Here is a 57,671-nt window from a genome sequence, read left to right as displayed (position 1 = left end):
GGTGGCAGCAGAGCCGGCGGTATGAACGTCGCGCGAGGCGGTCTGCCCAGTTCCGACGGCCAGAGCGGTGCCCGTCAGGTGGAACCGGGGACCGGCCTTGCGGCCAGGTCGAGCAGGTGCAGACGGGGACATGAACTTTCGAGCCCATGGAACCGGTGCCGGACCGGCGGACGTCGGGGACAGCCCTTTCTGGCCCATGGAATCCGCTTAAGCCCTTTCGGGCTCGTCGAAGTTGTTTCGGGCTGCGGAACCCGATACGTAGATCCAAATCCGTCGCGACATGTCGAATAGACGTGGTTCCGCGGCCGCCGGTGAGGCGTTCGGTGGATGCGTCGATGATCCGGACGAGTGCCTTTTCCTGGTGACGGTAGGTGTCGGTCCGATTGCGGCGCCGCCGGGCTCGATCTACCGTTCAAATGCCCCGAGAATCCGACAAATGCCTGCCGGGCTGGGTGCTCGCCCGTGGTCTTATGCCCGTGGCCGATCACCCGTGACCTCATGTCCGAGGCCTTTTCTGTGTTGGATTTTCATCACATTCATCCCGCGGAGGATTCATGTCCGTAATGACCGGTACTCAGCCCCTGCAACAGCAGCAGTTCGGCCAGCAGATGGGTGGCCAGCAGCAGATCGCGCAGGCGGTTCAGCAGGCAGTCCAGCAGGCCTGTCAGCAGGCTGCGCAGCAGGTCGCGCAGCGAGTACAGCAGACGTTCCAGCAGATCCAGCAGATCCAGCAGCAGCTCCAGCAGCAGCCCGGCCTCGCCCAGCAGGCGCACCCCTACCTGGCGGTCGCGTTGCACCGGTCGCTGCACAGCGGCATCCGGCAGGCCGTTGAGCAGTCCGTGCAGCAGGCGCTGCCGACGGCGATCGTGTCGCTGCTCCAGCAGTCCCAGCAGGGCATCGGTCAGCAGTGGGGCGGCCAGCAGGGCATGGGCCAGCAGGGCATGGGCCAGCAGTGGGGCGGCGGGTTCGGCCAGCAGCAGCCGTACCAGCAGCAGCCGTACCAGCAGTACCAGCAGCCCGGCTTCGGCTTCGGCCAGATGACGCAGCAGCCGTTCGGCATCGGCTGACGCCTGGGCGGCAGCGTGCGGTGTGCCCGGAGACGTCCGGGCACACCGCATCACCGTGGGAGCGCGGGCCACGTGGGAGCACGCGTGCCCATCACCGCGGGAGCACGACGGGCCTCCCGCTGACGAGGCGGACCAGGAGCGCAGGGCTCGCCGAATCAGGGGCGCAGGGCTCGCCGGACCAGGAGCGCAGGGCAGCGCAGGGCTCGCCGGATCAGGAGCACAGGGAACGACAGAGGCGTGGTGAAGGTGGACGTGATGGTCAAGAACAGGCCTGAGAACGAAAGCGACAAGGAGCCCGGGGGCGCGGGGGCGGCCGGACCGGGGCGCGCCGGCAAGGAGGAGGAGCCCGGCAGGAAGGGCGCCAGGTCGCCGGTGTCGGTGCGACCGCGCCGTGAGCGGTACCTGGTGACGCCGCTGCCCCAGTACATGCTCCCGCCGGCGGTGGCCGAGCTCAGCATGGACGCGGTCTGCGACCGGCTGGAGCGGATGCCCGAGGTCAGAGTCGTGCGCAGGCTCCAGCCGTCGGCGAAACTCGAGGCGGTCGGGCTGCGCCCCAACTGCCCCGAGATCGCCGTGGTCGAGGCGGCCGAGGACCAGGTGCCGGCGATGCGGTCGGTGCACGTCCACGTCGAGCCGGACCTGCAGCTGGGCGGAACCGGCCCGGCCCCCACGGCGACCGCGGGCGTGCTGCCGCTCAGCGACCCCGGGATGGTCGTGCCGCTGGAGCACGCGGTGGAGATCTCCCTACGCGTCTGCGGACCGGACGGCGAACCGCTGGCCGGGGCCGGCGTGTTCCTGATCGGATCGTCGTGGCCCGTCCAGGGCTTCACCGGCGACGACGGAACGGCCACCATCACACTCGCGACGGAGACCCCGCAGTCCATCCAGGCCCTGTACGTCCGTCCCGCCGGCGGCTACGTGGACCGCTGGATCAACCGCCCGGACCTGTCGGTCACCGAGGAGAACCTGGTCACCCTCACACCGCTGACGAAGGTGTACCCGGGGCTCGACGAACGGCAGCAGTACGGCTGGGGCCAGCAGGCCATGCGCCTCGACCGGCTGCCGCCCACCTTCCGCGCCTTCGGCATCAAGATCGCGGTCATCGGCTCGGGCATCGCCACGGACCACATCGATCTCAAGGACCGGGTGCGCTCCGGGGCGGACGTCGTCGGCGGTACGGATCGCGGCTGGGCCCACGACACGGTCGGCACCGGCACCCATGCGGCGGGCATCATCGCGGCGGCGGACTCCGGCACAGGCGTCATCGGCATCGCCGTCGACGCCCAGATCGAGGCCTGCCGGGTGCTGCCGGGCGGCTGTTTCAGCGACCTGATCGCGGCGCTCGACCACTGCATCGAGAACGAGGTCGACATCGCCCACATCGGCGTGGCGACCCCGTACCCGTCGGCATTGGTCTCGCGGAAACTCGCCGACGCCCACGCCGCCGGCATCGCGTGCATCGCCCCCGCGGGCGACACGGCCGGCCCGGTCGCCTTCCCCGGCTCGCTGCCCACCGTCTTCACCGTCGGCGCGCTGGGCGCCTTCGGCTCCTACCCGCCCGACACCTCACAGGCCACCCACGCGGGCCCGCCCCTGACCCCCGAAGGCCTGTTCGGCGCGCGATTCAGCTGCGTAGGACCGGAGGTCGACGTGGCCGCCCCCGGTGTGGCGGTCCTGTCGTGCTCACCGCACGGCGGATACGCGGCCCTGGACGGCACCAGCACCGCCTCCGCCCACGTCGCCGGGCTCGCCGCCCTCGTACTCGCCCACCACGAGGACTTCCGCGGAGACCTGCCGCCGCGCGGACCCGTCCGGGTGCAGCACCTCTTCGACATCATCGCGTCGAGCTGCCGCCCCCTGGCCGCCCCCGGCACCCTCGAGGGCGCCCGCACCGGCCGCGGCATCCCCGACGCATTGGTCGCCCTCGGCCTGACCCCCGGAGTACAGCTCGCCCCGACCCTGTCCGCGTACACGACGTCCATGGCCGGTTACGGGCCTGCCACCATGGCGGGTTACGGGCCGGCGCCGTTCTGACGCACACTCAACTGGTTGAGGTATAAGCCCTGATACAGACCGAACAAAGACATACGAGCGGTGCCCCTCCCCGGAGAACCCTGGGAGGGGTACCGCTCGCCGTCGTGCCGTCGTGCCGCCCGCGACGCGCCTCACCCGCTGAATTCGAAACTTTCGGGGCAAGCGACCCCTTGCTGTTCAGCGCATCGGATTGTTTGGCTTTCCTGGGCCGGTGGCGGCTTGGGCGGCGGCTGCGGCTGCGGCCGGACAACGCGGCGGAATTTCTGCCCGTACGAAAGGACCGGACGTGGGGGACACGCTCCGTCTGCTGCGTGTGCTGTGGTCGGCCGGACGAGGGATCGCGGTCGTCATCGCCGCGATCCGGCTGGCGGAACGGCTGATTCCGGCGGCCACCGCCATGGTGCTGGCCCTGCTGGTGAGCCGGGTGACGGCGCTCGGCGGCACCGGCGAGATGGGTGCCGCGCTGCTACCCCTGACGGGCTTCGGCGTGGTGCTGCTCGTGGGCCACGCCGCGGAGGCTGTGACCGAGCCCCTGGCGTATCTGGTGCAGCAGCGCATCGACGGGGCGCACCGCGCGGCGGTGACCCGCCTGGCGGCGAGCAGCCCGACCATCGATCTGCTGGAGCAGCCCGAGGCACAGCGGCTGATCCGGCAGGCCAAGGCCGACCCCGACGAGTTCTCGCAGCGCACCCCGGGGCAGGCCGCCCTGGCCCAGCTCGACCAGCTGGCGGACGCCGTGGGAGTGGCCGCCGCCTGCGTGGTGATCGCTCAGTTCGCCTGGTGGCTGGTGCCGTTGCTGCTGATTCCCGCGCTCCTCAACGCCCGGCTGCGCTACCGGGGCCGGATGGAGTTCATCCGGCTCTGGCGGTCCCAACTCGATGTGATGGTACGGGTCGAGCGCTGGGAGGAGACCCTGGCCTCGCCGGGCGTGGGCAAGGACCTGCGGGTCTTCGGCCTCGCCGACTGGGCGGTGCGCAGGCTCGACGGGCAGCACGTGGCCCGCACCGCGCCCCAGTTCGCCGTGTGGAAGCGCAATCTGCGCGGCCAGTCGCGGTCCCTTCTGCTGGTCGTACCACCCCTGCTGATCGCGTTCACGGCAGTGGCGGCGCTCACCGTGCACGGGCACGGCTCGGTCGCGACGGCGACCGCGGCGCTGACGGCGGGAGCCTCGCTGTTCATGATGATCGACCTGGGTTACACCGGCCTGAGCCGGCTGGCGGGGCTGGAGTCCCTCAAGGCGTACGACGAGTTGGCCGAGCTCCTCACCAAGGACACCCGGCGTCCGCTCCCCGGGGCGGCCCTCGACCGTACCGACGCGGGCTCGTCAAGTCTGGTCCGCTTCGAGGATGTCGGCTTCACCTACCCGGGCACGACACGTGCCGTACTCGACGGACTGAACCTGGAGATCCGCCCCGGTGAACTGCTCGCGATCGTCGGGCTCAACGGCGCCGGCAAGTCCACCCTGATCAAACTGCTCGCCGGCCTCTACGAGCCGACCAGCGGGCGCATCCTCGTCCGTGGCAACCAGGAGATGGGCAACCAGGAGATGTCCGAGCTCGGGGTGCAGGCATGGCGGGAGCGGATCTCCGTCGTCTTCCAGGACTTCGTCAAGTACGAGCTCTCGGCCGCCGACAACGTCACCCTCGGCCGCCCCGGCGTCGCACCGGACAAGGCGGTGCTGGAGGCGGCGGCCCGGGACGCCGGTCTCGGGCCGGTCCTCGACCGCCTCCCCGACGGCTGGGACACGCCGCTGGCACGCTCGCGCACCGGCGGCGTGGACCTCTCCGGCGGCCAGTGGCAGCAGGTCGTACTGACCCGGGCGCTGTACGCCCTGCGCACCGGCGCGGAACTCCTCGTACTCGACGAACCCACCGCCCACCTGGACGTCCGCACCGAGTTCGAGGTGTTCCAGCGGCTCGCCGAACAGCGAGCCGAGGCAGGAGTCGTACTCATCTCGCACCGCCTGTCGACGGTGCGCCAGGCCGACCGGATCGTGCTGCTCGACGGAGGCCGCATCACCGAGTCGGGCACCCACGAGGAGCTGATCGCTCAGGGCGGCGGTTACGCGAAGCTGTTCGCGATCCAGGCGGAACGCTTCCAGCAGGGCTACCAGGACGCGATCGAGGAGGGGGAACTGCTGTGAGGCGCTACCTGGCCCTGTGGGCCGAGATGCTGAGGATCTGCTGGCGGCGCGCCCCGGGCGCCACGGCCGCGCTCTTCGGTCTCTGCGCCCTGAGCATCGCGGCCGCCGCCGGGATCGCCCTGTCGCTGCGGGCGGTGATCGACGGCAGCGTCCACGGAGCGCTGGGCACGGCCGTAGTGGGGGCCTGCGGAGTGGCTGTCTCCCACGGTGCGACCGCGGTGTTCCAGGCGACGATCGTGGACCTGTACCTGCTCCTTGCGGACGAGACCGACCTGGAGCTGCGTCCGCGGATCTACGGCTGGATCGCCGGAATCGAGGGGCTCGACCACCTGGAGCGCACCGACTTCCTGGACCGGCTGGAGGGAGCACGCAACAACACCTGGCGGCTCTGCACCAGCCTGTGGGACGTGGTCCTGGCCGTCCAGGCGGCACTGAAACTGGGCGCGACCCTCCTGGTCCTGGGCACCGTGAGCCCCTGGCTGCTGTTCCTGCTGCCGTTCGCCGCGCTCCCGCTGTGGTTCGACCACCGCGGCAAGCAGGCGGTCGTGGACACCGAGACGGCCACCGCCGAGGTGTTCCGCCTGCAGCGCCACCTCTTCCAGCTCGGCACCCGCGCCGACAGCGGCAAGGACATCCGCGTGGCGGGCGCCGGCGAGGAGATCGCCCGCAGGCAGGCCGCCGCCTGGGACGAGGCGGCGCACCTGCGCTACCGGGCGCGCGTACGCGCCGCCTGGTGGAAGTTCGGCGGCTGGGCGGTGTTCGCCTGCGGGTTCGCCGGAGGGCTCGCCCTCGTCGTGTACGGGGCAGCGCACGGCAACGCCACGGCGGGCGACGTCGTGATGGCCGTCACCGTCGCCTCCGGCCTGCGGCAGACCGTGCAGGCGGTGGTCGGATCCACAGCCAACACGCTCGGTACGCGGACGGCCATCGAGTCGTACTTCTGGCTACGCGACTACGCCGCCGCCGAGACGGCCCGCACGACGGGCGCCGCCCTCGCCCCCGCCCGGCTGGACAAGGGCATCGCCTTCGACCACGTCTCCTACCGCTACCCCGGCACAGACCGCCTCGCCCTCGACGACGTGAGCATCCACATCCCGGCGGGAACAGTGGTGGCCGTCGTCGGCGAGTACGGATCGGGAAAGACCACCCTGGTGAAGCTGCTCGCCAAGTTCTACCGACCGGACACGGGCCGCATCACCCTCGACGGCGTGGACCTCGCCGACCTGGACACCGCGCACTGGCGCTCCCGCATCAGCGCCGCGTTCCAGGACTTCGGACGCCTGGAGACCACCTTCGCCGAGGGCGTCGGCCTCGGCGACCTGCCGCACCTGACGGACCGCGAACGCATCACGCGCGCGATACGGGACGCCGACGCCTCGACTCTCGTGGAACGGCTGCCCCAGGGCCTCGACACCCAACTCGGCCGCGAACTCGGCGGCGTCGACCTCTCCGAGGGCCAGTGGCAGCGCGTCGCCCTCGCCCGTTCGGTGATGCGCGACGACCCGCTGCTCTTCGTACTCGACGAGCCCACCGCATCCCTCGACGCCCCCAGCGAACACGCCATCTTCGAGCGCCAGATGTCCCGCGCACGCCGCCTCGCCGACCACACGGGAGCCATCACCGTGATCGTCTCCCACCGCTTCTCCACGGTGACGGGCGCAGACCTGATCCTGGTCCTCGACGGGGGCCGGCTTGTCGAGTCCGGCACCCACGCCGAGCTGAGCGCGGTCGACGGGGGCCGGTACGCGGACCTGTACGGGATCCAGGAGGCGGCGTACAACGACTGACTGCAGGGGGTCAGCCCTCGGCCTTCGCTACACCGACCGGGCAGAAGACGCCTGTCCCGGCAAGCCTGGGCTACAGCGCGTCGAACGGCGGCACGATACGGACAATGATGATCAGCGGATCACGCGGTGCCACCAGGAAGTAGAACCAGCCGCCGGCGGCGTCCATGCGGCGCAGACCGCCCGGTCGGGGGCCGTTGCCGAGGTCGCTGACGTCGATGCCCGTACTGGCAAGGTCGACGAGCTGGCCGGCCAGACGTTCCACTTCCGCCACCACGTGAGCGGGTATGCCGCCCGCCACGTGGTCGTGGTCGGGGTCGTACTCCCAGTGCCAGTCCGTGCTCACCGGGCCGGGAGGCCAATGGCCGCGTGGGCTTCGTCCAGGATCCGTCCGATCTCAGAGGCGGCCTGTCGTGCCCGGGTGGCGTCGCCCGATTCGGCGGTGTCTTCCCAGCGGCGGAGGTCTGCTGCCAGGTCGGGCTGCCGCTGGATGTGGACGTAGACGGCCCACTGGGCGATGAACCGCTGGAGCGGTGCCAGATCGGAGCCCTGCCGGGACTGGTCGGCCGCCTGGTCCAGCTCCCGGGTGAAGGCCGGCAGCGCGGCAGGCGCGATCTGGCTGATGGCCTGCCGCAGTGCGGCAACCGTGGCGGGGGGCTGGGGGATGAGCGGTTGCCCAGAGGCGGAGGTGGTCATGGCTGCTCCCATGGGCGCGATTCTGATCCCACGCGTCAGCGTATCGGGCACGGGTGCCCTCCCACCGCCCGAACGAGTGAGGGAGAAGCGATACAGCTACCCGCCTGGACCAGCCTGAGGACGAGCCTCGGCAGCCGGCTCTGCGGGCGAGCGGCAACCGCTCGCAAACGCACTCTGCGCGCGTCTGCTCCGAAGCCACCCGGTGACGTCAGCCTTCGGCCTTCGCCACGCCGATGGGGCAGGACACACCCGTCCCACCGATCCCGCAGTACCCCGCCGGGTTCTTGTCGAGGTACTGCTGGTGCGTCCCCTCTCTTGCTCATCGTTCAATGAAGCGGGGGTCTGGCCAGGCGGTGATCGGCTCGTCGGAGACTGAGTAGATCTCCAGAAGCGAGAGGTAGCCGTCCTCGGTGCAGATCATGACGCCGGCCGAGTGTGGGGCGTCGTACCAGGCGTCCACGGTCGGATTGTCATGCTGTGGCGCAGGATCTGCTGCCGTACGGTCCACTTCCAGATCCACCGTCACGCAGCCGCAGCCACACCTGCCCACCACCCGCGTGTGTGGAATCTGGGCCAGCAGGGCGCTGCTCACCGGATCCGAGCCAGCCAGCAGCGCCCGCAGTGTCGCCGTGGCTTCCAACGACAGTGGTTCAGCCATCTGCCTTGGCCACGCCGATCGGGCAAGAGACACCGGTCCCGCCCAGCCCGCAGTACCCGTTCGGGTTTTTGGTGTCCGAGAGGTACTGCTGGTGGTAAGCCTCTGCCGCGTAGAACGGACGGCCCTCCGACGGCAGGAGCTCCGTGGTGATCGTGCCGTGGCCTGAGGCCGTCAGGACCTTCTGGTACGCGTCGCGGGAGGCTTCCGCGGCCGCGGCCTGGGCCGGGGTGTGGGTGTAGATCGCGGAGCGGTACTGGGTGCCGACGTCGTTGCCCTGGCGGAAGCCCTGTGTGGGGTTGTGGGACTCCCAGAAGACCTTGAGCAGCTGCTCGTACGAGACCTTCTCGGGGTCGAAGACGACGCGGACCGCCTCCGTGTGGCCCGTCAGGCCCGAGCAGACCTCCTCGTACGTGGGGTTCTCGGTGTAGCCGCCCTGGTAGCCGACCAGGGTCGTCCAGACGCCGTCGGTCTGCCAGAACTTGCGCTCGGCTCCCCAGAAGCAGCCCAGGCCGAAGTCGGCGACCGCCAGGCCCTCGGGGTACGGGCCGAGCAGCGGGTTGCCGAGGACCGTGTGGCGCTCGGGAACCGTGAACGCCGGCTCCGGGCGGCCGCGCAGCGCCTGCTCTGGGGTGGGGAGTACGGGCGTACGGCCGAAAAGCATGGCTTCCTCCTGGCAGGCGGGGGCGGGGGTACCGCCCCACGACGTGCGGCGGTACCCCCTTCAACGTGCGGACCGGGTGTCAGATTCCGCCGCGCGCCTTCAGCACCTGCACCGCGCTGTAGTCGCGGGCCCGGACGTAGGACTCGATCATGTCGTCCCGGTCGCCCGCGTACGACCAGGGCTCCGTGTCGATGTAGCCGTCCACCAGGCGGAACTGCTCGACCGCCGCCTCGTAGCGGTCCTGCCAGAACAGCAGACTGGCCAGGATGTGGCGGACCCCGGGGATCCGCCAGTCGTCGGGATTCGCGGCGGCCGCCGCAGCGACGTCGACCAGGGCGGCGTCGACCGCCGCGACGATCTCCGGGCGCTTGTAGTACTCGTCCTCGTCGAGGTCGTCGTGGGCGATTTCGTACTCGAAGTACGCGTACAGCGGGAGCACGCTCAGCAACTGGCCGGGGGTGCCCTTCGCGGCCGCGGTGCGGGCGAAGGACTCTGCCAGCTCGTGCGATCCGCGCCATTTGGCGCACCAGTACTGGAGCGCGGCGGTGTGCGCGGCCAGGTGGTACGGGTCGCGCTTGACGATCTCGTTCCAGATCTCCTCGAACGCGGCGCGCGGATAGCCGAGGCCCATGGCCAGTGGCAGCTCCACGATGAACGGGCAGGGGTCGTCGCCCGCCATCGCCTGGGCCTGCGCACAGGCCTCGCGCGCCTGGTCCAGGACTCGGTGGAAGCCCGCGAACTGCTCCTGGGTCGTGTGCTTGGCCTGCGCGCTGCCGCGGATCTCCCAGGCGAGGTCGATGAGGGACTCGGCGTGGACGAGGGCCGCGCCGGGATCCTGCGGGTACGCCGTGCGCCAGGCCAGCAGCCAGGAGTCGTCCTTGACGGCCTCCTGCGCCAGCAGACTGGAGCGGCGGTCGCGCTCCTGCCAGTCGCGTCCGGCCTCGGCCAGGTACTGGGCGCCCACCTGCCAGTTCCCGGCCCGTACGGCGTCGAGGACGGCCGTGGTGTGCGGCTCGGGGGCGCGGTAACGCTCCGTGTCGAGCTGTTCGGCGGGCAGGAAGCCCAGTTGGGCGGCGGCCTTCGCAAGGTCTCCGTTGCGGACACGTCCGCCGCCGGAGGCCTTCCGTCTGCGGTACCAGAAGTAGACGCCGACGAGGATCCCGATGACAGGGAGGATGCGGTCCATGGGGGACTTCCTTGAGCAGTGAGTGCCAGTGGGTGTGAGCGAGTGCCGGTGACTGCGGTCCTACCGGTGAGGCCGGGTGCGCGTACGTCAGCCCGCGGGCGTCAGCAGCCGGCGCAGTTCCCGCGTGTCCGGTACGTCTGCCACTGCGGCGTCCAGCGCGGACTTCAGCCACTCTTCGTAGCCGTCCGGCAGGCGCAGCTTCGCCGAGTCGGTCCAGGACAGCTCCCAGTGGGCCCAGCCGAGCCGGACCAGTTCCACGGCGACCAGGCGGGAGAGACGGGCGCGCAGCTGGGGGCGTACGAACTCGCGGGCGGCGCGGCCCGTGGCGGCCCCCGCCTCCTCCGACTTGGGAAGCCGGTCTGCCACCTGCCACAGCCGGCCGGCCTCGACGGCGGCGAGGAAGGACGCCAGTGAGCCGTCGCCGCCGTGCACGTCGGCGATCGCCCGGCGCAGCGGTTCGGCGTCCTGGTCGGCGTGCCAGAGCATCGACTCGTGGACGAGCCACGGCCAGTCGGCCGCGCGGCGCAGTTGCCGGGCCTCGGGGGTGAGGGTGGCGTGCTCCAGCTCGACGAAGGCGCGGGCGGGGTCGCTGAGCAGGGCGAGGGCGGGACGGGCGCCGGCCAGGGTGCGTCCGTCGTGGGGGAGTTGCTCGATGCGGGCGACCCGCTCGGCGATGGGCGGGTGGGAGTCGTACGGGGACAGTTCCTCGTCCGGTGTGGAGCGGCGCATCTCGTCGAGCTCGGCGGCTCGTCCGGCGAGGAGGTGGCGCAGGCCGCCGAAGACCTCGCCGGGCGGCGGCAGCAGTCCGGCACCGGTGCCGAGGGTCGCGTACGACCGCATGTAGAAGTCGTGGGCGGCGTCGAGGACGGGGATCTCGCGGAGCGCCGACGCGGTGGCGTTGCGTCCCACGATGCGCGCGGCGGCCAGGTCGGCAGCGAGTTCCTGCTGCCGGCCCACGCCCTGGGAGGCGCGCAGATAGAAGATGCCGTACCAGAGGAAGGGCTTGGCTGCGAGGCGGTAACTCAGGCCCGCCACCCCGGTGCCGACCTCGGCCGCCTCCTTGCCGCGCGCGACGCGCTTGGCGTTCTTCTTCTCCTGCCTGGCCTGTTCCTTGGCGATCTTCTTGCGGGATCGCTCGTGCAGGGCGGCGACCGTGCGCATCACCTGGTGGCGGCCGCGCAGGGTGATCGCCGAGAGCCGGGTGTCGTGGTGTGTGTAGTGCCCGAACTCATGGGCCAGGACAGCCTGCAGCTGCGGTTCGCTCAGTCCCGTCATCAGGGGGAGGCCGATGTACATGCGGCGTCGGCCCGCCTTCAGGCCGAGGAACGTCGCGTCCTCGGACACGGCCGCGTTCACATCACCGGTGAGGAGAATCTCGTCGGGCGCGCGGGTGCCCGTCTGCTCGGCCAGGGCGCGTACGGCGGCCCAGAGCGCGGGCTCCTGCTGCTCGGTGACGGGCAGGCCGGCCAGTGGTTCGGCCTTCGGCGTGCGGAGGGCGAACATTCCCTGCACGATGGGGATCGCCAGGAGCGCGCTGAGGATCCAGATCTTCACGTAGGCGCTGCCGACGCTGGTCTGCGCGGCGGCCCAGTCGGCGGCGACGAGGGCGCCGAGCATGACGAAGCCGAGCAGATAGAAGCCGGCGAGCAGGACGAGGGCGCGCACTGCGCGCAGGGTTGCGCCCATCGGGCAGTTCTCCCCACGGAATGGGACATGGCAAATTGACGTGGGGGGAACCGGAGTATGCCCTACCGCCGGGCGGTGCCGCAAAGGTGTTCGGGTCCTACGTGCATCCAACGAGCCCGTCGCCGGCTCAGCGCAGCAGCGTCGCCGGGCTCCCCCCGTTCGCCTCGTACCCCGCCACCGCCAGCGCGCGGTACACCGCGTAGTCCGCGGCCGGGTCGGCGGAGAGCGTCCAGGGCAGGGCGCCCACGTGGCCGTCGATGTGCACCAGCTGGTTCATGGCCTCCCCCCAGCGCTCCGAGCGGACAAGGAAGAAGACCAGCAGATGGCGGACGTGGGACAGCATCGGGTCGTCCGGGCGCGCCGCCTGCACCGCGAAGAGCGCGCCGTGGACGGCCTTGGTCACGACCTCGCTCTGGTAGAAGCCGCGGACGAGCTCCACCTCGGGCAGGTGCTCGAACACCGCGAAGAGCGGCAGGGCCGCGAGCAGCGAGCCGCTCGGGGCGCGGGACGCCGCGGCCTCCGCGAAGGAGTGCGCCAGGTCGCGCGAGCCGTGCCACTTCTCGCACCAGTAGTGGAGCGCCGCGAGATGCGCCCCCATGTGGGACGGCGCGCGGTCCAGGATCTTCAGCCAGAGCTGCTCGAACTCCTGCTGCGGATAGGCCAGTCCGCGGGCGATGGAGAGCTCGATGATGTACGGGATCGGGTCGCCGGGGGCGAGCAGGGCCGCCTCCGCGCACGCCTTCCGCGCCTCCTCGAGGATGATCCGGAACTCGTCCGTACCGGAGGCGGCCGTGCGCCACGCCTGCTGCACCAGGAACTCGGCGTGCACCGCGGCGCCGCCCGCGTCCTTCGGCGCCTCGGCTCGCCATACCCGCAGCCACTGCCCGCCGGGCTGTTCGGAGACGCCGCCGGGCCGCTGCTGCAGCTCCAGCGAGGCCGCTCCCGCGAACGCCTGGACCCGCTGCCAGCGCACCTCGCCGTCCGCCTCCGTGCCCGCGAGCAGCTGCGACGCGGCCCGCCAGTCCTGCGTGCGCTGCACCAGGTCCAGTACGTCCAGGAGGTCCTGGTCGGGCCCCGGCATCCGGATGTCCAGCAGCTCCTGCCGTACGAAGCCGTAGTCCGCCGGGTCGGCGGCGTCCGGCGAGCCGGGGGCGACCTGGCGGATCACGCCGCGCCTGCGGTACATGACCGGCCCGACGATGAACCCGATCATGAGCAGCGCGAAGAGGGCCCAGAGAATCTCCATGCCTCCAAGCGAACCAGACGGGTACGACAATTGGCCAACGGGTCGGCGACCACCCGTGCGGGAACCTTCCGGCAGGTCCGCCACCCACCCCGGCCGGGACCGGCCAACACGTCGGAAACCCCCGTCCCGCACTACCCTCGGTGCCCATGAGCGACAGGCACAGCAGGCACAGTTTCGAGACCGTGGCGATCCACGCGGGCAACACCGCGGATCCCCTCACCGGCGCGGTCGTCCCGCCGATCTACCAGGTGTCCACCTACAAGCAGGACGGTGTCGGCGGGCTGCGCGGCGGCTACGAGTACAGCCGCAGCGCGAACCCCACCAGGACCGCCCTCGAGGAGAACCTCGCCGCCGTGGAGGGCGGCAGCCGCGGGCTCGCGTTCGCGTCCGGGCTGGCCGCCGAGGACTGCCTGCTGCGCACGCTGCTGACGCCCGGCGACCACGTGGTCATCCCCAACGACGCGTACGGCGGCACGTTCCGCCTCTTCGCCAAGGTCGTCTCGCGGTGGGGCGTCGAGTGGTCGGTGGCGGACACCTCCGACCCGGCCCAGGTGCGGGCCGCGATCACGCCGCGTACGAAGGCGATCTGGGTCGAGACGCCCTCCAACCCGCTGCTGGGCATCACCGACATCGCCGCGGTCGCGGACGTCGCGCGGTCCGCCGGCGCGCGGCTGATCGTCGACAACACCTTCGCGACGCCCTATCTGCAGCAGCCGCTCGCGCTGGGCGCGGACGTCGTCGTGCACTCGCTCACCAAGTACATGGGCGGCCACTCGGACGTGGTCGGCGGCGCCCTCGTCGTCAGCGACGCGGCCCTGGGCGACGAGCTGGCGTACCACCAGAACGCGATGGGCGCGGTCGCCGGGCCCTTCGACTCGTGGCTGGTGCTGCGCGGCATCAAGACGCTCGGCGTACGCATGGACCGGCACAGCGAGAACGCCGGGCGGATCGCGGAGATGCTGACGCGGCACGCGCGCGTGACGCGCGTTCTGTACCCGGGCCTTCCCGAGCACCCCGGTCACGAGGTCGCCGCCAAGCAGATGCGGGCCTTCGGTGGCATGGTGTCGTTCCAGGTCGAGGGCGGCGAGGAGGCGGCCGTCGAGGTGTGCAACCGCGCGAAGCTGTTCACGCTCGGTGAGTCCCTTGGCGGTGTCGAGTCGCTGATCGAGCACCCTGGGCGTATGACGCACGCGTCGGCCGCCGGCTCGGCCCTCGAGGTGCCGGCCGATCTCGTACGGCTGTCGGTGGGCATCGAGGCCGTGGACGATCTGCTGGCGGATCTGCAGCAGGCCCTGGGGTAAGCCCTGCGGTAAGCGGACGCGGCGACCCCTCCGGGGTCACCAGCCCGTGAGCGGTGGGGTCGTCTCCGACGGCGGCTCCACCCAGGGCCGGGCTGTCGAGGCCCACACCACGAACGCGACGGCCGCCGCCAGCAGTAACAGCCACATGACGCGGCGCAGCGCCGCCCTGCGGCGCAGCAGCCGGCCGCCGCGGCGCACCGCTTCCGCGTACAGCTCCTGCGGCACCGGTGGCGGTGACGCCTCCTCCAGGAGCCGCCGTACCGTCGCCTCTTTGCGGCGGGACTGGTTCATGAGGGTGCCGCCTCTGTGCGGGTGGACCCGCCGTTCATGGCGGCGCCCGCGTCTGCGCCCGCTTCAGGGCCGGTGCGTGGTTGGGCGGCTGGGCCTCGTTGGGCGGCTGGGTCCGGTCCGGTCGCCTTAGGTGCCGGTCCGCGCGGAGGGTGCAGCAGCAGCGATATCGCCCGTGCGCAGATCGCCCGTACGCGCTCCACGGGCAGCCCGAGCAGCGCCGCCGTCTGCTCCTCGGCCACGCCCTCGTACATCCGCAGCACGAGGATCAGCCGTTCCTGGGGTGCGAGCCGCTCCAGCAGCCCGCTGTGGCCGCGGTACCGGTGCCAGGCGCCGCGCGCGTAGCGGATGGCGAGCTGCTGGCGGGCGCGGTCGTACGGGTCCTCGCCGCGCAGCCGGTCCCAGGTGGCGTAGGTGTGCGCGAGGGATGCGGTCAACAGGGCCCGCGCGCGTGGGTTGTCGTCGCGCGCCTCCGCGGTGAGCAGTGTGGCGGCATGCAGCAGCCGCCCTGCCGCGCCCGCGACGAAAGTCTCGAACTCACGGGCCCGGCGGGCGTCCTGGGACGCCTGTCGTCGTCGCAAGCGCGCCTCCCGCCTCGGGGTCCCGCACGGACGGAACCCCGATCTCATATGAGGCCAGACGGCCACCGCCGGTCAAGGGCACGGCGCCTGCGGGTCTGCGCCGGTGCGCCTTCTGCCGGTGGGTGGCGGGGGCTGCCATGCGTCTGCGGGTCCGTGCCGGTGCGCCTACCGCCGGTGGTTGGGTCGGGGCCGCGCCGGGATGTACGTCCTCGGTCTGGCGCCGAGCCGTACGTCGTTGAAGGGAGCCCTACGGTTGCGCCAGCCGCTGCGGGCGCACATCCCGCCACGTCCCCTTCGGCACGCGGGCGGCACCGGCCGTGGCCGGTGACTGCTGTGGGCGGCCGCGCCGCTCCCGTCCCGTTGTGGGCAATCGTTCCGCAAGGCGGAACGGGTGGGCACAACCCACGACGGCGGGTGCCTCGCGTACGGCGTCAGCGCAGCTTCCGGGGGCGCAGCCCACGACGTACGGCGCGCCGTATACGCACGTATACATACGTATACGTAGGGGGCCGCCCGAAAAGGGCGGCCCCGATGGTGGCCGGTTCAGGAGGCCGCCGGGGCCTCCCCGGCAACGGCCGGCTGGCCCGCCATGCGGGCCGACAACGCCGTATTGAAGCGAGTGAGCAGCGCACAGAACGTCTCCCGCTCCTCCGGCGCCCAGTCCTGCGTCAGCTGCGCCATGAGCTCGCGCCGCGACGACCGCACCTCGTCGAGCCTGGCGTGCCCGCGCGGCGACAGCTGGAGCACGACCGCACGCCCGTCCTCGGGATGCGACGTGCGCTTCACCAGCCCGGTGTCGACGAGCGGAGCCACCTGCCGGGTGACCGTCGAGGAGTCGATGCCCATGCTGGCGGCGAGCGCCTTGACGCCCATCGGGCCTTCTTTGTCGAGGCGGTTGAGCAGCAGATACGCGGCGCGGTCCATGGAGTTGCGTACCTGCCCGACCCCGCCGAGCCGGGTCTGTTCGGCGCGGCGTGCGAACACGGCGACCTCGTGCTGCAGTGTGTCGAGGAGACCGGCGTCTCCGGCGGTCGTCATGTCCATCGACAAGTCCTGTGTTGTGGGCATGGCCGGGGCTCAATTCGTGCGTGGGTGGTGGGTTGGGGGACAGAGTACGCGGCTAGGGCACGGACCGTACCGGCGCTGGCCAAACCCGTCCATGCTGGGAGGCCCCCGGCGTGAGCTGCGAGACTGACCGACATGAGCTACAGCACGGCTGACTCCTTTCCGACGGTCACCCTCGACGACGTCCGCGGAGCCCAGAAGATGCTCGCGGGCGTGGCCCGGGTAACCCCGATGGAGGGCAGTAGACATCTGTCCGGTCTGGTCGGCGCGCCGGTCCACCTCAAATGCGAGAACCTGCAGCGCACGGGCTCGTTCAAGCTGCGCGGCGCGTACGTGCGGATAGCAGGGCTGCTCCCGGAGGAGCGCGCGGCCGGGGTCGTCGCGGCGAGCGCCGGCAACCACGCGCAGGGCGTCGCGCTCGCGTCGTCCCTGCTGGGCGTGCACTCGACCGTCTTCATGCCGGTCGGCGCCCCGCTGCCGAAGGTGGCGGCGACCCGGGACTACGGCGCCGAGGTGCGGCTGCACGGGCAGGTCGTGGACGACTCGCTGGCCGCCGCGAAGGAGTACGCGGCCGAGACGGGCGCCGTGTTCATCCACCCCTTCGACCACCCGGACATCATCGCGGGGCAGGGCACCGTCGGCCTGGAGATCCTGGAGCAGTGCCCCGAGGTGCGGACGATCGTCGTCGGCATCGGCGGCGGCGGTCTCGCGGCGGGCATCGCCGTCGCCGTGAAGACGCTGCGCCCCGAGGTGAAGGTGGTCGGCGTCCAGGCGGCGGGCGCGGCCGCCTATCCGCTCTCGCTCGCGGCCGGGCGCCCGGTGACGGTGGAGAACCCGGCGACGATGGCCGACGGCATCAAGGTGGGGCGGCCGGGCGACGTGCCGTTCCGGATCATCGAGCAGTACGTGGACGAGGTGCGGACCGTTTCGGAGGACGAGCTGTCCAGCGCGCTGCTGCTCTGCCTGGAGAGGGCCAAGATGGTCGTCGAGCCGGCCGGCGCGAGTCCGGTCGCGGCCCTGCTGAGCCGTCCGGAGACCTTCGAGGGGCCGGTGGTGGCGCTGCTGTCCGGCGGCAACGTCGATCCGCTGCTGATGCAGCGGATCCTGCGGCACGGCATGGCTGCCGCGGGCCGGTATCTCGCGGTACGGCTCCGGCTCACGGACCGTCCCGGTGCCCTGGCCACGCTCCTCGGGGTGTTGTCAGTGGTCGACGCTAACGTCCTCGATGTGAGTCACGTACGGACCGATCCCCGGCTCGGGCTCACGGAGGCGGAGGTCGAGCTGCATCTGGAGACGAAGGGACCGGAGCACTGCGCCGAGGTGGGCGCGGCACTGCGGCAGGCGGGATACCAGGTCATCGGCTGACCGGCGGGACAGAGGAAAGCCGGAAAATCCGTTGACGGCGGCGGCCCTGTTCTCCGAGGGTTGCCGGGTTTGGAAAAGCGGTTGAGCAGACGCGATGTATCGCGATAGTGTGTGCCCTCGTCGCACAGCTGGGCGAGGTGTCGCGCCTACCGGTCGATTCGGCTCACCCGTGCAGTGACTCACGGACCCATTCGCCCAGCACCAACGGGCACACCCAAGCTTTCCGTAAAAATCACCCACACCCCTGGGGGAACCCATATGCCAGGCGCCATCTACGCCGAAGGCCTGGTGAAGACCTTCGGCGACGTAAGGGCTCTGGACGGCGTCGACCTCGATGTCCCGGAGGGAACCGTGCTGGGCCTGCTCGGGCCGAACGGCGCGGGCAAGACCACCGCGGTGCGCTGTCTGACGACGCTGCTGCAACCCGACAGCGGCCGGGCGGTCGTCGCGGGCATCGACGTCCTCAAGCACCCCAACGAGGTGCGGCGCTCCATCGGCCTGTCCGGCCAGTTCGCCGCCGTCGACGAGTATCTGACGGGCCGTGAGAACCTCCAGATGGTCGGCCAGCTCTACCAGATGAGGGCCAAGGCCGCCAAAGCGCGCGCCGCGGAGCTCCTGGAGCGGTTCAACCTGACGGACGCGGCCGACCGCCCCGCCAAGACGTACTCCGGAGGCATGCGCCGCCGCCTCGACCTCGCCGCCGCACTGGTCGTCTCGCCGCCCGTGATGTTCATGGACGAGCCGACGACCGGCCTCGACCCGCGCAACCGCCAGGCGCTGTGGGAGGTCATCGAGGAACTCGTCTCGGGCGGTACGACGCTGCTGCTCACCACGCAGTACCTCGAAGAGGCCGACCGTCTGGCGCACGACATCTGCGTCGTCGACCACGGCCGCGTCATCGCCCGCGGCACCGCCGACCAGCTCAAGGCGCAGACCGGCGGCGAGCGCGTCGAGGTCGTCGTGCACGAGCCGGAGGAGATCACGCCCGCCTCGGAGGTGCTGCGCGGATTCGGCAAGGGCGAGGTGGCGGCCGAGAGCCACACGCGCAAGCTGACTGTCCCGGTCACCGGCGGCGCCAAACTGCTCGCCGAGATCATCCGTGAGCTCGACACCCGCGGCATCGCCATCGACGACATCGGGCTGCGCCGCCCCACCCTCGACGACGTCTTCATCTCCCTGACGGGCCACGCCGCGGAGGACGCCGTGGGGGACAACGGCGAAGAGGGCGAGGGCACCACCACCCCGGGCAGGGCCCAGAAGGCCCAGAACGCTCAGAACGCCGAGAAGGAGGCCGCGAAGTGACCGCCGTGACCGATGCCGCACCGATCAGCGCGCCCAAGGGGGTCGGCGGTGTCGGGCAGTCCGTCCGGGACTCCCTGGTCATCGCCCGCCGGAATTTGATTCGTATGGGCCGGATTCCCGAGATGCTCATTTTTGGGCTGATCCAGCCCGTCATGTTCGTGGTGCTGTTCACCTACGTGTTCGGCGGCTCGATCCAGGTCGGCTCGTCCAGCTCCACCCAGGCCTACCGCGAATTCCTGATGGCCGGCATCTTCGCCCAGACCGTCACGTTCGCCACGGCGGGCGCGGGGGCGGGCATCGCCGACGACATGCACAAGGGCCTCATCGACCGCTTCCGCTCCCTGCCCATGGCGCGCGGTGCGGTCCTGACGGGGCGCACCCTCGCCGACCTGGTACAGACGGCGCTGACCCTGCTCGTCCTCGCGGTCGTCGCCGTGCTGGTCGGCTGGCGCACGCACGAGAACTTCGGCAAGGTGCTCGCCGGATTCGGCCTGCTCCTGCTGTTCGGGTATGCGTTCTCGTGGATCGGCGCGCTCATCGGCCTGTCCGTGCGCACTCCTGAAGCGGCGACCTCGGGCGGTCTGATCTGGCTGTTTCCGCTGACGTTCATCTCGAATGCGTTCGTGGACGCGAACCAGATGCCGTCCTTCCTGCGGCACATCGCGGAGTGGAACCCGTTCAGCGCCACCGTGCAGGCGTGCCGCGAGCTGTTCGGCAACCTTCCCCCGGGCTTCCAGACGCCCGACGCCTGGCCCATGCAGCACCCAGTTTGGGCCTCGCTGATCTGGTCGGTCGTGATCATCCTGTTCTTCCGTACGCTCGCGGTCCGCAAGTACCGCCGGGCGGCCGGTTGATGGCTCCGCCGGATCCTGTTCGCCAAAGTCGGCTAGGTTGCGGCTGGCCGGCACGCCGCACCGAGCACGCAGAGAACGGCCTCTGACGAAGCCCCCCTCCCCACGGAGGGGGGCTCCTCTTGTGCGGGCGCTGTGGCTTGGGGTGGCACTGGCGCGCCTGCCACATCGGTGTCGCGAAGTTCCCCGAGGAGTGAGCAGATCTCGGAGGTTGCGGCGCGGCGGCAGCAAGGGCTCGATCAGCGCCCACAGGTCATCGTCCACGATCCACGGCCGGATAGTCGCACCATCCCGAACGGCCGAATCGTCATACCAGTCGCGGCAGACCAGTGCCGCTCAATGAGATTGAATGACGAGCTCTTACTGGCGGGAGGGGGTTATTCCAACCGTGCACTATTCCCCTCCGACCGGTAGTTCTTTCGTCGGAACCCGGCAGCTTGTCAGGAGACCGTCGCCGGGGTGTCCCGCAGGGTGACGTTGGCGTGGCTCTCTTGGAAGCTCTGCTCTGAAACGAGGGTCAGCCGGGCCGTGGCCTGGAACTCCGGCAGGGTTTTGGAGCCGCAGGAGACCATTGTGGTCTTGAGCTTGGCGATGGTCAGGGCGAGCCCTTCGTTGAGGTCGCCGGCGTAGGGGACGTAGCCGTCCACGCCTTCTTCGAAGACCAGCTCCTGGCCTCCCTGGCCGTAGCGCTGCCAGTTGCGGGCCCGGTTCGAGCCCTCACCCCAGTACTCCTTCACGAAGCCGTCACGGGTGGGCAGCTTCGCGCCGGCCGCCTGGTCGAAGCGTGCGAAGTAGCGCCCCATCATGACGAAGTCGGCTCCCATCGCCAGCGCCAGGGCCACGTGGTAGTCGTGCACCAGCCCGCCATCGGAGCAGATCGGCACGTACTCGCCGGTGCGCTCGCGGAAGGCGTCCCGGGCCGCCGCGACGTCCAGCACAGCGCTGGCCTGGCCGCGCCCGATGCCCTTCTGGTCCCGAGTGATGCAGATGGAGCCGCCGCCCACCCCGACCTTGACGAAGTCCGCCCCCGCCTCGGCGAGAAAGGTGAACGCCTCGCCGTCGACTACGTTGCCGCCACCGACCGGGATCTCCGGATAGTGCTTCTTCACCCAGGTCAGAGCCTGCGCCTGCCAGTCGCTGTAGCCGTCGGACGAGTCGAAGCACAGCGCGTCCGCGCCCGCCTCCAGCAGGGCCGGGACGCGCTCCTGATAGTCGTGGGTGTTGATACCCGCGCCCACGCGCAGACGCTTGGCAGCGTCAACGAGCTGGTTCGGGAAGCGCTTGTTGTCCGTGTAGTCGGAACGGAACACCAGATGCTGGAGGTGACCCTCGGTATCCAGCACCGGGAGGCAGTCCAGCCGTTCGTCCCACAGCCGCGCGTTGGCCTCGGAAAGTGTGATGTCGGACCCGGCATGGGCCAGGTCGGCGATAGCGGTCATCCGGCCGCTGACCGGTCCGTCCAGGTCATGGCGCTGGGGGTGGAAGTCCCGGGAGGTCACCAGGCCGAGCAGGCGGCCGGTGGCAGTCCCGTCGTGGGTGACTGCGGCGGTGCTGTGACCGGTGCGGCGCATCACGTCGACCAGGAGGCTCAGGCTGTCGTCGGGGCGGACGTTGGTGTCGCTGGTGACGAATCCGGCCTTGAAGTTCTTCACCTGGCGGACCGCTGCAGCCTGGCCCTGGATCGGCTGGTTGTGGTGCAGGAAGCTGAGACCACCGTTGCGCGCGAGCGCGATCGCGAGATCGGGCGTGCTGACGGCCTGCATGATCGCAGACGTGAACGGGGACTGCAACTCGATCGCCGACGCCTCGCCCGCGATGTGCCGCACCAGGGGCGTGCGCAGGTCAACCGTCGCAGCCGAGCAGTCGGTCCGAGTCCGGTTCGGCAAGAGCAGAAACTCGTTGAACGTACGTGAGACCTCGGCGATGATCTGCGCCACTCGTTCCTCCTGACCCGTCGGCCGGGGCCCGACTGCCCCGCCGTGAGGATCGCCCCCGTATCCCAGGCCCGGGCAGGCAGAGATCAGCACGGCAGCCGTGGAGGTGCCACCAACTGCGGCAGAGCCCTGACCGGCCCGTGGATCGAACGGGTGCGGTCGTGACCTGGCACCCTAGCGACTAACTGAGCCGCTGCACGAATCGTGATCCTCACCGGCCGCCGCCACCCCCGGGTGGCACGGGCACTATCACAGAAGCCACCTGGCGCTATGTCGGCTTCGACTACACACCTGGTGCTGCCCAATTCGCTGCCAGAATCGCGGAATCGCGGAAGACCTCGCCCAAAGCCGTGAGTTCGCCCCGCGAAGCAATGGACGAACGGGGATGGGGCAAATGAACTGCCCGAAGAAGAGGACGAAGCCGCAACCCGGCGAAGTCATTTCTCGCTAGCCCACTGTTGAGTGGGGCGAACACGAAGAGCAGCGAATTGCTGACCTTTTGTTCGATCTCCTGCTCAACAGGCGTGAGCAGGACGAAAGTTAACTGAGACCGCCTGTCGAGTAACAACGTAGGGCAGCTATTCTGATGAAGCATCACATGGAGACCCCAGGGGGCGGCCACCCCCTGGGGCCAGGCCGGTCGTGGACCAGCCTGCCAGTCACGGAGGGACTGACATGGGGAAGGGTACCGTCATGCGCGGGCGCCGGACCGCTCGGGGCGTGATTCGGGTAGCCATCTACCTTCGCGTATCGACCGCGAAGCAGGTCGAGGGATACGGCCTTGGCGCTCAGGAAAAGCAGTGCAAGGCATGGCTGAACTACAAGCTCGGCCCTGGCAAGTACAAGATTCACAAGATCTACGTTGACAGTGGAGAGTCCGGAAAGAAGGACTCGCGACCTGACCTCGACGAGATGACCGAAGCAATTGAGAAGGGTCTGATTGACCTCGTCGTCTTCGGCAAGTTGGACCGCATCGGGCGGACCATGGAGGACATCCACCTCTGGGTGTTCAACGCCACCAAGCACCACAAGATCAGGGTTGCTACGGCGGATGGTCGTCTGGACAGTGACGACGAACTGTTCGGCATCATGCTCAGCCTGCTGTCGTACATGGCGGAGCTGGAACACACCCTGATCCTTGAGCGAACCACGGGCGGTCGGGACCAGAAGTTGGCTGCTGGCGGCTGGCCCCTGGGGCAACCTCCGTACGGCGTGACCCTCAGCGGTACGGGCAGCAAGGCAATTCCGGTCCTCTGTGAGGACGAGGTGCACGTGATCAATCTCGCCGCGAACCTGATCGTGGACCTTGGTTACTCGCGGGACGAGGCTGCCGAGCATCTGAACAGCCTCGGCATCCGTACTCGTAAGGGCCTGCCGTGGACCGGTACGAACCTGGCCAAGCGGCTCAACTCCACAGCCCTTGACGGATACGTGGAGTTTCGCATTGAACGCACCACGGAGGATGACGAAGAGGAGGCCTTTGAGGTCTTCCGGATCGAGGTTCCCCGGCCCATCAGTGATCCGAAGCGTGTGGAATCCCTTCGCAAGGCTCTCAACCGGCGGTCGTTCAAGAAGAAGAGCCTCAATCACTACCTGTTCACGGGGCGACTGCACGCGCTGTGTGGCGGCTACTACACGGGAGGAAAGTCGGCAGAATCTCCCATCGGCTACTACCGGTGCATGGGCAAGCGGCTGGGGCTGAAGTGCGAGTGCGCAGAGCTTCCCGCACCCGACGTTGAAAAGGCCATCTGGGCTGAGGTTGAGGCCCTGCTCTCGGACGTGGACAAGTTCAGGGCGCTCACTGCCAAGTGGTTGGGAGTGATCCCGGAACGCGCCGAGACGTATCGGGCGCGTCTCACTGAGCTGGAGGCGCAGATCGAGAAGAAGAAGGCCAGCCGCAAGGGTCAGCTCCTCCAAAAGCTCACCCAGCTCTTTGAGGACGAGTTGGGTGAGGGCGCCGGAGACGAGATCGACGAGGAGACGATCCGGGAGGTGAAACAAGCCCTCCAAGCGAAGGAAAACGAACTGACCGCCGAGCATGACCGTGTGGCTCGCTGGCTCCGAGAAGCCGAAGATCAGCAGCAGCGGGCGGACGAGATCATTGCCCTCGTGGAAGAGCAGGCGACCGAGATGGACTCCTTCACTCCCGCGCAGCGTCGGGACCTGCTTGAGCTGCTGGAAATCCGCGTACAGGTGGTCGGCAAGGGGCAGCCGCGCCGGAAGGGGATCGCCGACCCCCTCACGGAGTGGCACAGGGAGACGGACGCGCTGGTGCCCTTCAAGATCAGCGATGAGGAGTGGGGGAGGGTTGATGCCCTACTTCCCGACTCTCGCCAGAACTGGACACCGAAGCGCGAGATGTTCGACGCGATCACGTGGAAGCTCCGCACTGCTGCCCGGTGGAGTGACGTGAAGGTCTCCGGGAACTCCTGGAGCGCTGTGAGGCGGCGTGTGGAAGCCTGGCGCACCTCGGGCGCCTGGCAGGCTGCCATGGAGGCTCTGAAGGGCTCTGGCGGGGTCCCTGTGCCGCCACTCATGGTCCTGCCGCCCATGGAAGTCACGTCGGGAACCCGGGCGTGGTCGACTCGTCGGCGTGGCCCATGCAGCACCCCGTCTGGGCCTCGCTCATCTGGTCCGTGCTGATCATCGCGGTCTTCCGGACCCTGGCCGTCCGCAAGTACCGCAACGCGACGGCCTGACCCACATACGGCGATGCCCCCGGGACTACACCCGGGGGCATCGCCGTATGCCTGGTGTGCGCGTGGGCCTGGTGTCAGCCCTGGTACGGCTTGGCCTCGAGGATCTTCACCGAGGCGAACTTGCCGTTCGGCAGTTCGTACTGCGCGTCCTCGCCGACCTTCTTGCCGTTCACGCCGGTGCCCAGCGGGGACTGCGGCGAGTACGTCTCGATGTCCTCGCTGGCGTACTCACGCGAGGCCAGCAGGAACGTCAGCGTGTCGTCCTCGTCGCCGTCGAAGGCGATCGTCACGACCATGCCGGGCGCCACCACGCCCTCCGCGGCGGGCGCCTCGCCGACCTTCGCATTCTCCAGAAGCTGGGTCAGCTGGCGCACGCGGAGCTCCTGCTTGCCCTGCTCCTCCTTGGCCGCGTGGTACCCGCCGTTCTCCCGCAGGTCGCCCTCCTCGCGCGCAGCCGCGATCTTGGCGGCGATCTCGGCACGCGCAGGACCAGACAGGTACTCCAGCTCGGCCTTGAGCTGGTTGTACGCCTCCTGGGTCAGCCAGGTGACGTTCTCGCTGGTCTGGGTCACAGGTGCTCCTCGTCGGTACTGGGAATACAAAGCATCGCCCTACCCAGAAAGATGTTCCTTCACAGGTGGGCGAAACCACGAGCCTAACAATTCAGTGGCGGAACGGGGAGGACATAAGGCCTGAGATTTACGTCGCCGCAGGTCAGGCGACGGAGTGAGAAAACACCCGCGCTACTCTCCGGGCGCGTCCGCCCCGCCCCGCCCGGCCTCGCCGGTCAGGGCCCGTGTCAGTCGCCGTGGCAGCCCACCAGCTCGGCCGTGGTGCCACGGGACGTCGTACGCAGCGTGACGACCTTGTCCATCCGGCTGGAGTGCTGGTCGAAGCGGAAGTCGGCGCGGCCGACCTCGGCGCCGTCCTCGGCCTGCGAGCGCACGGTGCAGTAGCCCTTGGCGTCCTCGTCCTTGCGCACCTCGAGATGCACCTCGACCGCACGGTCCGAGACCACGTCGAACTTGATCACCTCGCCGCTGATCTTCGTCCCGGCGATGTAGTCGTACCCGGCCCAGCCGACGAACGCGAGCAGAGCCGCGCCCAGCACCGCACCGACGATTTTGAGCTTGCGGTCGGCGCGCTCGTCCGCGGACGCGGAGTGGCCGTAGCGGCCCTCCGGTGGCCGCGCGGCGGAGCCGCTGGTGCCGGCGTCCCGCACTGCGCTCATGATCGTCCTCTCGCAAGGGCCGGGGGCCGGATCCGGCCGGTTCGGGGCGGCCGGGGCGGGCCCTGGAATGAATCGCCCCCCGAGTCGGTCACTATAGAAGCCTGCCACCCGCCGGCCGACCGCCGCCCCACACCGCTGTCCGACGACCGTGGGCGGGGTCACACCACCGCCGAGACCACCGAGGGAACGAGTCTTGACTGAGCAGTTGCGACTGATGGCCGTTCACGCCCACCCCGACGACGAGTCGAGCAAGGGCGCGGCCACGATGGCCAAGTACGTGTCCGAGGGGGTGGACGTGCTGGTCGTGACCTGCACCGGCGGGGAGCGCGGCTCCATCCTCAACCCCAAGCTCCAGGGCGACACGTACATCCAGGAGCACATCCACGAGGTGCGCAAGAAGGAGATGGACGAGGCGCGCGAGATCCTCGGCGTCAAGCAGGAGTGGCTCGGCTTCGTCGACTCCGGTCTCCCCGAGGGCGACCCGCTGCCGCCGCTGCCCGACGGCTGCTTCGCCCTGGAGGACGTCGACAAAGCGGCCGGCGAGCTCGTCAAGCAGATCCGCTCCTTCCGTCCCCAGGTGATCACCACCTACGACGAGAACGGCGGGTACCCGCACCCCGACCACATCATGACCCACAAGATCACGATGGTGGCGTTCGAGGGCGCGGCGGACACCGAGAAGTACCCCGAGGGCGAGTACGGCCCGGCGTACCAGCCGCTGAAGCTCTACTACAACCAGGGCTTCAACCGTCCCCGCACCGAGGCGCTGCACAACGCGATGCTCGATCGGGGCCTGGAGTCCCCGTACGGCGAGTGGCTGCGGCGCTGGGACGAGTTCGAGCGGGTCGAGCGCACGCTGACCACGCACATCCCGTGCGCCGACTTCTTCGAGATCCGCGACAAGGCGCTGATCGCGCACGCCACGCAGATCGACCCCGACGGCGGCTGGTTCCGGGTCCCGATGGACCTCCAGAAGGAGGTCTGGCCCACCGAGGAGTACGAGCTGGCGAAGTCCCTCGTCGATACGTCCCTCCCCGAGGACGACCTCTTTGCGGGCATCCGAGACAATGCCTGACATGAGCGCAAGCGCAAGCCTGGCAATGACCCACCTCGTCCCTCTCGCCAAGGAGCTCGACGAGGACAAGGTGACCCCCGGCGTCCTCGGCTTCATCGTCTTCGCCGTGATGGCGCTGGCCGTCTGGGGCCTGATGAAGTCGATGAACCGCCACATGAGGAAGGTCGACTTCAAGGAGGAACCCGAGGAGGGCACCTCCGAGGCCTCCGACGGCGGCAGGACGGGCTCGGCCTCGGCGGCGAAGGGCTAGCGCTCCGCTGGTTGTGCCGATGTGCGGCTCCGCTGCGCGGGGCCGAGATGTGTCGTCGATTATCTGCGGCGCCGTCGTGGCTGGTCGCGCAGTTCCCCGCGCCCCTTCGGGGCGCGCGTCAGCGTGACGGCGTGATCCCGTGACGTACGGCGGGATCATGCCGTTTCCGGCGGCAGCAATCTCACCCCACCCCCACAGGCACCCCCATGACCTCCCGGGAGTGCCGCCTCGGCACCATGCCCAGGCGCCACGCCTGCCAGCCGGCGTCCAGGTCCACGCCGCGCTCAAGGAGCAGCTGGTACGCCTCCACGTAGTCGTCCAGCTTGCCGTCGCGGGCCGGGTGCGGGGTCCGCGCCAGTTGGGCCAGCTCCTCCTGGGCGACCGCCGTGCCGACCTCCGAGCCTCCGGGCGACGCGTACGGCAGCAGGGTGCAGCGCAGGAAGTGCGCCCAGTCCTCGCCACGGCGGTCGCCGTAGCCGGCGAACAGGGCCGCCGCACCGTCACAGAGAGCCAGGGCCGCCTGCGTACGGCCGTTCCCGGCATCGACCACGGCCAGCTCCAGGCACGTCCAGGCCTCGCCGTGGGCGACGCCGATGCGCTGGAAGTCGGCGCGCGCGTCGACCAGGAGCTGGCGGGCGAAGCCGGAGTTGCGCAGCGACCCCGTCTGCGCCGCCCGCTGGTCGCGGGTGACACGCGCCGAGTGGTGGCGGGCGCAGGCCAGCCCGTACACGTCGCGCATGCGCGAGAACATCGTGCGGGAGCGCTCCAGCTCACGCACCGCCTGGTCGAGGTCGCCGGTCTCCTCCAGAGCCTGGCCCAGGTAGTAGATCGACCACGCCTCGCCGCGCGCGTCCTCGTTGCCGTGGTGCCGCGCCGCCGCCTGCCGCAGCCCGTCCATCGCCGCCGACGGCTCCCCGTCGACCAGCCGGGCCCGCGCCAGCTGCGTCATCGCCCACGCCTCACCACGGCCGTCCCGCGTCCGCCCGAACAGGTCCAGCGCGGTCCGCAGCTCGCTCTCCGCGCTCGGTACGTCGCCCATGCGCAGGCACAGCTGCCCCCGCTGGAAGTGCGCCCACGCCTCGCCGTGCACCGACTCGCTCTCCCGGTGCAGGGCCAGGGCCGTCGACAGCTGCTCCAGCGCCTCGACGACCCGGCCGCGGTCGCGCTCCACCGCGGCCAGCGCGTGCAGCGTCCACGCCCGGTCGGCCGCCAGCGCGTCCGACGCCTGCAGATCCAGCGCCTCGCGCAGCTTCGCCGCCGCCTCCGTCAGATTCCCCTGGTGGTGCAGCGTGATCCCCAGCGAGCACAGCGCACGGGCCGCGCCCGCGTCGTGATGCGCCTCGAAGTAGAGATCCACGACCGACGCCAGGGTCGAGCGGGCCTTGTCGAGCTCGCCGAGCTGACGGGCCGCGATGCCCGTGCGCCACTGGACGCTGCGTACCAGCAAGCCCTGGTCCACGGCCTGCGTCAGCTCGCTGATCTCGCCCAGGCGGTACAGGTCGCCGCGCAGCAGGCAGTAGTCGCACAGCGCACCCAGCAGGTTCAGCACCGCCGCCTGGTCCACGCCCTCCGCGTTCCGCAGCGCCGCCGTGATGAAGCTCGACTCGTCGTCCAGCCAGCGCAGCGCGGCGTCCAGCGAGGTGAACCCGTGCGGGCCGACCGTGCTCGAGTGGAAGGAGGTGTCCGCCCTGGTCGACGTCTTGCCGTCAACCAGCCGGATCACCGAGTCCGCCAGCTCCGCGTAGTTGACGATCAGCCGCTCCTGCGCGGCCGTGCGCTCCGCGGGATCCTCCTCGTCGAGGAGACGGGCCTGCGCGAAGGCCCGTACGAGGTCGTGGAGCCGGTAGCGGTCGCCGCGGACGTGGTCGATGAGGCCCGCGCGGGACAGCGCGGTGAGCTGCCGCGTCGCCTCCGTCTCGTCCGTGCCGAGCAGCGCCGCCGCCGCGGCCGCGCCCAGCGACGCCCGCCCTGCCAGCGCCAGCCGCCGCAGCAGCCGCCGCGTCGTGTCCGGCAGATCCGTGTAGCGCAGCCACAGCGCGCGCTCCACCGGCTCAACCGGCCCGTACGCCCCCAGATCCACCGCCAGCTGACGCGCCGAACGCGGCCCCAGCGACGTACCGGCGACGCGCAGCGCGAGCGGCAGACCCCCGCACAGCTCGCGCACGCGGTCCGAGGACTCCGCGTCGTACGGCCCCGAGTCGTCCTGCGCCGACGCCCGCAGCAGCTCGTCCGAGCCCGCCGCCTCCAAGGGCTCCACGGCGAGCTGGTGCACCCACGCGGGCAGGTCGGCGGGCAGCTCCAGCGGCTTGCGGGCCGTGACCAGGACCAGGCTGTCGGAGCGCTCGGGCACCAGCGTGCGCACCTGCTCGGCGTCGCTCGCGTCGTCGAGGACCACGACGACCGGCAGCCCGGTCAGATGCTGGTGGTACAGCTCGGCCAGCCGCCGCACCTGCTGGTCCTGCGACGACCGCTCCCGGAACAGCAGCTGCTCGCGCGGCGCGCCCAGCCGGTTCAGCAGGTGCAGCAGCGCGTCGCGCGTGGACAGCGGAGGCGCCTCGGGGTTGTCACCGCGCAGGTCCACCAGGCACGCGCCCCGGAACTGGTCCTTCAGATCGAGCGCCGCACGCACCGCCAGCGACGAGCGGCCCGACCCGGGCGCACCGTGCAGCACCACCACCGTCGGCCGCGTCTCCGTGCTCGCCCGCGCCGCATGCACCCACTGCGCGATCCGCGCCATCTCCTGACGCCGGCCCGCGAACGCCCCCTGCGGCCCCGGCAGATGCCCGAACGACTGCTCAAGCACACGCCGGCGCCGCGCCTCCGCGCTCTTGTCGGTACGCCGCAACTGCGGCGCCGCCTTCTTCGTACCGCCCTGCGTACTGGCGATGATCACCCGCTGCTGATCCAGGAACGGCCGGATGCCCCGCACCTCCAGCGCCGTCAGCCACTGCAGCCGCAGCTGCTCCGGACCGCCGGGCTGGTTGCGGGCCCCGGCGCTGCGGCTCGCGGCCGGCACATGCGACGCGGTCACCTTCACCACCGTCATGGCCGCGCCCACCACACCGGTGACCGCACCGACGCCCATCGCCGTGCCGGTGCTCGTGCCGACCATCAGGTCCGCCAGGCACGCCGCGACGGCCGCGGAGCCCGCCACCAGAAAGGCGGTTCCGCCACCCTCCCGCGCGAACCGCTGCCCGAACGACAGCTGCCCCGCCTCGGCCTCGTCGAGCGCCGCCGTGTACGCGCCGTACTCCTCGGCCGCGTTCTGCGCCATGGCATCCAACGCCCCCCGGGCCCGCGACAGCAGCACACTCCCGTCGATCCGCCCGCCCGAGCGCCGCACCTCCTCCTCCACGGCCCGGGCCAACAGCCGCTCGGCTTCGGCCCGATGGCTGTCCCGCATCTCACGTCCCCCTCCGGTGGCTACGGCATCCGCGGACAAGTGTCCTGCGTATGAGGCGGGATTGGGAGGGGATCACGTGAAGGAGCGAGATGGACAAGGGACGTGTGACGGGAGACTTGGGCTACTCCACTCGTCCGTGAGCCAGCAGAGCCGCATGGGGCAGACTCAGCATGCCGTCAGGGCCGGCGAACTCGCCGCTCAGCAGGTCGTACTGCCGCTTGGCCTCGGCGATGACGTGCGGAGTCTGCGAGGTCAGAAGGTGCCCGATGCAGGCCACACCGGACGCGGGCCCGGCCCACCATTCCTCAGCGGTCGCCCTGTGCTCCCAGGTGAGCAGCTCACAGCGCACCTCCCGCAGGCCGCCGGCCCGGAGCAGACCGGTGAGGCCGTCCGTGGTGCGGGGAAAGTCCTCGTGGGAGTCGAGGGAGGGGAGGTGGTCGGGCCGGGTCACCCCTGCGGCCTGCATCGCGCGTCCGATCAGTGTCTGGCCCGCGCCAGGCGGTGCCGCCCAGATCGTCAGGGCGAGGCGCCCGCCCACACGGGTGACGCGCCGGAGCTCGGCCACGGTGGCACGAGGCCGTCCGACGTGGTTGAGGACGAAGTTGGCCACGACGGCGTCGAACTCCCCGTCGGCGAAGGGCAGATCGGGAAGCGCCGCCAGCCGCACGTCGGCCTCCGGTACGGACCGCTCGGCCAGCCGAACCATGCTCGGCTCGGCGTCCACCGCCGTCACCTTGGCACCCCGGGCACAGGCCGCCGCCGCAGCGGCCCCCGTGCCGGTCCCCACGTCCAGGACCCGCGCCCCATCGGCGACCGCCGCCGCATCCAGCAGCAACGGCACCGGGTGGGCACAGAGCCGGGCGAAGGTGTCGGCGTAGGCCTGCGCCCGGCCGGCCCAGATCGGCCGTTCGCTCTCGTCAAAGACCGTCACGGTCCCCACCCTTCAAGCCTTCACCGACCCCAACCGCACTCGTTGGACAAGTGTCCTGTGCTGGGGTGCGGTAATGGGACGGCATCGCCTGAAGCAGGCGTGTGCAGCGTGGCTTACGGCCAGCCTGGCGGTGGCGTCGAGCCGGCGCGTACGGTGCCCGCGTGATCGGGATACCAGAGGCATTCGCGCGGAGCACTGTCGAGCGTGAAGGAAAGCGTGGAGCGGCGTGGCTCGCCGAACTGCCCGGGATCGTGGACGAGCTGTCGGGGCGCTGGGGATGCGTGCTGGACGGTGAGGTCATGCATGGGGGTGTCGGGGTCATCGTCCCGGTGCGACGGCCGGCAGACGGGACCGCTGTGCTGAAGGTGTCGTTTCCGCATCCCGGCAACGTCCATGAGCCGGATGCCTTTGCGGCGTGGGGCGGGCGCGGAGCCGTTCTGCTGCACGAGCGCGATGACGTGCGTTTCGCGATGCTGCTCGAGCGGGCCGGGACGTCGACCCTGGCGGAGGTGGAAGACGGCGATGAGGTGGTGTCGGTCGCAGGGCGGATCAATCGCCTACTGGCCATCCCCGCGCCGCCTGGCCTGCCCCGACTGCGGGAGCAGGCCGACGCCTGGGAGGAAGAGCTACGCAAGGATGCCGAGGAACTGGCGCACGTGCTGTCGCGTTACGCGGTGGACGCCGCCGTGGCGACCGTCCGCGAACTGGGCCGCGCCCAGCCGGACGTCCTCATCCACGGGGACCTCCACGCCAGAAACATCCTTCGCGCCGACCGTGAGCCATGGCTGGCCGTCGACCCCAAGGGTTACGCAGGAGACCCCGCTTACGACGGCGGCACGCTGCTCAAGTCGCGCGCGCTGACGCTCCTCGAAGCGGACGACTTGCGCAAGGCTGTTCACCGCATCCTGGATGTCTTCGCCGAGGCCGCCGAAGTCGATCGCGGGCGCGTCCAGCGTTGGGCTCAGTTCCACGCCGTCCGGGCCGCGTTCTGGGGCCGTCGCCACGGATTCCGCATTGCCCGCAGCGGGTCACGGTTGGACTGGGTCATCGAGTTCGCAGACCGCCTGGCGGAGTTGCTCACGGAACGCTCGTAGAGCGCGAAACCTCGCCCCCCGGGCGCGGGCGTGCGGGCGTCCATCGCACCGGGCCGCAGAGCTCCGACACCGTGGCGAAGAACGGTGACCCGGCAGAGTGTCGCTCGTTTATCCGAGCATCGGATGAATTGCCGACGGGGGTTTCATGGGCCACCTTTCCACTGTTGCTGCGGCGGGACTCATTCCAGTCGCCTCCTATGCGCGTACGTCGGAGGACACTCGCAAACGCGACGCGCATGGAGTGCGCAATCAGTTGCGGCTGAACGAGCGGACTGCGTGTGCGTACGGCTGCACGGTGGTTGCGACGTACACCGACAACGCTCGCAGCGCCTCCAAGGACGGTGTGGAGAGACCGGGATTCGATCGTCTTGTCAGGGACTTGGCCCGCGGATCCACGATCAGCGGTGCACCGCTTCAAGGGGTGGTGTGTGTCGCCGACGACAGGTTGTATCGCCGGGCAGAGGACTTCGCCCGATACATCGCGGCGCTGACCAGCCGTCCTGGCCGCATCCACGTGGATCCGCGAGGCGTGCGAGATCCCTACTCGAAGGAGGGGCTGCTGCAAGCCGTGCGGTCGCTGGAGAGCGCGGTCGAGGAAACACAGGTCAGGAGTCAGCGCGTGCAGGACTGGCACTGGGCGCGCGCTGTCGATGGTCTGCCGCACAGCGGCCCGCGTCCCTTCGGATGGCTCGAGGACAGGATCGCCTTGCACCCTGTGGAGGCGCAGCTGGTCGCGCAGGCGATCAACGATCGCCTCGGAGGCATGGCGGTCCGGGCCATTGCGCGGGACTGGGATCACCGCGGTGTAACCGGCACGCGGGGTGGCAGGCCCAACGCCCAAACGGTCACACAGATCATGACCGCACCGAGGGTATGCGGCTACCGCGCCAACAGGGGGACACTCCTCCTCGACTCGGCGACCGGACAGCCTGTTCTCGGGCGGTGGGAACCCATAGTCACGCCGGACCACTGGCAGGCGGTATGCGCCACATTCTCGCCCGGCAGCCTCTACATGCATCGCGGCAGCGGCGCTCCGAGACTCACGAACAGAACCTTGGCTCCCCAGCATCTCGGCAGCGGCTTTCTACGGTGTGGAGCGGAGCGCTCCGACGGCACGGTCTGCCAAAGCAAGCTGGGTGCGCAGAGCGGCAGGAGTAAGAAGAGTCCTTACGTTTACTCCTGTGGTCGCTGCGGGCGGTGTGCGATCAGTGGGCCACTGGCCGGCGCAGCCATAGAGAGGCTGCTCTTTCCTGAAACTCAGGGGCGCGTGAGGCTTCCCGATTCCATGCGGAACCGCTGGCAGTCGGGGCACATGGAGCTCGAGGAGAAGCGAAAGATCATCGTATCGCTCTTCACCTGTTTCACCGTCCGGCCCGGCGCGAAAGGCAACCACACCTGGGATTACTCCCGGCTGGAGCCGGTCTGGCGTTGGGCGGACCGTGTGGCCGGGGTCGGACCGGCTCTGTGAGGCCGTGGGACGTCCGGGCGGGAGGTGTGTCGGGCAGGATGGAGGTATGCCGAATCGCCTGGTCCACGAGACGTCCCCGTACCTGCTCCAGCACGCAGACAATCCGGTCGACTGGTGGCCCTGGTCGGCCGAGGCGTTCGAGGAGGCGCGCAAGCGGAGTGTGCCTGTACTCCTGAGCGTCGGGTATTCGAGTTGCCATTGGTGCCATGTCCTTGAACGTGAAAGCTTCAGGGACGAAGCCGTCGCCTCGTACATGAACGAGCACTTCGTGAGCGTCAAGGTCGATCGTGAGGAGCGGCCCGACGTCGATGCCGTGTACATGGAGGCCGTGCAGGCGGCGACTGGGCAGGGTGGGTGGCCCATGACGGTGTTCCTCACGCCGGATGCCGAGCCCTTCTATTTCGGGACGTATTTCCCGCCCGCGCCGCGGCACGGCATGCCGTCGTTCCGGCAGGTGCTGCAGGGCGTGCAGCAGGCCTGGGCCGAGCGGCGCGACGAGGTCGCCGAGGTCGCGGGGAAGATCGTGCGGGATCTTGCGGGTCGGGAGCTGCCGTACGGGGGCACGGGGGTGCCCGGTGAGGAGGAGCTCGTGCAGGCGCTGCTCGGGCTGACGCGCGAGTACGACCCGACGTATGGCGGGTTCGGCGGCGCGCCGAAGTTCCCGCCGTCGATGGTGATCGAGTTCCTGCTGCGGCACCACGCCCGCACGGGTGCGGAGGGTGCCCTGCAGATGGCCGCCGACACCTGTGAGCGGATGGCGCGCGGCGGGATCTACGACCAGCTGGGCGGCGGCTTCGCGCGCTACTCGGTCGACCGTGCGTGGGTGACCCCGCACTTCGAGAAGATGCTCTATGACAATGCGCTGCTGTGCCGTGTGTACGCGCATCTGTGGCGGGCCACGGGGTCGGATCTCGCGCGGCGCGTGGCGCTGGAGACCGCGGACTTCATGGTGCGTGAGCTGCGGACGAGCGAGGGTGGGTTTGCGTCGGCGCTGGATGCCGACAGTGATGACGGCACAGGGCGGCATGTCGAGGGGGCGTACTACGCGTGGACGCCCGCGCAGCTGCGGGAGGTGCTGGGGAATGAGGACGCCGAGCTCGCGGCCGCTCACTTCGGGGTGACCGAGGAGGGGACCTTCGAGGAGGGTGCCTCGGTGCTCCAGCTTCCGCAGCGGGAGGGTGTGGTGGATGCCGCTCGGCTCGGCTCCGTGCGTGCGCGTCTGTTCGCCGCGCGGGAGCAGCGCCCCGCGCCCGGCCGCGACGACAAGGTGGTCGCCGCCTGGAACGGCCTCGCGATCGCCGCGCTCGCGGAGACCGGCGCGTACTTCGACCGGCCCGATCTCGTCGAGGCCGCGATCGGGGCGGCCGACCTGCTCGTACGCCTCCACATGGATGACCACGCGCGGCTCGCCCGTACGTCGAAGGACGGCCGGGTGGGGTCCAACGCGGGCGTCCTCGAGGACTACGCGGACGTCGCCGAGGGGTTCCTCGCTCTGGCGTCCGTGACCGGCGAGGGCGTGTGGCTGGAGTTCGCAGGGTTCCTGCTGGACCACGTGCTGGTGCAGTTCGCGGGCGAGAACGGAGAGCTGTACGACACGGCAGCGGACGCCGAGCGGCTGATCCGGCGTCCGCAGGACCCGACGGACAATGCGGCGCCGTCGGGGTGGACGGCTGCTGCCGGGGCGCTGCTGTCCTATGCGGCCCAGACGGGGTCCGAGCCGCATCGTGCGGCTGCCGAGCGGGCGTTGGGCGTGGTGAAGGTGCTGGGGCCGCGGGTGCCGCGGTTCATCGGGCATGGGCTCGCCGTGGCGGAGGCACTGCTCGACGGGCCGCGCGAGGTCGCCGTCGTCGGGCCGGTGGACGACCCGGCCACGGGCAAGCTGCATCGGGCCGCGCTTCTGGGTACGGCGCCGGGGGCGGTTGTCGCTGTTGGCGAGGCCGGCAACGACGAGATGCCGCTGCTTGGCGGGCGGCCGCTGGTCGATGGGAGGCCGGCCGCGTATGTGTGCCGGAACTTCACGTGTGATGCGCCGACGACGGATGTGGAGCGGCTTCGGGTGGCCGTGGGCGCGGTGGGCCCCTAGGGCCCCTGTCGTAGCGGCGTCTGCGGCCCGGTGGGTGGTTTGTGCCCACCCGTTCCGCCCTGCGGAACGCCTGCCCACAAACCACGAAGCCTGCCCACAAACCACGAAGCCTGCCCACAAACCACGGTGCCCGCCCACAAACCGCGCTCAGCCGAACTCGGCTACGGCGCTTCCCACGATGCGGTCCAGGCGGTCGTGGTGGGCGCCCCGCCAGTACACGCGGTCGCATTCCACGCACTGTGCGAACACGTCGTACGTCCGCTGGGTGCCGCCCTGGAGAAGGGTGGCGACCTCTTCCTTGCGGGCGTCGCGCAGGGTGCCGTTGCATGCGATGCACCGGGTCCACGGGCGCAGCTCCGGGGCGAAGCGGCCCAGCACGTCGCGCAGCTGGTCGTCGGGGCGGTCGCTGTAGACGTACGCGCCGGCCCACAGCTCGCGGCGGCGCAGCAGCCCCCGGTCGCGGCTGAGGAGCACGCGGCGCTCGGCCGCGGACTGGGTGGCGAGCGCGGCGTCCCCGGGGTCCGCGGAGTCGTACGCCGCGTCGACGCCGAGCAGCCGCAGCCGCCGGGCCAGCGTGCCCAGATGGACGTCGAGCAGGAAGCGGAGGGGCGCGCCCGGCACCTGCTGCGGGCGCTCGACGGCGCGCACCTCGACGGACTCCCCGGCCGTGGGGATGTGCGCGACGGTGACCTCGCGGCCGTCCACGACGAGGCCGCCCACCTCGGTCAGTGGCACACCGGCCGACTCGATGACATGCCCGAGCGTCGAGGCGCCGTCGGTGACGAGCCGCGTGGGGCGTCCGCGCCGCCCGGCCGGTACGAATGTGCCCAGCTCGGGGGCGAAGTCCACCTGGATCTCGGGTCCGTTCACGCGCTCAGAATGTCATGTGATCCGGGGCCATTGCCTGTCTTTCCCGGGTGGCCCGGCGGCCTGGTGGCCCAACCCCTGGCCCTCACCGCACAACGACCGCCCCTCAGCGCACCAGGCTGCCCTCGAGCGTGCTCAGCGCCCGGTCCAGGAGGTCGGGCAGATCGTCCTGGTGGTCGTGTTCGGCCCAGTAGAGGCTGGTCTCGAGCAGGGCGCCGACGATCGCCGTGGCGAGGACGCGTACCTCGAGGTCGCCGGTGTCGCGGCCGGTGCGCCGGGCGATGGCCCGGCGCAGCAGGCGGCCGGTGACCTGCATGCTCTCCGTCGTCCGGGACCGCACGGCGGGCACGTCCACCATCAGCCGCGTCCGCAGCCGGGACACGGCGGGCTCCTCCTCGAAGCCGAACCCGACGACCTTCCGCAGGACGTGGCGCAGGGAGTCGAACAGCGGCTCGTCCTCGGGCCGGGCCCTCATCTCCTGTTCGAGGACCGGGTCGTACTCGTCCGTGAGGACGATGTCCTCCTTGGTCGGGAAGTACCGGAAGACAGTGGACGGCGACACCTCGGCGGCGTCGGCTATCTGCTCGATCGTCGTCGCGTCGTATCCCTGCTCGCTGATCAGCCGGTAGGCCGCCTCGCGGATCGCCGCCCGGGTCTTGATCTTCTTCCGTTCACGGAGGCCCAGTTGCGGGCGTTCGGCGGGGGACGTGATGCGTGCGGCCGTCATGCGGCTTATTGTCGGCCACTCACTGTCAGTGGTCCATGTCACTCTCGGGTGGAGATTGCTTCACGTTCCGTACGGGCGTACGCGGCGCCGCCAGGGCGTACGGGCCGCGGTCGGGGCGTACGGGCGCGGTCAGGAGTGCTGGTACGCCACCAGGGAGATCCCGACGTAGTGCACGACGAACGCCGCGAGGGTGAAGGAGTGGAAGACCTCGTGGAAGCCGAACCACCGGGGTGACGGGTTGGGGCGCTGGATGCCGTAGATCACGCCGCCCGCGCTGTAGAGCAGACCGCCCACGACCACGCAGACGAGGACGGCGATCCCGCCCGTGCGCATGAAGTCGGGGAGGAAGAAGACGGCGGCCCAGCCCATCGCGAGATAGCAGGGGGTGTAGAGCCAGCGCGGGGCGCCGACCCAGAAGACGCGGAAGACGATGCCGGCTGCTGCCGCTGCCCAGATGCCCCAGAGCAGCCACTGCCCCTTGCCGCCGGGCAGGAGCAGCAGGGTCAGCGGTGTGTAGGTGCCCGCGATGATCAGGAAGATGTTCGCGTGGTCCAGTCTGCGCAGGATGCCGTCCGCGCGGGGGCCCCAGTTGCCGCGGTGGTACAGGGCGCTGACGCCGAACAGCAGGCACGCCGTGAGGACGTAGACGCCGCAGGCGATCCGGCCGCGGGTGGAGTCGGCGAGGGCGGTGAGGACCAGGCCCGCGACGAGCACGGCCGGGAACATTCCGGCGTGCAGCCAGCCGCGGAGGTGCGGCTTCATCGGGGCCAGGGCCGCCTGGAGCGGCGACTGAGAGGACTGGTGCGGGATCTGTGCCGGCCCCCCTTCAGGGGCCGCTGAACTCCCGGTGGCGTCGGCGGCAGGCGCAGTCATTGCCGCATCGTACCTACGGAGCCGTAAGTCACCTATGCCTCCCGGTGAACAAAAGGGCACAGAGTGGTGATGGTCACTCCGCTCAGGTGTGAGGCCGTCTGGACAGATGCGCGAATACGGCGGATGATCAGATGAGTGCGGTCGGCACCGGATGAGCGCGAAAGATCGAGCGAAGGATTCGCGAATGATCGAAGCGCACAGCATCCGGGTCGCAGCCCCCACGGGGCACCAAGTCAAAATTCCCTCTTTCTAGGAGCAACCGTGGCGCGCGACATCGCGGCTCCCAGCACCGTCCCCACCCGCCATCAGGAACTGGTCTCGTGGGTCAACGAGATCGCCGAACTGACTCAGCCGGACAGTGTGGTCTGGTGTGACGGATCCGAGGCCGAGTACGAGCGACTGTGCGAGGAGCTCGTCGCCAAGGGCACCTTCAAGAAGCTCGACCCGATCAAGCGCCCGAACTCGTACTACGCGGCTTCCGACCCGACCGATGTCGCCCGGGTCGAGGACCGCACCTTCATCTGCTCCGAGAAGGAGGAGGACGCGGGCCCGACGAACCACTGGAAAGCCCCGGCCGAGATGCGTGAGATATTCACCGGCCGGGACGGCCAGGGCGGTATCTTCCGCGGTTCGATGCGCGGCCGGACCATGTACGTGGTGCCGTTCTGCATGGGCCCGCTCGGTTCGTCGCTCTCCGCGATCGGCGTGGAGATCACGGACTCCGCGTACGTCGCCGTGTCCATGCGCACGATGACGCGCATGGGCCAGCCGGTCCTCGACGAGCTCGGCTCCGAGGGCTTCTTCGTGAAGGCCGTCCACACCCTGGGCGCGCCGCTGGAGCCGGGCCAGCAGGACGTTCCGTGGCCGTGCAACTCCACCAAGTACATCTCGCACTTCCCGGAGAGCCGCGAGATCTGGTCGTACGGCTCCGGCTACGGCGGCAACGCGCTGCTCGGCAAGAAGTGCTACGCCCTGCGCATCGCCTCCGTCATGGCGCGTGACGAGGGCTGGCTCGCCGAGCACATGCTGATCCTCAAGCTCACGCCGCCGCAGGGCGAGTCCAAGTACGTCGCGGCGGCCTTCCCGTCCGCGTGCGGCAAGACCAACCTGGCCATGCTGGAGCCGACGATCTCCGGCTGGACCGTGGAGACCATCGGCGACGACATCGCCTGGATGCGGTTCGGCGAGGACGGCCGGCTCTACGCGATCAACCCCGAGGCGGGCTTCTTCGGTGTCGCGCCCGGCACCGGCGAGCACACCAACGCCAACGCGATGAAGACGCTGTGGGGCAACTCGGTCTTCACGAACGTCGCGCTGACGGACGACAACGACATCTGGTGGGAGGGGATGACCGAGGAGACCCCGGCTCATCTCACCGACTGGAAGGGCAACGACTGGACGCCGGAGTCGGAGACCCCGGCCGCCCACCCGAACGCCCGCTTCACCGTCCCGGCCTCGCAGTGCCCGATCATCGCGCCCGAGTGGGAGGACCCGAAGGGCGTGCCGATCTCGGCGATCCTCTTCGGCGGCCGCCGCGCCTCCGCGGTCCCGCTGGTGACGGAGTCCTTCGACTGGAACCACGGCGTGTTCCTCGGCGCCAACGTCGCGTCCGAGAAGACCGCCGCCGCCGAGGGCAAGGTCGGCGAGCTGCGCCGCGACCCGTTCGCGATGCTGCCGTTCTGCGGCTACAACATGGGCGACTACATGGGGCACTGGGTCGACGTCGCCAAGGACAAGGACCAGTCGAAGCTCCCGAAGATCTACTACGTCAACTGGTTCCGCAAGAACGACGAAGGCAAGTTCGTCTGGCCGGGCTTCGGCGAGAACAGCCGCGTCCTGAAGTGGATCGTCGAGCGCCTCGAGGGCAAGGCCGAGGGCGTCGAGACGCCGATCGGCATCCTGCCGACGAAGGAGGCCCTGGACACCAAGGGCCTGGAACTGGCCGACGAGGACCTGGACTTCCTCCTCACGGTCGACAAGGAGGTCTGGCGCGAGGAGGCAGCCCTGGTCCCCGAGCACCTGAACACCTTCGGCGACCACACGCCCAAGGAGCTGTGGGACGAGTACCGGGCGCTGGTGGAGCGCCTGGGCTGAGCAGTCCCCTGAACTCCGCGGCCGGCCTGACCTTGCCCTGACCCGCGATGTCGCCACGGCCGGCCGCGGTGGGGTCCTCCTCCGACCGCACGAACGCTCGGAAGAGGCAACCCCGTACCGGCAGGGCCCCGCACAACGGCGTGCGGGGCCGTTGCTTTTGTTCACTCAAGTCCCCCTTGCGTACCGGATCTTCACGGCTGTTTCATACTCATCGCAGGCGCATCACTGATCCCAGTGGGCGCTGAACACAGCCTGTGGGGGGCACAGTTGAATACTGCACACCGTCCCAGACGTCTGGCGGCCACGCTGCTCGCCGCCACTCTCGCCGGGACCGGCCTGACTGTCGCCGCCGCACCCGCGGCGCACGCGGCGGCCTCGGACGCCGTGGTCAAGTTGCCGATCTCGTCGTACTCGGCGCTGGCCGTCGACAACGTCCACGAACGGGTCTTCGTCGCGGACAGCAGCACCAGCTACTCCGGTAACAGCGGCATCATCGCCGTCTACAACTTTCAGGGCGAACGCCTCACGACGATCACCACGACCTACCACGTCTCGGGTCTGGCGCTGAGCGCCGACGGGGCCAAGGTCTACGCCGGTCTGCGGGACCGGATCGAGTCGTACGACACCACCACCTTCCAGAAGACCCACGTCTCCTACGCGAGCACCGACACCTGCGGTCGTGATCTCGCCTACTCCGGCGGCCAGTTGTACTTCACGACGCCGTACTCGCAGTACGTCGGCCAGTGCGCCACCGCCAGTACCTACGTGGACGGGGTCGTCAACGGCGCCCTCACCCGCACCGGCTGGAACGACTCCGGCGAGCTCCAGCTGGAGGCCGGCCCCGGCAACAGGATGCTCATGGGCCAGCCGCTCAACGCGAACGCGGCCAACCCCTTCGTCACGGTCTTCGACACCAGCGGCGACAGCCTCGTACGCAATGCCGCCCGCCGCTTCGCCGACAGCGAGGGCAAGGGCGCCCTGGACTTCAAGGACATGGCGTTCTCCCCGGACGGCGCCAAGGTCGCCGTCGCCGACGCCGCCTACGGCACCCGGCTGCTGAACGCCGACGACCTGTCCGACGCGGCCACCGGCTACCAGGCGCTGCCGTCCGGAGCCACCGCCAGCTCGGTCGCCTTCAGCGGCGACGGCAAGTACATCGCGCGCGGCGCCTCGGCCACCGGCTCCACTCCCGACCTGCTGGTGCAGCCGGCCGACCCGACGGACGCGACGGCGCCGCTGGAGTTCGTCTTCGAGGGCAGCCTCGACGGTGACAAGGTCGTGCCGCGCGGCATGGAGTGGTCGGCGGACGGCTCTCGGCTGTTCGCGGTGACCACCAACACGGCCGGCAGCCAGTACTGGCTGCACATCATCCAGCCGCCGGCGGTCCAGTACGACGCCCGCTTCACCGGCGGCCTCACCCACAGCCCCGCCCAGGCCACCGCCGGCGAGCCGCTGGCCGTGCGGGGCAAGCTGGAGCAGGACGGCCCGGCGCCCGCCGAGCCCCTGAAGGTCAAGGCGACCCGCACCGACGCGAACGGCACCCATGACCTGGGCACCTTCACCGTCAAGGACGACGGCACCTTCACCGTCCTCGACGAGCCGGACCTCGTCGGCGACGCCACCTACACGGTGTCCTTCCTCGGCGACCTGACCCACCGCCCCGCCGAGGACGTCACCACCACGGTGTCCGTCGGCAAGGCGCCCACCTCGATCGCGCTCACCGCCCCCGAGGAGGCCTCGATGAGCACGGGCATCGAGATCACCGGCACCTTCACCGCGCAGGGCAAGGCGCTGCCGGACCGGGCGGTGCTCAAGGTCGAGCGGACCGACAGCCTCGGCACCGGCACCCTGTCGTCGGTGACCGTCGCCGCGGACGGCACCTTCACGATCAACGACATACCGCGCGCCCGGCGCGAGGTGACCTACACGGTCAGCTGGCCGGGCGACGACCTGCACAGCGGGTCCACCGCCTCGGCGACGGTGTACGTCAGGCGGTGACCCCGCCGGGTCAGTAAGTCCCGCCCCGCTCCTCCAGATACCGGGTATGGGACTCCTGGCGGCGGGCCTCCGTCTCTCGCAGCCCCGCCGCCAGCCGCTCGGCCTCCTTCTGGAGCAGCGTCAACTGCCGTTCCAGGTGGCGTTCCGGCGGTTCCTGGCCGGGTGTCAGCCGAGTCCACCACCGGGTGCGGACGAAGGTGTCGACGGCCTCCGGGATGTCCTGCCGCACGGCCCGCGAGAGCGCGTGCACGCCTTCGGGGTCCTGGGCCAGCACCTCGGCGACCCAGCCGGGCTCCAGCAGCGCCGCAAGGAGGTCGGTCAGTTCGGTGAGCCGTCCGGACGCGGCGGGCGGGAGTTCGACTCCGCGCAGGTACTCCAGCAGCGTGCCGAAGTCGCCGCGCACCTCGTCGAGCTGGGCGGACGGGTCCGGGAAGTCCGGCAGCGGCGGCCGCTCCGGCGGGGCGATGAGGGCGCCCGCGCCGTACAGCCCCGCGACGACGACGGGCCAGTACGGGCCCGCAACGCCCGTGAAGGTCAGCACCACACCCACCAGCCCGCAGGCGCTGCCGGTGAGGTTCTTGCGGGACTCGAGATAGCCGAGGAACTTACTGGTAGCCACGGATCTCCTCGAAGGCGCCGTCGAGCGAGCCCTGCTGGGCGTCGAACAGGCGGCCGCCGGTCAGCTCGGCGATGTGCTCCAGCTCGGCCCTGTCGGAGTCGCCGAAGAGGATGGGGAAGACGGGGATGTCCCGCTGGGCCCGGGTGAGCCCGTCGTAGAAGTCCTCGAAGTCGTCCGGGCCCGCACCCGCTGTGTTCTCGCCGTCTGTCATCAGGACGATCGACGTGAACGTGTCGCGGTCCGCGCCCAGACGCTCGTACGCCCTCTGCAGTGATGTGTAGATCGCGGTGTCGCCGTCGGCGCTGAGGCCCTGAGTGTCCTTGCGGATCGCGTCGAGCCCGCTCTGCGGGTCCTCGGGCTCGACGACATGGGTGCGGACGCTCTTGACCTCGGAGCCGAACGGCATGAGCGTCACCTCCTCGCGGTCCCGGAAGTCGCTGGTCAGATCGGTGAGCGCCTTCTTCAGCCCGTCGAGTCGGTCGCCCTCCATCGAGCCCGAGGTGTCCAGGACGTACACGGTCCGCGAGGGCCTGCGGAGCTTGTTCTCGTACGCGTCGAGGAGCCCGTCGGCGACCGACCGGTTGCCAGGGAAGGGCAGTTCGCGGCGGCGGCCGGTGTCGAGCCCTGCCGCGGGCGGCACGGAGGCGACGACCGGGCGGCGCAGGGTGCGCTGGGTGATCAACCGCTGGATCTCCGGAGTCCGCAGTGCGTCGGTGAGCCGGCGGACGTCGTCGCGGACGTCCTGGCTTGACGACGCGAGTGAGGAGAGCGGGTAGTCGGCGGTGACCACGCCGTCGCGCGGCCGGATCACGGTCAGGTCCTTACGGGCCTTCAGCACCGACTCGTAGTTGAGCAGCGCGCCGACGTCGCCGCGCCGGTCGTACGCCTGCGCCAGCCACCCCGACGAACCCGACGTCAGTTGCTGCCCCTTGAAGAACTCCTTCAGCTTCGGGGTCGCCTTCGCCACGTCCGCGTCCGTGAGCGCCGACTGGGCGCCGGACAGCGCCGAGGCCACCGAGACCAGCGTCGAGAAACCGGAGTTGGAGCGGGACGGGTCGGTCATGCCGTACGTCAGTTTCCCGTCCGCCACCGCCTCGTCGATGTCGGACCAGGTGACGTCCTCCGGCTTCCAGCCCAGCTCCCGTACGGTCTCGGGCTTCACGCCGATCGCGACCGGGCTGGACATGACCGGCGTCTCGGAGACGACCTGCTCGGCGGCCTCCGGGCGAAGCCGCAGGTAGTCGTTCGAGGCGAGCCAGACCGCGTCGTAGGAGCCCTTCGCACGGTCCTTCGCGAGCAGGTCGATCGCGTCGAGGGTGCCCATGTAGGTGGGCCGGAGCTCGATGCCGGTGTCCTTGGTGACCTGCTCCCACACCGGCTTCATGTCGGCGAGTTCGCTGGAGGCGAGGATGCGGAGGGTGCCGGGGATGGGCTCGTTGTTCTCGGCGGGGGTCTGCTCCTCGGCCGTGCAGGCGGTCAGGAGAGCGGCAGTTGCCGTAAGAGCGACCGCGAACGCCGTACGCCGTCTCATCCGAGCCCTCCTTCCAGCGCGCCCTGCGAGCGGCTGCGCTCCAGGTACGCGGTGGCGTGCTGGAGTTCGGAGGTGAGGGACTCGACGGTGGCCGCCATGGTCTCGGTGGCCTGGACCTTGTAGGTGTCGATCGCGTCCAGGGTGCGGTAGATCTGCTGAAACGCGGCTCGCAGGGTCTCCGCGCCCACGGCCGGGTCGGCGGCGATGCGCTGGATCTCGCCGCTCTGCGTGGCGAGCATCTCCGCGTTGCCGCGGATGAGGTCCTCGGTCGTGCCGCGCAGGGCGTTGACCTGGTCGACGACCTTGCGCTGGTTGTCGAGCGCGGAGGCGAGCATCACGGAGATGCGCAGCGCGGAGACCGTGGTGGTGGCGGCCCGGTCCACGCCCTTGATGAGTTCCTCGTTGTTGCGGCGTACGACGTCCATGGCCAGGTAGCCCTGTGCGCACACCGCGAGCTGCGTCAGCAGGTCCTGGTGCTTCTGCCGGACGGGGAAGAGCACGTCCGCGCGCAGGGTGTCGGCCCCTGCCGGGTCGGTCGCCTCGACGCCGGCGATGTGCTGCTCGACCGCCGTGTCCAGGGCCTCGGTGAGGACGACGTACTCCTGGAGCTTGCCCATGGTCTCCCACAGGCGGACGCGCTCGGTCTGCAGGGCGGCGTTGTCGCGGCGCAGTTCGTCCTGGCCGCCCCGCAGCGACCCCACGATCTTGTTCAACGTGCCCTGCGCGGAGGCGTACTTGGCGACGTGGTCGCGCAGCTTGTTGCCGCCGGGCAGCCGGGACAGGAACTTGCGGCCCTTGCTCGCGGGCAGGTCGCGCGGATCCAGGTCCTCCACGACCCGCCGGAGTTCGACGAGTGAGCCCGCGACCTGCGACTGGGCGTCCCCGCCCTTGGACGGGAGGCTGCGGACGGTGCGCTCCAGCATGCGGTTGGACTGCGCTGCCGCGGTCCGCATCTCGCCCGCGCCGAGGGCCGTGATCTCGCCGACCTTGCCCGCGAACTCGGGGGAGCGGGCATCGAGCGCCGCCAGCCCCTGGACGTACGCGGCGGCCTTCTGCGCCATGTCCGCCCGCACGGAGTCCTCGACGGGCACCAGCCCGCCGGCCTTCTCACGCGGCACGGGCGCGACGGCCTCGGGCGGCGTGAGCGTGAACGTGCTGCTGTCTTCGGTGGTCATGCAGGGTCCCCCGTCTGTCCGCGCGCCCGGCGCGCCATGTCGTGCAGCACCTCGGACGCGGGCACGGGCGCCTGCCGCACGGTGAGCTTCTGCATCAGATACGTGGTGTGGTCGGCGGTCGCCGCCGTGAACTCCGCGGTCGCGCCCTGCGGCCGGAAGCCGTGTCGTACCGCGAGCTTTCGCAACTGCGGGTCGGTGCTGAGCAGTTCCCCGAGTGCCCGGCCCTCTTCGGTGAGCGGGACGATCGTGTGGTCGCTGTTGACCGTGGTGTCCGGGTACAGGACGGTCAGGTCGTCGACGCTCTGGTCCTGGGCTAGCAGCGAGGCGACCTGCGACTCGTACACGAGGACCAGCGGGTTGCCGACGCCGCTGATGAAGTCGCGGAACGCCGCGTCCGTGCTGGACTGCTGGGCGCCCTGGACGCTGACGAGCTTGCGCAGCAGGGGCGCGGTGCGGTCGACGTCGGCGTCGCCCGTCACCACCTTGCCGCCGTTGGCCACGTAGGAGGCCGCGGCCAAGTACAGGGCACCGGAGTTGGAGGTCTCCGGGTCGGTGGTGGCGATGTAGAGGGTGCCGGTCAGTTCGCCGTACTGCTCGGCTCCCTTGAGCTGCTGCCAGGTGCGGTCGCGGCGGGCGGCGTCGAGGTACGCGGCCATCTTGAGGGTGCCGCGGTTCTTCTCGCCGAGGGTGGCGAGCCCGTTCGCGGCCAGCACCTCGGCGGCGCCCCGGTGCGCCACGACGACGAGGGGCGAGTAGAAGGGCCGCGGCAGGGGCTTTTGCGCCGTGTACTTGTCGGCGAGCTCGTCGGCGGGTGCCTGGCTGGACGGGAAGGCGAAGTCGTAGCCCTTCAGGTCCAGGCCCTCCATGGCCCAGGACCCGGAGGCCTCCGTCTTGACGGTGTAGCCCTGTGCGGCAAGGGCCTTCACCACGTCGGGATCGGCAAAGAACTCCGCCTTCTCCGACCCGATCACTCCGCGCACGGTCTTCGTTGCCGTGCCCTGGTCCTCTGTGTGCCGGCCCGCGACGACGGCTGCCACAACTCCGCCGATCAGCAGCACCGCGAGGACGATTCCTGCGATACGTCTCACGCTGGGGAGCGTGCTCCCGGAACCCGACGTTCCAGGGCGATCCGGGTGAACCCGAAGTGACCAACCGATCCCGGTATGCAACCGGAGCGGGCTGCTCCGTGACCGGGGAGCAGGCTCCTCCGCCGTGCTCTGCCAACTGGTGGCGCCCGGTCCGCGCCACGCCGTGGTGCGCGCGGACCGGGGCCGTCATGGAGACCCGCGGTGCGGGTCAGCAGGCCGCGAGCTGGCGGCCCTCCTGCGCTGCCGCGTGCGCGTCCATGCGGCGCGCCGCAAGAATCGCAGCGGCGGTGTCCGCACGCGACGCGGCCACCACCAGGGCGCGCCCCGCGAGGGCGTGCGCGCGCTGGTGCAGAGCCGCGAGGCGCGGGTCGCGCCGGTCGCCCGGAGTGTCGTCACCCGTGGCCGTTGCGGCCGCCCGCACCGGCGCCTTTCCGTCGCGCAGCCGGGCCACCTCCTGTGCAAGCTGTTCGGCGGCGGCGTCCAGGTCCGTCAGGTCCGTGTCGGGGGAGAGCGCGCGCAGGTCGTCGGTGACGGCGAGCAGCGCCGCGAGATGACCGGCGAGCTGGATGTCCAGCTCCTCCTCGCGGGAGCGGTGCGGGAAATCCTCGGCGGCGCCGGCCATCGTGTGGACCGACTTGGTGCGGATCGGCTCGTACATGGGGATGGCCTCCTGTGCTCTGACAGGAAACCATCCTAGCTTGGATTCAGTCTAAAGTTGAGTCGGTTCGCGAAATCGAGCACAGGCTTTACTCACCGTGAACGAGGCGAGGCCCCGGCGAAGATCGCCGGGGCCTCGCAGGATGCGGGCGCGCGTGAGGGGCCAGAGGCAGGTCAGGGCTGGCTGTAGCCGTCCAGGAACTTCCCGATGCGTCCCACCGCGTCCTTCAGGTCCGTCACCGACGGCAGGGTGACCACGCGGAAGTGGTCCGGCTCCGGCCAGTTGAAGCCCGTACCCTGCACGACCATGATCTTCTCGGCGCGGAGCAGGTCGAGCACCATCTGCCGGTCGTCCTTGATCTTGAAGACCTTGGGGTCGAGGCGCGGGAAGAGATACAGCGCCCCCTTCGGCTTCACGCAGGTCACGCCCGGGATCTGCGTCAGCAGCTCGTACGCCGTGTCGCGCTGCTCCTTCAGCCGGCCGCCCGGCAGGACGAGGTTGTTGATCGTCTGGCGTCCGGTGAGCGCCGCCACCACACCGTGCTGCCCCGGCATGTTGGCGCACAGCCGCATGTTCGCGAGGATCGTCAGGCCCTCGATGTACGAGTCGGCGTGCGCCCTGGGGCCGGAGATCGCCATCCAGCCGACGCGGTAGCCCGCCACCCGGTACGCCTTCGACATGCCGTTGAAGGTCAGGGTCAGCAGGTCCGGGGCGACGGCCGCGGTCGGCTTGTGCGTCGCGTCGTCGTAGAGGATCTTGTCGTAGATCTCGTCCGAGCAGACGAGGAGGTTGTGGCGGCGGGCGATGTCCGTGAGGCCGCGCAGGACCTCCTCGCTGTATACGGCGCCCGTCGGGTTGTTCGGGTTGATGATCACGAGCGCCTTGGTGCGGTCGGTCACCTTGCGCTCGATGTCGGCGAGGTCCGGCATCCAGTCGGACTGCTCGTCGCAGCGGTAGTGCACCGCCGTGCCGCCGGACAGCGAGACCGCGGCCGTCCACAGCGGATAGTCCGGCGCCGGGACCAGCACCTCGTCGCCGTCGTCGAGCAGGCCCTGCATGGCCATCACGATGAGCTCGGAGACGCCGTTGCCGATGAAGACGTGCTCGACGTCCGTCTCCACGCCCAGCGTCTGGTAGTGCATCATCACCGCGCGGCGCGCCGCGAGCAGGCCCTTCGCGTCTCCGTAGCCATGGGCGCCGGAGAGGTTGCGGAGCATGTCCTCGAGGATCTCGGGCGGGCACTCGAAGCCGAACGCGGCCGGATTGCCGGTGTTCAGCTTGAGGATGCGGTGTCCTGCCGCCTCGAGCCGCATCGCCTCCTCGAGAACCGGGCCCCGGATCTCGTAACAGACGTTGGCGAGCTTGGTCGACTGGATCACCTGCATGTCCGCGAGCTTACGGGCGTGTAGCCGGATTCGCTCCGTGTTATCCGCCACGTGAGATACGGGCGCGGGGGCGGTATGTCCCTCGATTGCATCAGCTTTCCCTGGAGTCTCTCCAATCCCCGCCCATGTCCGGCAACAATCCCGGCCGCGAACAGGGAGCGACGAAGGGGTCCAGGTGAGTGGGCCGACCACCCGCTAAATAGATCGCATGTTCGGTTCAGTGGGTACGCTGGACCCATGTCCGCGCACCTTCAGGGGCTCCAGGGCTCGCTGTTCGACCAGACCGACGACATCCGTCTCGGCCCACTGAGCGGCGTACGCAGGACCGTGCTGGGCGACGGAGCCTGGATCGATCTCCTGCCCGGCTGGCTGCACGGGGCCGACGCGCTGTTCGAGCACCTGGCCGACGCGGTGCCCTGGCGCGCCGAGCGCCGCCAGATGTACGACCAGGTGGTGGACGTGCCGCGGCTGCTCGCCTTCTACGGCACCGACGACCCCCTCCCGCACCCCGTCCTGGACGAGGCACGGGACGCCCTCTCCGCGCACTACGCCGCCGAACTCGGCGAACCCTTCGCCACCGCGGGGCTCTGCCTCTACCGCGACGGCCGCGACAGCGTCGCCTGGCACGGCGACCGCCACGGCCGCGGCGCCAGCGAGGACACCATGGTGGCCATCCTGTCCGTGGGCACACCGCGCGACCTGCTGCTGCGCCCGCGCCGCCCGGCGGGCGCAGCCGGCAGAGGCGGTGCGGGCCGCGCGACCCTACGGCAGTCGCTCGGCCACGGCGATCTGATCGTGATGGGCGGTTCCTGCCAGCGCACCTGGGAACATGCCGTGCCCAAGAGCACGCATGCGACGGGGCCGCGGATCAGCATCCAGTTCCGGCCCCAGGGCGTGGCCTGACAGGGCGGGGGCGGGCGGGGCGTACGCTCACCGTGCCCCGGCACCGCGGACCGCGCGCCCCGCGAGGGCGCCGGTGCGCCGTCCGTCCTCGATCACGAAACGGCCGTCGATCAGGACATGCGGGATGCCCGTCGGGAGCACCCGCGGGGCCTCGAACGTCGACCCCGCCGCGACCGTGTCCGGATCGAAAAGGACCAGGTCGGCACGGTAGCCCTCGCGGACAAGGCCCCGGTCGGGGAGCCGGAGGCGGGCAGCGGGACGGCCGGTGAGATGCGCGACGCACTCCTCGAGGGAGAGGACGCCCAACTCCCGTACGTACCGGCCGAGATACTGCGGGAACGTGCCGTACGCGCGCGGATGCGGCTTGTCGCCCTGCAGGATCCCGTCCGAGCCGCCGGTGTGGACGCGGTGCCGCATGATCGCCTGCACGTTCTCCTCGTGGCCCACGTGCTGCAGGATCGTCGAGCCGAGGCGATCCTCGACGAGCAGGCGGCGGGCGGTGACCCAGGGGTCCTCGCCGCGCTCGTCCGCCGACTCCTGGACCGTCCTGCCCACGTACGACGTGAGCCCCGGCTGGGAGACGCCCGAGATCTCGATCGTGTCCCACTCGATGGGCACGCCGTGGCAGCCGTCCGAACCGACGACCTCCAGGTGGTGGCGTATCCGCTCGGCCGTCGCGTCGTCCTTCAGACGCGCGAGGACCGCCTCCGGGCCGCCCTCGCTCGCCCAGCTCGGCAGCATCGCCACGAGCGTCGTACAGCCAGGGGTGTACGGATACGTGTCCAGGCTGATGTCCGCGCCGGCGTCGAGCGCGTCGTCGAGGAGGGCCAGGAGCTCGGGCGCGCGGCCCTTGTTCACGCCGAAGTTCATGGTGGCGTGGGCGAGATGGAGGGGGCAGCCGGCGGTGCGGGTCAGCTCCACCATCTCCGCGTACGCCTCGAGGGCGCCCGCGCCGTACGAGCGGTGGTGCGGGCAGTAGTAGCCGCCGTGCGCCGCCACGGCCCGGCACAGCTCGGCGAGTTCGGAGTCCTTGGCGTACATGCCCGGCGTGTAGGTGAGGCCGGACGACATGCCGACGGCGCCCTGCTCCATGCCCTCGGCGACCAGCTGCCGCATGCGGTCCAGCTCGGCGGGTGTCGCCTCGCGGTCGTCCCAGCCGACGGCGAGCATACGGACCGTGCCCTGGGGGATCAGATACGCCGCGTTGACGGCGATGCCCTCGCCGTCGAAGCCGTGGTCGAGGCGGTCCAGGTACTCGCCGACCGAGCGCCAGGTGAAGTCGATGCTGTCGTCCCCGGGGCCGCCGCCGTTCCAGCCGGCGATGGCGGTGCGGACCTCGGCGAGGGTGCGGTCGTCGACGGGTGCGTACGACAGGCCGTCCTGGCCGATGACCTCGAGGGTCACGCCCTGGGCGGCCTTCGCGCTGTGGTCCGGGTCGCGGAGGAGGGCGAGGTCGCTGTGGGCGTGCATGTCGATGAAGCCGGGGGAGAGGACGAGCCCCTCGGCGTCCACCTCTCTGCGGGCGGTGGGCCGCTGGCAGCCGGCCGCCGCGGCCTCCTTGACGATCGACACGATCCTGCCGTCGTCGACGACCACATCGGCGCGGTACGAGGGCGCGCCGGTGCCGTCCACGACGTCCGCGTCACGGATGACGAGATCCACTGCGGCCCCCTAGAAGAACGTACGGATGTAGTCGACGACCGTCCCGTCGGCTTCCGCCACCGGGATCAGCTGCCACTTGTCGAACGACGTGCACGGATGGGACAGGCCCAGGCCGACCCAGTCGCCGACCTCCACGTCGGCCTCCGGGGTCGTGCGCAGCCAGGCGTGCTGGTCGGACAGGGCGGTGACCGAGACACCCGTGGCGGGGCGCTCGGTGCCGTCCCGGCGTACGACCTGCGCGAAGGGCAGGTCCAGGTCGTACGCCGCGTCCCGCTTGCCCGCGTTGACGAACGCCTGCTCCGCCGACGGTCGTGACACCACCTGGGCCCAGAGGCGGAAGGCGGGCTCCAGGGTGCCCTCCTCGGGGACCCGGTTGAAGGGCGTCAGGTGCTTGTAGTGGCCGTCGTCGTGCGAGACGTACGCGCCCGAGCGCAGCAACTTCAGGACCGGCTGGGAGAGTTCCGGGATCTCCGCGAACACGTCGGCGACCGCGTCGAACCAGGCGCTGCCGCCCGCGCTCACCACGATCTCCCCGGCGTCCGCGAAGCGCCCCGCCTTGTCGAAGTCGACGGCCAGGGCGACGAGCCGGCGCAGCCAGGCGCGCACCCGCTCGGGGTCGGCCCCCGGCACCTCCCCCTCGTAGCCCGCGACACCGACCAGACGCAGCGTCCCGGCGGCGGCCACCGCGTCGGCGACCGCCGCGCACTCCGCCTCCGTACGGACGCCGGTACGGGCGCCGTCGCCGGCCGCGAGTTCGATGACGACGTCCACGGGGCGCGAGGTTCCGCGCAGCGCGGCGTCCATCAGCTCGACGCCGCGGACGGAGTCGACGTAGCAGACGAAGCGGAAGGACGGGTCGGCGGCGAGCTGCGCCGCGATCCACTTCAGTGCCGCCGCGTCCACCAGCTCGTTCGCCAGGAAGACCCGCTGGACGCCGAACGCGCGCGCCACGCGCACCTGGTGCGGCACGGCGAGCGTGATGCCCCACGCGCCGCGCTCGATCTGGCGGGCGAACAGCTGGGGCGCCATCGAGGTCTTGCCGTGCGGTGCGAACGCCAGGCCGTGGCGGGTCGCGTACGTCTCCATGAGCGCGAGGTTGTGCTCCAGGCGCTCGGCGGAGAGGCAGAGCACCGGAGTGATGAAACCGCCCGTGAAGAGGTTGCGGCGCTGGGCCGCGAGCTCGCCGACGGTCAGGCCCTCCGCGTCCGGCGGGAGACCCTTGAAACGGTGGTCGACCCGTTCCTCCACCAGCGCCTGGAGCGCCTGGGAGGAACCCCCGGCCGGCTTCTCGATGGGGCTGTCGGCGGCCATGGACCCTCCTGGGGGAGTACCGTATCGAGCATTCATTGCAACATCTGCAACGGCCATTGCGTATTTCGCTTACTGCTGTCTAACATCCGAGCCGACGCCGGGTCAACGGAGCCGCTGAGACCCGCGAGCAACGAGGAGCCACCGCCATCGTGACCCCCACCGGACCGCCCAGTGCCGAACGCGACACGACGAACGTCACGAACGCCGTGGACGTGGTCACGCTCGGCGAGTCCATGGTCACGTTCCTGCCCTCCCGGCCGGGCCGCCTCGCCGACGTACCGTCGTTCGACCGGGGCATCGGGGGTGCGGAGTCCAACGTCGCGTGCATGCTCGCCGCCGCCGGGCACTCCGTGAAGTGGGTGAGCCGCGTCGGCGACGACGGCTTCGGTGACCACCTGGTGGAGGCGATCGCGTCGTACGGCGTCGACACCTCCGCCGTACGACGCGACCCCGCGCGCCCGACGGGCATCTACTTCCGTACGGCGGGGGACCGGGCCACCGACGACCATGAGGTGGCGTACTACCGGACGGGGTCCGCAGCCTCCGCCATGGCGGCGGACACCATGGACCTGGACGCGATCCGCTCGGGTCGCGTCCTCCACCTCTCCGGGATCACGGCCGCGCTCTCCGGCGACTGCCGCGGCCTGCTGCGCGAGCTGACGGCGCGCCGCCCGGGGCGCCCGCTCGTCTCCTTCGACGTCAACCACCGCCTGAACCTGTGGCGCGACCCCGCCGAGGCCGGCGAGATCCTGCGCGGCCTGGCCCGCGGCAGCGACCTCGTCTTCGTCGGCGAGGACGAGGCGCACGCCGCCTGGGGTGTCACCGGAGGCCCGGCCGCGGTCCGCGCGGCGCTCCCGGAGCCGTCCACGCTGGTCGTCAAGAAGGGCGCGGAGGGCGCCACCGTCTTCGAGCAGGACGGCACCGTCACCTTCGTGCCGGCCCTGCGCGTGGACGTCGTGGCGCCGGTCGGCGCGGGCGACGCCTTCGCGGCCGGGTTCCTCTCTGCCACGCTGCGCGGCCTCCCCGTACGCGACCGCCTCCGGCACGGCCACCTCATGGCCGCCGCCGCCCTCACCGTGCCCGGCGACCTCGGCACCCCACCGGCCCGGAACCACGCCGACCGCCTGGCCGCCCTCGACGACGACGCGTGGGGGACACTGCGACTGGGCCCCGGCTGGACGGACGCCGTCACCGAGGACGTGCACGAGACGGTGGCCACGGAGGAGGTACGCATCCCATGAGCCAGACCGTCGACCGCGCGCTGAGCATCCTGCCCTTGCTCGCCGAGGGCCCCGCCGACCTCGGACAGGTCGCCGACCGCCTCGGCGTCCACAAGTCCACCGCGCTGCGGCTCCTCCGCACCCTGCACGAGCACGGCCTCGTCCACCGCCAGGCCGACCAGCGCTACCGCCTCGGCGCCCGCCTCTTCGCCCTCGCCCAGGAGGCCGTCGAGAACCTCGACATACGGGAGATCGCCCACCCCTACCTCGTCGACCTCAACGAGAAGTGCGGGCACACCGTGCACCTCGCCGTGTACGAGGAGAACGAGGTCCTCTACATCGACAAGGTCGAGAGCCGCTACCCGGTGCGCATGTACTCGCGTATCGGCAAGCCGGTCGCCATCACGGTCGCCGCCGTCGCCAAGCTGATCCTCGCCGACCTTCCCGAGGGCGAGCGGCGCGCGCTCGCCGAGAAGCTCGACTACCCCATGTACACGGCCCGTTCGATCCCGAACGCCGCCGCCTTCCTCAAGGAGCTGGCGACCGTACGCGAACAGGGCTGGGCCACCGACCTCGGTGGCCACGAGGAGTCCATCAACTGCGTCGCGGCGCCCATCCGCGGTGCGGACGGGCGCGTCATCGCCGCCATGTCCGTCTCCGCGCCGAACGTCGTCGTCACCGCCGAGGAACTCCTCACACTGCTCCCGCTGGTGCGCCGCACCGCCGACGCCATCAGCCGCGAGTACTCGGGTGGTGCCCCCGCGAGGGACACCCCGGCCCCGCACACCCGGGCCCCGCACACCCCGGCCCACAAAGCCCCGTGAGCCTCGAGAGCTCTGTAAGCCCCGTAAGAGAAATGAGCGACATGACCGAGAAGACCGCCCTCACCCCGGCCACCCACACCACCCCGCCCGCCAAGTTCTCGCACGGAGTCAAGAAGGGCAACATTCTTCAGGTCGCCGGCCAGGTCGGCTTCCTCTCGGCCGTCGAGGGCGAGGCCCCCAAGCCCGCAGGACCGACCCTGCGCGAGCAGACGCTGCAGACCTTCGCCAACGTCAAGGCGGTCCTGGAAGAGGGCGGCGCCACCTGGGACGACGTGATGATGATGCGCGTCTACCTCACGGACGTCGACCACTTCGCGGAGATGAACGAGATCTACAACGCCTACTTCGAGGAGCAGGGGCTGAAGCAGCCCCCGGCCGCCCGTACGACCGTCTACGTCGGCCTCCCCAAGGGCCTGCTCATCGAGATCGACGCGCTGGCCGTCCTCGGCTGACACCCCTCACCGCGTCACCGTCCCCGTCATTCGACGCTGACCCGCAGGCTGCTGACGCCCATCAACTCCCCGCACGCCGTACATCACGGCACGGCGCCCACCCCTGGGGCGCCGTGCCGCGATCCCCCCTGCCCGAAAGCCCTATGGAATTACGAGGCCCCCCTCCATGTCCCTGTCCTTCCCCCTGCTCGCTGCGGGCGCGTCCCCACTCGCAGCGTCCGCCCCCGCCGAGACGCCACCCCACACCGGCGGTCTCCTCGCCCTCGTCGACGGAACCGCGGGCCTGCTCACGGTCGCGGCCCTCGGCATCCTCCTGCTGCTCTTCCTGATCATCAAGGTCAGGCTGCAGCCGTTCGTCGCGCTGCTCGCCGTCTCCATAGCCGTCGGCCTCGCGGCCGGTCTGTCCGTCACCGAACTCTTCGGCACCGTCCAGAAGTCCGACGCCGTCTCGCTCATCGAGTCCGGCATGGGCGGCATCCTCGGCCACGTGGCGATCATCATCGGCCTCGGCACGATGCTCGGCGCGATCCTCGAGGTCAGCGGCGGTGCGGAGGTACTGTCCTCCCGGCTGCTGAACCTCTTCGGCGAGAAGCGCGCGCCGCTCGCCATGGGCCTCACCGGTCTGATCTTCGGTATCCCGGTCTTCTTCGACGTCGGCATCTTCGTCCTCGCACCGATCGTCTACGCGGCGGCCAAGCGCTCCGGCAAGTCGATCCTGCTGTACTGCATGCCGCTGCTCGCCGGTCTGTCGATGACCCACGCGTTCCTGCCGCCGCACCCCGGCCCGGTCGCCGCCGCGGGCCTGCTCAAGGTGGACCTCGGCTGGGTCATCCTCATGGGCATCGTCTGCGGCATCCCGGCCGTGCTCGCCGCCTGGGCGTACTCCGCCTGGATCGGCAACCGCATCTTCGTACCCGTCCCGCAGGACATGGTCGAGGCCGCCGACGAGGCCAAGGCCGCGGTCGTCGCCGAGCAGGCGGCCCCGGGCCGCACCGCTCCGGAGAAGCCCGTCCCGCTCAGCACCGTCTTCCTGATCATCGGCACCCCGCTGGTGCTGATCCTGGCCGCCACCTTCTCCTCGATCGCCTTCGACCCCTCCACGGGCCGCTCGGTCATCGAGTTCTTCGGCAACCCGTTCGTGGCGCTGACCATCGCCCTGTTCATGGCGTACTACCTGCTGGGCATCCGCCGCGGCTGGTCCCGCAAGTCCCTGGAGCGGGTGTCGACTTCGTCCCTGAAGCCGGTCGGCAACATCCTGCTCGTGGTCGGCGCCGGCGGGATCTTCGGCGCGGTCCTCAAGGGCAGCGGTGTCGCCCAGGCGCTGTCCGACACCTTCAGCGACATCGGGCTGCCGATCATCGTCCTGGCCTATCTGATCTCGCTGGTCCTGCGCGTCGCCCAGGGCTCGGCCACGGTCGCGATCGTCACCACGGCGGGCATCGTCTGGCCCCTCATCGAGGCGGGCGACCACTCGCAGCCCTTCGTCGCCCTGGTCATCATGGCCATCTCGGCGGGCTCGATCTTCGCCTCGCACGTCAACGACGGCGGCTTCTGGATCGTCGCTAAGTACTTCGGGATCTCCGAGCGGGACACGCTGAAGTCCTGGACGGTGCTGGAGTCCGTCCTGTCGCTGGCCGGTTTCGCGGTGGCGGCGGTGCTGAGCGTGTTCGTGTAGGCGCGGTGTGGGTAACCGGCTGTTCCGGTCCGGCAGTTCGGGCCGTACCGGAACAGCCGGGACTCTTCCCCCGGGGCAATCGGGGGGTCGGGCACCGCGGGCACAGGGTCGTCGTCCATACTGCCGCCGTGGAGCAGCGCAGAGGTCCGAACATCCAGCCCGTACTCGCCGCCGCGACCGACCCGGCGTACGTCCCCGGCATCACGCCTCCCCGCCTCGCCGCCGATCCGGACGAGACGGTGTCACCGGCGGACACCGCGCCGGAGACGGAGCCCCGGGACGCCGTCGCCGACGTCGCCGAGGAGAACGCCGCCGCGACGGCGGACGATGAGGACTCCGGCACCGCGGACGCCGCCGACACCCACGGCGCCGACGCGCCGGAGGCCCCGGAAGCCGCGGACTCCGGGGAGTTCGACGGCTCCGACGACACCGGCGAGCCGGCCGAACCGGACGCCCCCGCGGCATCCGGCGAGGGCGATGCCGACAGTGCCGCGGACGCCGGATCCGGCGACGGCGGCCCGGTCTTC

Annotated in this window: 48 protein-coding genes and 3 pseudogenes (1 of these 51 only partly in view); 23 read left to right on the top strand and 28 right to left on the bottom strand. The window is 70.4% G+C overall.

Annotated features, from left to right (window positions below; all coding sequences use genetic code 11):
* Positions 1-536 precede the first annotated feature (536 nt).
* Positions 537-797, bottom strand: a complete 261-nt coding sequence (locus STSP_RS39155; RefSeq protein ID WP_157902833.1) for a hypothetical protein — start codon at positions 795-797, stop codon at positions 537-539.
* Between STSP_RS39155 and STSP_RS39150 the strand changes: the two genes are divergently transcribed.
* From STSP_RS39150 to STSP_RS13950, 4 genes are all read left to right on the top strand, one after another.
* Positions 792-1,067, top strand: a complete 276-nt coding sequence (locus tag STSP_RS39150; RefSeq protein WP_157902832.1) for a hypothetical protein — start codon at positions 792-794, stop codon at positions 1,065-1,067. The genes STSP_RS39155 and STSP_RS39150 overlap by 6 nt on opposite strands.
* A 237-nt stretch (positions 1,068-1,304) precedes the next feature.
* Positions 1,305-3,101: a S8 family serine peptidase gene (locus STSP_RS13960; protein WP_067276847.1), complete on the top strand. Its 1,797-nt coding sequence runs from the start codon at positions 1,305-1,307 to the stop codon at positions 3,099-3,101.
* A gap of 286 nt (positions 3,102-3,387) precedes the next feature.
* Positions 3,388-5,244 (top strand): ABC transporter ATP-binding protein, encoded by a 1,857-nt coding sequence (locus STSP_RS13955; protein WP_067276844.1) that lies wholly within the window; start codon positions 3,388-3,390, stop codon positions 5,242-5,244.
* Positions 5,241-7,031, top strand: coding sequence for an ABC transporter ATP-binding protein (locus tag STSP_RS13950; RefSeq protein WP_067276838.1), 1,791 nt, complete (start codon positions 5,241-5,243; stop codon positions 7,029-7,031). The genes STSP_RS13955 and STSP_RS13950 overlap by 4 nt, the downstream gene beginning before the upstream one ends.
* Before the next feature lie 70 nt (positions 7,032-7,101).
* Here the strand turns inward: STSP_RS13950 and STSP_RS13945 are convergent, their stop codons facing one another.
* The 8 genes and pseudogenes from STSP_RS13945 to STSP_RS13920 form a co-directional block, all read right to left on the bottom strand.
* Positions 7,102-7,374, bottom strand: a complete 273-nt coding sequence (locus STSP_RS13945; protein ID WP_067276837.1) for a hypothetical protein — start codon at positions 7,372-7,374, stop codon at positions 7,102-7,104.
* On the bottom strand, positions 7,371-7,724 hold the full coding sequence (locus STSP_RS13940) for a DUF6247 family protein (protein ID WP_067276836.1): 354 nt from the start codon (positions 7,722-7,724) through the stop codon (positions 7,371-7,373). The genes STSP_RS13945 and STSP_RS13940 overlap by 4 nt, the downstream gene beginning before the upstream one ends.
* A 208-nt stretch (positions 7,725-7,932) precedes the next feature.
* Positions 7,933-8,037, bottom strand: a pseudogene (locus STSP_RS40165) (peptide-methionine (S)-S-oxide reductase MsrA); the annotation flags it as partial.
* A 6-nt stretch (positions 8,038-8,043) separates the two neighbouring features.
* Positions 8,044-8,382: a hypothetical protein gene (locus tag STSP_RS37035; RefSeq protein WP_157902831.1), complete on the bottom strand. Its 339-nt coding sequence runs from the start codon at positions 8,380-8,382 to the stop codon at positions 8,044-8,046.
* Positions 8,375-9,043, bottom strand: coding sequence for a peptide-methionine (S)-S-oxide reductase MsrA (gene msrA / locus STSP_RS13935; RefSeq protein ID WP_067276833.1), 669 nt, complete (start codon positions 9,041-9,043; stop codon positions 8,375-8,377). The genes STSP_RS37035 and msrA overlap by 8 nt, the downstream gene beginning before the upstream one ends.
* 79 nt (positions 9,044-9,122) lie before the next feature.
* The gene (locus STSP_RS13930) at positions 9,123-10,229 is read right to left on the bottom strand and encodes a DUF4034 domain-containing protein (protein WP_067276830.1); all 1,107 of its coding nucleotides are present in this window, start codon (positions 10,227-10,229) and stop codon (positions 9,123-9,125) included.
* Positions 10,230-10,316: 87 nt separating this feature from the next.
* A complete protein-coding gene (locus tag STSP_RS13925; RefSeq protein WP_067276828.1) occupies positions 10,317-11,915 on the bottom strand; it encodes a M48 family metalloprotease in 1,599 nt (532 codons plus the stop codon).
* A gap of 127 nt (positions 11,916-12,042) precedes the next feature.
* A complete protein-coding gene (locus tag STSP_RS13920) occupies positions 12,043-13,161 on the bottom strand; it encodes a hypothetical protein (protein ID WP_067276826.1) in 1,119 nt (372 codons plus the stop codon).
* 146 nt (positions 13,162-13,307) lie between these two features.
* Here STSP_RS13920 and STSP_RS13915 point away from each other — a divergent pair, with 146 nt between their 5' ends.
* A complete protein-coding gene (locus tag STSP_RS13915; RefSeq protein WP_067276824.1) occupies positions 13,308-14,462 on the top strand; it encodes a cystathionine gamma-synthase in 1,155 nt (384 codons plus the stop codon).
* Positions 14,463-14,498: 36 nt separating this feature from the next.
* Here the strand turns inward: STSP_RS13915 and STSP_RS13910 are convergent, their stop codons facing one another.
* The 3 genes from STSP_RS13910 to STSP_RS13900 form a co-directional block, all read right to left on the bottom strand.
* Positions 14,499-14,753, bottom strand: coding sequence for a hypothetical protein (locus tag STSP_RS13910; protein ID WP_067276821.1), 255 nt, complete (start codon positions 14,751-14,753; stop codon positions 14,499-14,501).
* Positions 14,750-15,331 carry a sigma factor-like helix-turn-helix DNA-binding protein gene (locus STSP_RS13905; RefSeq protein WP_078067156.1) on the bottom strand — a complete coding sequence of 194 codons (582 nt, stop codon included), beginning with the start codon at positions 15,329-15,331 and terminating at the stop codon, positions 14,750-14,752. The genes STSP_RS13910 and STSP_RS13905 overlap by 4 nt, the downstream gene beginning before the upstream one ends.
* A gap of 543 nt (positions 15,332-15,874) precedes the next feature.
* Entirely contained in the window at positions 15,875-16,375 is a 501-nt protein-coding gene (locus STSP_RS13900) for a MarR family winged helix-turn-helix transcriptional regulator (RefSeq protein ID WP_067276819.1), read from the bottom strand.
* Between the two features lie 156 nt (positions 16,376-16,531).
* Here STSP_RS13900 and ilvA point away from each other — a divergent pair, with 156 nt between their 5' ends.
* The 3 genes from ilvA to STSP_RS13885 all read left to right on the top strand — a co-directional run bounded on the left by ilvA (position 16,532) and on the right by STSP_RS13885 (position 19,917).
* Entirely contained in the window at positions 16,532-17,761 is a 1,230-nt protein-coding gene (gene ilvA, locus STSP_RS13895) for a threonine ammonia-lyase (RefSeq protein WP_067276817.1), read from the top strand.
* 258 nt (positions 17,762-18,019) lie between these two features.
* The gene (locus tag STSP_RS13890) at positions 18,020-19,063 is read left to right on the top strand and encodes an ATP-binding cassette domain-containing protein (RefSeq protein ID WP_067276814.1); all 1,044 of its coding nucleotides are present in this window, start codon (positions 18,020-18,022) and stop codon (positions 19,061-19,063) included.
* Positions 19,060-19,917 (top strand): ABC transporter permease, encoded by an 858-nt coding sequence (locus STSP_RS13885; protein WP_067276813.1) that lies wholly within the window; start codon positions 19,060-19,062, stop codon positions 19,915-19,917. The genes STSP_RS13890 and STSP_RS13885 overlap by 4 nt, the downstream gene beginning before the upstream one ends.
* A gap of 437 nt (positions 19,918-20,354) precedes the next feature.
* On the opposite strand, the gene STSP_RS13880 is transcribed toward STSP_RS13885, so the two are convergent.
* A complete protein-coding gene (locus STSP_RS13880; RefSeq protein ID WP_067276810.1) occupies positions 20,355-21,851 on the bottom strand; it encodes an IMP dehydrogenase in 1,497 nt (498 codons plus the stop codon).
* A 672-nt stretch (positions 21,852-22,523) separates the two neighbouring features.
* Here STSP_RS13880 and STSP_RS13875 point away from each other — a divergent pair.
* A pseudogene (locus STSP_RS13875) lies at positions 22,524-24,323 on the top strand (recombinase family protein); the annotation flags it as partial.
* 89 nt (positions 24,324-24,412) lie between these two features.
* Positions 24,413-24,547 (top strand): annotated as a pseudogene (locus tag STSP_RS40160) (ABC transporter permease); the annotation flags it as partial.
* 74 nt (positions 24,548-24,621) lie between these two features.
* On the opposite strand, the gene greA reads toward STSP_RS40160, so the two are convergent.
* Positions 24,622-25,119, bottom strand: a complete 498-nt coding sequence (greA, locus tag STSP_RS13870; protein WP_067276806.1) for a transcription elongation factor GreA — start codon at positions 25,117-25,119, stop codon at positions 24,622-24,624.
* Between the two features lie 227 nt (positions 25,120-25,346).
* On the bottom strand, positions 25,347-25,778 hold the full coding sequence (locus tag STSP_RS13865; RefSeq protein WP_067276803.1) for a DUF4307 domain-containing protein: 432 nt from the start codon (positions 25,776-25,778) through the stop codon (positions 25,347-25,349).
* Positions 25,779-25,992: 214 nt separating this feature from the next.
* Between STSP_RS13865 and mca the strand changes: the two genes are divergently transcribed.
* Entirely contained in the window at positions 25,993-26,853 is an 861-nt protein-coding gene (mca, locus tag STSP_RS13860; RefSeq protein WP_067276801.1) for a mycothiol conjugate amidase Mca, read from the top strand.
* On the top strand, positions 26,846-27,103 hold the full coding sequence (locus STSP_RS13855) for a hypothetical protein (protein ID WP_078067155.1): 258 nt from the start codon (positions 26,846-26,848) through the stop codon (positions 27,101-27,103). Before mca ends, STSP_RS13855 begins: the two co-directional genes overlap by 8 nt.
* A gap of 181 nt (positions 27,104-27,284) precedes the next feature.
* Here STSP_RS13855 and STSP_RS13850 read toward each other — a convergent pair whose 3' ends face one another.
* Together STSP_RS13850 and STSP_RS13845 are read right to left on the bottom strand one after the other, a co-directional pair.
* Entirely contained in the window at positions 27,285-30,506 is a 3,222-nt protein-coding gene (locus STSP_RS13850; protein ID WP_067276796.1) for a tetratricopeptide repeat protein, read from the bottom strand.
* A 121-nt stretch (positions 30,507-30,627) separates the two neighbouring features.
* Positions 30,628-31,437, bottom strand: a complete 810-nt coding sequence (locus STSP_RS13845; protein WP_067276937.1) for a class I SAM-dependent methyltransferase — start codon at positions 31,435-31,437, stop codon at positions 30,628-30,630.
* A 161-nt stretch (positions 31,438-31,598) separates the two neighbouring features.
* Here STSP_RS13845 and STSP_RS13840 point away from each other — a divergent pair, with 161 nt between their 5' ends.
* The 3 genes from STSP_RS13840 to STSP_RS13830 all read left to right on the top strand — a co-directional run bounded on the left by STSP_RS13840 (position 31,599) and on the right by STSP_RS13830 (position 36,082).
* Complete coding sequence (locus STSP_RS13840; RefSeq protein WP_067276794.1) at positions 31,599-32,531, top strand: aminoglycoside phosphotransferase family protein; 933 nt, start codon at positions 31,599-31,601, stop codon at positions 32,529-32,531.
* A gap of 145 nt (positions 32,532-32,676) precedes the next feature.
* Positions 32,677-33,999, top strand: a complete 1,323-nt coding sequence (locus tag STSP_RS13835) for a recombinase family protein (RefSeq protein ID WP_078067154.1) — start codon at positions 32,677-32,679, stop codon at positions 33,997-33,999.
* 46 nt (positions 34,000-34,045) lie between these two features.
* On the top strand, positions 34,046-36,082 hold the full coding sequence (locus STSP_RS13830) for a thioredoxin domain-containing protein (protein WP_067276789.1): 2,037 nt from the start codon (positions 34,046-34,048) through the stop codon (positions 36,080-36,082).
* 147 nt (positions 36,083-36,229) lie between these two features.
* Here STSP_RS13830 and STSP_RS13825 read toward each other — a convergent pair whose 3' ends face one another.
* The 3 genes from STSP_RS13825 to trhA all read right to left on the bottom strand — a co-directional run bounded on the left by STSP_RS13825 (position 36,230) and on the right by trhA (position 38,549).
* The gene (locus STSP_RS13825; protein WP_067276787.1) at positions 36,230-36,952 is read right to left on the bottom strand and encodes a Mut7-C RNAse domain-containing protein; all 723 of its coding nucleotides are present in this window, start codon (positions 36,950-36,952) and stop codon (positions 36,230-36,232) included.
* Positions 36,953-37,055: 103 nt separating this feature from the next.
* Entirely contained in the window at positions 37,056-37,676 is a 621-nt protein-coding gene (locus STSP_RS13820; protein ID WP_198547333.1) for a TetR/AcrR family transcriptional regulator, read from the bottom strand.
* A gap of 129 nt (positions 37,677-37,805) precedes the next feature.
* Positions 37,806-38,549: a PAQR family membrane homeostasis protein TrhA gene (trhA, locus tag STSP_RS13815; RefSeq protein WP_078067153.1), complete on the bottom strand. Its 744-nt coding sequence runs from the start codon at positions 38,547-38,549 to the stop codon at positions 37,806-37,808.
* A gap of 261 nt (positions 38,550-38,810) precedes the next feature.
* On the opposite strand from trhA, the gene STSP_RS13810 reads away from it, so the two are divergent.
* Positions 38,811-40,643, top strand: coding sequence for a phosphoenolpyruvate carboxykinase (GTP) (locus tag STSP_RS13810; protein WP_067276782.1), 1,833 nt, complete (start codon positions 38,811-38,813; stop codon positions 40,641-40,643).
* 267 nt (positions 40,644-40,910) lie between these two features.
* On the top strand, positions 40,911-42,641 hold the full coding sequence (locus tag STSP_RS13805) for a WD40 repeat domain-containing protein (protein ID WP_078067152.1): 1,731 nt from the start codon (positions 40,911-40,913) through the stop codon (positions 42,639-42,641).
* Positions 42,642-42,651: 10 nt separating this feature from the next.
* On the opposite strand, the gene STSP_RS13800 is transcribed toward STSP_RS13805, so the two are convergent.
* From STSP_RS13800 to STSP_RS13775, 6 genes are all read right to left on the bottom strand, one after another.
* Positions 42,652-43,260, bottom strand: coding sequence for a hypothetical protein (locus STSP_RS13800; protein ID WP_067276779.1), 609 nt, complete (start codon positions 43,258-43,260; stop codon positions 42,652-42,654).
* Positions 43,247-44,791, bottom strand: coding sequence for a VWA domain-containing protein (locus STSP_RS13795; protein ID WP_067276776.1), 1,545 nt, complete (start codon positions 44,789-44,791; stop codon positions 43,247-43,249). Before STSP_RS13795 ends, STSP_RS13800 begins: the two co-directional genes overlap by 14 nt.
* Positions 44,788-45,966, bottom strand: a complete 1,179-nt coding sequence (locus STSP_RS13790) for a toxic anion resistance protein (protein ID WP_067276774.1) — start codon at positions 45,964-45,966, stop codon at positions 44,788-44,790. The genes STSP_RS13795 and STSP_RS13790 overlap by 4 nt, the downstream gene beginning before the upstream one ends.
* The gene (locus tag STSP_RS13785) at positions 45,963-47,054 is read right to left on the bottom strand and encodes a substrate-binding domain-containing protein (protein ID WP_067276772.1); all 1,092 of its coding nucleotides are present in this window, start codon (positions 47,052-47,054) and stop codon (positions 45,963-45,965) included. Before STSP_RS13785 ends, STSP_RS13790 begins: the two co-directional genes overlap by 4 nt.
* 208 nt (positions 47,055-47,262) lie before the next feature.
* Positions 47,263-47,712: an SCO4983 family protein gene (locus STSP_RS13780; RefSeq protein WP_067276769.1), complete on the bottom strand. Its 450-nt coding sequence runs from the start codon at positions 47,710-47,712 to the stop codon at positions 47,263-47,265.
* 173 nt (positions 47,713-47,885) lie between these two features.
* On the bottom strand, positions 47,886-49,097 hold the full coding sequence (locus STSP_RS13775; RefSeq protein ID WP_067276767.1) for a pyridoxal phosphate-dependent aminotransferase: 1,212 nt from the start codon (positions 49,095-49,097) through the stop codon (positions 47,886-47,888).
* A gap of 237 nt (positions 49,098-49,334) precedes the next feature.
* Here STSP_RS13775 and STSP_RS13770 point away from each other — a divergent pair, with 237 nt between their 5' ends.
* Positions 49,335-50,000 (top strand): alpha-ketoglutarate-dependent dioxygenase AlkB, encoded by a 666-nt coding sequence (locus tag STSP_RS13770; RefSeq protein ID WP_067276764.1) that lies wholly within the window; start codon positions 49,335-49,337, stop codon positions 49,998-50,000.
* Between the two features lie 27 nt (positions 50,001-50,027).
* Here the strand turns inward: STSP_RS13770 and STSP_RS13765 are convergent, their stop codons facing one another.
* Both STSP_RS13765 and STSP_RS13760 read right to left on the bottom strand, forming a co-directional pair.
* Positions 50,028-51,662 carry an N-acyl-D-amino-acid deacylase family protein gene (locus STSP_RS13765; RefSeq protein ID WP_067276761.1) on the bottom strand — a complete coding sequence of 545 codons (1,635 nt, stop codon included), beginning with the start codon at positions 51,660-51,662 and terminating at the stop codon, positions 50,028-50,030.
* Positions 51,663-51,671: 9 nt separating this feature from the next.
* Positions 51,672-52,973 carry an amino acid deaminase gene (locus tag STSP_RS13760; RefSeq protein ID WP_067276758.1) on the bottom strand — a complete coding sequence of 434 codons (1,302 nt, stop codon included), beginning with the start codon at positions 52,971-52,973 and terminating at the stop codon, positions 51,672-51,674.
* 149 nt (positions 52,974-53,122) lie between these two features.
* On the opposite strand from STSP_RS13760, the gene STSP_RS13755 reads away from it, so the two are divergent.
* The 5 genes from STSP_RS13755 to STSP_RS13735 all read left to right on the top strand — a co-directional run.
* A complete protein-coding gene (locus STSP_RS13755; protein WP_078067151.1) occupies positions 53,123-54,214 on the top strand; it encodes a sugar kinase in 1,092 nt (363 codons plus the stop codon).
* Complete coding sequence (locus STSP_RS13750; protein WP_067276756.1) at positions 54,211-55,017, top strand: IclR family transcriptional regulator; 807 nt, start codon at positions 54,211-54,213, stop codon at positions 55,015-55,017. Before STSP_RS13755 ends, STSP_RS13750 begins: the two co-directional genes overlap by 4 nt.
* Positions 55,018-55,058: 41 nt before the next feature.
* Positions 55,059-55,469, top strand: coding sequence for a RidA family protein (locus STSP_RS13745; protein WP_067276754.1), 411 nt, complete (start codon positions 55,059-55,061; stop codon positions 55,467-55,469).
* Positions 55,470-55,635: 166 nt separating this feature from the next.
* Positions 55,636-57,144: a GntP family permease gene (locus STSP_RS13740; protein WP_067276751.1), complete on the top strand. Its 1,509-nt coding sequence runs from the start codon at positions 55,636-55,638 to the stop codon at positions 57,142-57,144.
* Positions 57,145-57,272: 128 nt separating this feature from the next.
* On the top strand, positions 57,273-57,671 hold the 5' portion of the coding sequence (locus STSP_RS13735) for a prolipoprotein diacylglyceryl transferase (RefSeq protein WP_067276749.1). The gene runs 354 nt beyond the window's last position; only the first 399 of its 753 coding nucleotides appear in the window; it begins with the start codon at positions 57,273-57,275; its stop codon lies off the right edge, out of view.

The sequence above is a fragment of the Streptomyces jeddahensis genome (genome assembly GCF_001642995.1).
Lineage (GTDB): Bacteria > Actinomycetota > Actinomycetes > Streptomycetales > Streptomycetaceae > Streptomyces > Streptomyces jeddahensis.
The sequence above is the reverse complement of the archived record's forward strand: the minus strand, read 5'-3'. Positions and strand labels throughout refer to the sequence as shown.

What these genes read in the sequence shown, in the direction of transcription:
- ilvA (WP_067276817.1), top strand. Translation starts at nt 16,532, where the DNA reads ATGAGCTACAGCACGGCTGACTCCTTTCCGACGGTCACCCTCGACGAC.
- STSP_RS13830 (WP_067276789.1), top strand. Translation starts at nt 34,046, where the DNA reads ATGCCGAATCGCCTGGTCCACGAGACGTCCCCGTACCTGCTCCAGCAC.
- mca (WP_067276801.1), top strand. Translation starts at nt 25,993, where the DNA reads ATGGCCGTTCACGCCCACCCCGACGACGAGTCGAGCAAGGGCGCGGCC.
- STSP_RS13865 (WP_067276803.1), bottom strand. Translation starts at nt 25,778, where the DNA reads ATGAGCGCAGTGCGGGACGCCGGCACCAGCGGCTCCGCCGCGCGGCCA.
- STSP_RS13900 (WP_067276819.1), bottom strand. Translation starts at nt 16,375, where the DNA reads ATGGACATGACGACCGCCGGAGACGCCGGTCTCCTCGACACACTGCAG.
- STSP_RS13855 (WP_078067155.1), top strand. Translation starts at nt 26,846, where the DNA reads ATGCCTGACATGAGCGCAAGCGCAAGCCTGGCAATGACCCACCTCGTC.
- STSP_RS13780 (WP_067276769.1), bottom strand. Translation starts at nt 47,712, where the DNA reads ATGTACGAGCCGATCCGCACCAAGTCGGTCCACACGATGGCCGGCGCC.
- STSP_RS13795 (WP_067276776.1), bottom strand. Translation starts at nt 44,791, where the DNA reads ATGAGACGGCGTACGGCGTTCGCGGTCGCTCTTACGGCAACTGCCGCT.
- STSP_RS13750 (WP_067276756.1), top strand. Translation starts at nt 54,211, where the DNA reads ATGAGCCAGACCGTCGACCGCGCGCTGAGCATCCTGCCCTTGCTCGCC.
- STSP_RS13775 (WP_067276767.1), bottom strand. Translation starts at nt 49,097, where the DNA reads ATGCAGGTGATCCAGTCGACCAAGCTCGCCAACGTCTGTTACGAGATC.
- STSP_RS13920 (WP_067276826.1), bottom strand. Translation starts at nt 13,161, where the DNA reads ATGGAGATTCTCTGGGCCCTCTTCGCGCTGCTCATGATCGGGTTCATC.
- STSP_RS13740 (WP_067276751.1), top strand. Translation starts at nt 55,636, where the DNA reads ATGTCCCTGTCCTTCCCCCTGCTCGCTGCGGGCGCGTCCCCACTCGCA.
- STSP_RS13915 (WP_067276824.1), top strand. Translation starts at nt 13,308, where the DNA reads ATGAGCGACAGGCACAGCAGGCACAGTTTCGAGACCGTGGCGATCCAC.
- STSP_RS13770 (WP_067276764.1), top strand. Translation starts at nt 49,335, where the DNA reads ATGTCCGCGCACCTTCAGGGGCTCCAGGGCTCGCTGTTCGACCAGACC.
- STSP_RS13940 (WP_067276836.1), bottom strand. Translation starts at nt 7,724, where the DNA reads ATGACCACCTCCGCCTCTGGGCAACCGCTCATCCCCCAGCCCCCCGCC.
- STSP_RS13930 (WP_067276830.1), bottom strand. Translation starts at nt 10,229, where the DNA reads ATGGACCGCATCCTCCCTGTCATCGGGATCCTCGTCGGCGTCTACTTC.
- STSP_RS13760 (WP_067276758.1), bottom strand. Translation starts at nt 52,973, where the DNA reads ATGGCCGCCGACAGCCCCATCGAGAAGCCGGCCGGGGGTTCCTCCCAG.
- msrA (WP_067276833.1), bottom strand. Translation starts at nt 9,043, where the DNA reads ATGCTTTTCGGCCGTACGCCCGTACTCCCCACCCCAGAGCAGGCGCTG.
- STSP_RS13910 (WP_067276821.1), bottom strand. Translation starts at nt 14,753, where the DNA reads ATGAACCAGTCCCGCCGCAAAGAGGCGACGGTACGGCGGCTCCTGGAG.
- STSP_RS13850 (WP_067276796.1), bottom strand. Translation starts at nt 30,506, where the DNA reads ATGCGGGACAGCCATCGGGCCGAAGCCGAGCGGCTGTTGGCCCGGGCC.
- STSP_RS13835 (WP_078067154.1), top strand. Translation starts at nt 32,677, where the DNA reads ATGGGCCACCTTTCCACTGTTGCTGCGGCGGGACTCATTCCAGTCGCC.
- STSP_RS13790 (WP_067276774.1), bottom strand. Translation starts at nt 45,966, where the DNA reads ATGACCACCGAAGACAGCAGCACGTTCACGCTCACGCCGCCCGAGGCC.
- trhA (WP_078067153.1), bottom strand. Translation starts at nt 38,549, where the DNA reads ATGACTGCGCCTGCCGCCGACGCCACCGGGAGTTCAGCGGCCCCTGAA.
- STSP_RS13890 (WP_067276814.1), top strand. Translation starts at nt 18,020, where the DNA reads ATGCCAGGCGCCATCTACGCCGAAGGCCTGGTGAAGACCTTCGGCGAC.
- STSP_RS13925 (WP_067276828.1), bottom strand. Translation starts at nt 11,915, where the DNA reads ATGGGCGCAACCCTGCGCGCAGTGCGCGCCCTCGTCCTGCTCGCCGGC.
- STSP_RS13745 (WP_067276754.1), top strand. Translation starts at nt 55,059, where the DNA reads ATGACCGAGAAGACCGCCCTCACCCCGGCCACCCACACCACCCCGCCC.
- STSP_RS37035 (WP_157902831.1), bottom strand. Translation starts at nt 8,382, where the DNA reads ATGGCTGAACCACTGTCGTTGGAAGCCACGGCGACACTGCGGGCGCTG.
- STSP_RS13820 (WP_198547333.1), bottom strand. Translation starts at nt 37,676, where the DNA reads ATGACGGCCGCACGCATCACGTCCCCCGCCGAACGCCCGCAACTGGGC.